Source organism: Pseudomonas sp. MNR3A, from assembly GCF_009650575.1.
GTDB lineage: Bacteria > Pseudomonadota > Gammaproteobacteria > Pseudomonadales > Pseudomonadaceae > Aquipseudomonas > Aquipseudomonas machongensis.
Genome location: NZ_VZZS01000012.1, coordinates 57,672 through 115,342, shown reverse-complemented (window position 1 = coordinate 115,342; position 57,671 = coordinate 57,672). Strand labels below are relative to the sequence as shown.

Annotated in this window: 46 protein-coding genes and 3 tRNA genes (2 of these 49 cut by a window edge); 34 read left to right on the top strand and 15 right to left on the bottom strand. The window is 64.3% G+C overall.

The window, feature by feature from the left end; translation table 11 throughout:
* Together F6X62_RS10375 and F6X62_RS10370 are read right to left on the bottom strand one after the other, a co-directional pair.
* Nucleotides 1-1,389: the beginning of a bifunctional diguanylate cyclase/phosphodiesterase gene (locus tag F6X62_RS10375; RefSeq protein WP_153773430.1), read on the bottom strand. The gene continues 1,908 nt to the left of window position 1, outside the view; 1,389 of the gene's 3,297 nt are visible here — the first part of the coding sequence; its start codon is at nt 1,387-1,389; its stop codon lies beyond the left edge, outside the window.
* 61 nt (nt 1,390-1,450) lie between these two features.
* Nucleotides 1,451-2,329 (bottom strand): LysR family transcriptional regulator, encoded by an 879-nt coding sequence (locus F6X62_RS10370; protein ID WP_054893095.1) that lies wholly within the window; start codon nt 2,327-2,329, stop codon nt 1,451-1,453.
* A 131-nt stretch (nt 2,330-2,460) separates the two neighbouring features.
* Between F6X62_RS10370 and leuC the strand changes: the two genes are divergently transcribed.
* The 20 genes from leuC (at nt 2,461) to F6X62_RS10270 (ending at nt 22,357) form a co-directional block, all read left to right on the top strand.
* Nucleotides 2,461-3,894, top strand: a complete 1,434-nt coding sequence (gene leuC / locus F6X62_RS10365) for a 3-isopropylmalate dehydratase large subunit (protein WP_153773429.1) — start codon at nt 2,461-2,463, stop codon at nt 3,892-3,894.
* A complete protein-coding gene (gene leuD, locus F6X62_RS10360) occupies nt 3,891-4,535 on the top strand; it encodes a 3-isopropylmalate dehydratase small subunit (RefSeq protein ID WP_125930419.1) in 645 nt (214 codons plus the stop codon). The genes leuC and leuD overlap by 4 nt, the downstream gene beginning before the upstream one ends.
* 143 nt (nt 4,536-4,678) lie before the next feature.
* Complete coding sequence (locus F6X62_RS10355) at nt 4,679-5,443, top strand: class I SAM-dependent methyltransferase (RefSeq protein WP_112897761.1); 765 nt, start codon at nt 4,679-4,681, stop codon at nt 5,441-5,443.
* A gap of 52 nt (nt 5,444-5,495) precedes the next feature.
* Nucleotides 5,496-6,578, top strand: a complete 1,083-nt coding sequence (leuB, locus tag F6X62_RS10350; protein ID WP_063543861.1) for a 3-isopropylmalate dehydrogenase — start codon at nt 5,496-5,498, stop codon at nt 6,576-6,578.
* A 64-nt stretch (nt 6,579-6,642) separates the two neighbouring features.
* Nucleotides 6,643-7,755: an aspartate-semialdehyde dehydrogenase gene (asd, locus tag F6X62_RS10345; protein ID WP_054893100.1), complete on the top strand. Its 1,113-nt coding sequence runs from the start codon at nt 6,643-6,645 to the stop codon at nt 7,753-7,755.
* Nucleotides 7,756-7,863: 108 nt separating this feature from the next.
* Complete coding sequence (locus tag F6X62_RS10340) at nt 7,864-8,868, top strand: aspartate-semialdehyde dehydrogenase (protein ID WP_153773428.1); 1,005 nt, start codon at nt 7,864-7,866, stop codon at nt 8,866-8,868.
* Nucleotides 8,869-8,940: 72 nt separating this feature from the next.
* Complete coding sequence (locus F6X62_RS10335) at nt 8,941-11,598, top strand: FimV/HubP family polar landmark protein (RefSeq protein ID WP_153773427.1); 2,658 nt, start codon at nt 8,941-8,943, stop codon at nt 11,596-11,598.
* Nucleotides 11,599-11,693: 95 nt separating this feature from the next.
* Nucleotides 11,694-12,548, top strand: a complete 855-nt coding sequence (gene truA / locus F6X62_RS10330) for a tRNA pseudouridine(38-40) synthase TruA (RefSeq protein WP_153773426.1) — start codon at nt 11,694-11,696, stop codon at nt 12,546-12,548.
* 60 nt (nt 12,549-12,608) lie between these two features.
* On the top strand, nt 12,609-13,229 hold the full coding sequence (locus tag F6X62_RS10325) for a phosphoribosylanthranilate isomerase (protein ID WP_153773425.1): 621 nt from the start codon (nt 12,609-12,611) through the stop codon (nt 13,227-13,229).
* Nucleotides 13,230-13,481: 252 nt separating this feature from the next.
* Complete coding sequence (gene accD / locus F6X62_RS10320) at nt 13,482-14,375, top strand: acetyl-CoA carboxylase, carboxyltransferase subunit beta (RefSeq protein ID WP_054893105.1); 894 nt, start codon at nt 13,482-13,484, stop codon at nt 14,373-14,375.
* Complete coding sequence (gene folC, locus F6X62_RS10315) at nt 14,375-15,682, top strand: bifunctional tetrahydrofolate synthase/dihydrofolate synthase (RefSeq protein ID WP_153773424.1); 1,308 nt, start codon at nt 14,375-14,377, stop codon at nt 15,680-15,682. Before accD ends, folC begins: the two co-directional genes overlap by 1 nt.
* A complete protein-coding gene (locus F6X62_RS10310; RefSeq protein WP_153773423.1) occupies nt 15,666-16,349 on the top strand; it encodes an SPOR domain-containing protein in 684 nt (227 codons plus the stop codon). Before folC ends, F6X62_RS10310 begins: the two co-directional genes overlap by 17 nt.
* 195 nt (nt 16,350-16,544) lie before the next feature.
* The gene (locus F6X62_RS10305) at nt 16,545-17,099 is read left to right on the top strand and encodes a CvpA family protein (protein ID WP_054893108.1); all 555 of its coding nucleotides are present in this window, start codon (nt 16,545-16,547) and stop codon (nt 17,097-17,099) included.
* Between the two features lie 42 nt (nt 17,100-17,141).
* The gene (gene purF / locus F6X62_RS10300; protein WP_054893109.1) at nt 17,142-18,647 is read left to right on the top strand and encodes an amidophosphoribosyltransferase; all 1,506 of its coding nucleotides are present in this window, start codon (nt 17,142-17,144) and stop codon (nt 18,645-18,647) included.
* A gap of 25 nt (nt 18,648-18,672) precedes the next feature.
* A complete protein-coding gene (locus F6X62_RS10295; protein ID WP_112897765.1) occupies nt 18,673-19,884 on the top strand; it encodes an O-succinylhomoserine sulfhydrylase in 1,212 nt (403 codons plus the stop codon).
* Complete coding sequence (locus F6X62_RS10290) at nt 19,881-20,654, top strand: SDR family oxidoreductase (protein WP_054893111.1); 774 nt, start codon at nt 19,881-19,883, stop codon at nt 20,652-20,654. The genes F6X62_RS10295 and F6X62_RS10290 overlap by 4 nt, the downstream gene beginning before the upstream one ends.
* Nucleotides 20,655-20,822: 168 nt before the next feature.
* Nucleotides 20,823-20,898: transfer RNA gene (locus tag F6X62_RS10285), tRNA-Val, on the top strand.
* A 79-nt stretch (nt 20,899-20,977) separates the two neighbouring features.
* A tRNA-Asp gene (locus F6X62_RS10280) sits at nt 20,978-21,054 on the top strand.
* A 99-nt stretch (nt 21,055-21,153) separates the two neighbouring features.
* Nucleotides 21,154-21,230, top strand: a tRNA-Asp gene (locus F6X62_RS10275).
* A 257-nt stretch (nt 21,231-21,487) separates the two neighbouring features.
* Nucleotides 21,488-22,357 carry a DUF2242 domain-containing protein gene (locus F6X62_RS10270; RefSeq protein WP_153773422.1) on the top strand — a complete coding sequence of 290 codons (870 nt, stop codon included), beginning with the start codon at nt 21,488-21,490 and terminating at the stop codon, nt 22,355-22,357.
* Between the two features lie 238 nt (nt 22,358-22,595).
* Here F6X62_RS10270 and F6X62_RS10265 read toward each other — a convergent pair whose 3' ends face one another.
* Nucleotides 22,596-23,636, bottom strand: a complete 1,041-nt coding sequence (locus tag F6X62_RS10265; RefSeq protein ID WP_153773421.1) for an AraC family transcriptional regulator — start codon at nt 23,634-23,636, stop codon at nt 22,596-22,598.
* A gap of 4 nt (nt 23,637-23,640) precedes the next feature.
* Nucleotides 23,641-24,759, bottom strand: a complete 1,119-nt coding sequence (locus F6X62_RS10260) for a nitrilase-related carbon-nitrogen hydrolase (protein WP_153773420.1) — start codon at nt 24,757-24,759, stop codon at nt 23,641-23,643.
* 186 nt (nt 24,760-24,945) lie between these two features.
* Here F6X62_RS10260 and F6X62_RS10255 point away from each other — a divergent pair, with 186 nt between their 5' ends.
* The 3 genes from F6X62_RS10255 (at nt 24,946) to F6X62_RS10245 (ending at nt 31,944) form a co-directional block, all read left to right on the top strand.
* Nucleotides 24,946-26,982, top strand: a complete 2,037-nt coding sequence (locus tag F6X62_RS10255) for an NADPH-dependent 2,4-dienoyl-CoA reductase (RefSeq protein ID WP_153773419.1) — start codon at nt 24,946-24,948, stop codon at nt 26,980-26,982.
* Nucleotides 26,983-27,068: 86 nt separating this feature from the next.
* Entirely contained in the window at nt 27,069-31,010 is a 3,942-nt protein-coding gene (locus F6X62_RS10250) for a dermonecrotic toxin domain-containing protein (protein WP_153773418.1), read from the top strand.
* A gap of 34 nt (nt 31,011-31,044) precedes the next feature.
* The gene (locus tag F6X62_RS10245) at nt 31,045-31,944 is read left to right on the top strand and encodes a 1-aminocyclopropane-1-carboxylate deaminase/D-cysteine desulfhydrase (RefSeq protein WP_153773417.1); all 900 of its coding nucleotides are present in this window, start codon (nt 31,045-31,047) and stop codon (nt 31,942-31,944) included.
* On the opposite strand, the gene F6X62_RS10240 is transcribed toward F6X62_RS10245, so the two are convergent.
* Together F6X62_RS10240 and F6X62_RS10235 are read right to left on the bottom strand one after the other, a co-directional pair.
* Nucleotides 31,935-32,480 (bottom strand): cytochrome b, encoded by a 546-nt coding sequence (locus tag F6X62_RS10240; protein WP_054893117.1) that lies wholly within the window; start codon nt 32,478-32,480, stop codon nt 31,935-31,937. The genes F6X62_RS10245 and F6X62_RS10240 overlap by 10 nt on opposite strands.
* Nucleotides 32,481-32,631: 151 nt before the next feature.
* Nucleotides 32,632-33,621 (bottom strand): DUF1853 family protein, encoded by a 990-nt coding sequence (locus F6X62_RS10235; RefSeq protein WP_178117542.1) that lies wholly within the window; start codon nt 33,619-33,621, stop codon nt 32,632-32,634.
* A gap of 43 nt (nt 33,622-33,664) precedes the next feature.
* On the opposite strand from F6X62_RS10235, the gene F6X62_RS10230 reads away from it, so the two are divergent.
* From F6X62_RS10230 to F6X62_RS10180, 11 genes are all read left to right on the top strand, one after another.
* On the top strand, nt 33,665-34,555 hold the full coding sequence (locus F6X62_RS10230) for an NAD(+) kinase (protein ID WP_054893119.1): 891 nt from the start codon (nt 33,665-33,667) through the stop codon (nt 34,553-34,555).
* Nucleotides 34,552-35,526 carry a metallophosphoesterase gene (locus F6X62_RS10225; RefSeq protein ID WP_178117541.1) on the top strand — a complete coding sequence of 325 codons (975 nt, stop codon included), beginning with the start codon at nt 34,552-34,554 and terminating at the stop codon, nt 35,524-35,526. Before F6X62_RS10230 ends, F6X62_RS10225 begins: the two co-directional genes overlap by 4 nt.
* Nucleotides 35,523-36,401: a rhomboid family intramembrane serine protease gene (locus tag F6X62_RS10220; protein WP_153773415.1), complete on the top strand. Its 879-nt coding sequence runs from the start codon at nt 35,523-35,525 to the stop codon at nt 36,399-36,401. The genes F6X62_RS10225 and F6X62_RS10220 overlap by 4 nt, the downstream gene beginning before the upstream one ends.
* Before the next feature lie 14 nt (nt 36,402-36,415).
* The gene (locus F6X62_RS10215; protein WP_054893122.1) at nt 36,416-36,676 is read left to right on the top strand and encodes a YeaC family protein; all 261 of its coding nucleotides are present in this window, start codon (nt 36,416-36,418) and stop codon (nt 36,674-36,676) included.
* Nucleotides 36,673-37,503, top strand: a complete 831-nt coding sequence (locus F6X62_RS10210; protein ID WP_153773414.1) for a DUF2797 domain-containing protein — start codon at nt 36,673-36,675, stop codon at nt 37,501-37,503. Before F6X62_RS10215 ends, F6X62_RS10210 begins: the two co-directional genes overlap by 4 nt.
* Before the next feature lie 13 nt (nt 37,504-37,516).
* Nucleotides 37,517-40,177, top strand: a complete 2,661-nt coding sequence (pepN, locus tag F6X62_RS10205; RefSeq protein WP_153773413.1) for an aminopeptidase N — start codon at nt 37,517-37,519, stop codon at nt 40,175-40,177.
* 234 nt (nt 40,178-40,411) lie between these two features.
* Nucleotides 40,412-41,434 (top strand): YCF48-related protein, encoded by a 1,023-nt coding sequence (locus F6X62_RS10200; RefSeq protein ID WP_153773412.1) that lies wholly within the window; start codon nt 40,412-40,414, stop codon nt 41,432-41,434.
* Nucleotides 41,435-41,454: 20 nt separating this feature from the next.
* The gene (locus F6X62_RS10195) at nt 41,455-43,827 is read left to right on the top strand and encodes an RND family transporter (protein WP_370671066.1); all 2,373 of its coding nucleotides are present in this window, start codon (nt 41,455-41,457) and stop codon (nt 43,825-43,827) included.
* Between the two features lie 113 nt (nt 43,828-43,940).
* Nucleotides 43,941-44,231, top strand: a complete 291-nt coding sequence (locus tag F6X62_RS10190; protein ID WP_153773411.1) for a DUF5629 family protein — start codon at nt 43,941-43,943, stop codon at nt 44,229-44,231.
* Complete coding sequence (locus tag F6X62_RS10185) at nt 44,197-45,327, top strand: lactonase family protein (RefSeq protein WP_371926289.1); 1,131 nt, start codon at nt 44,197-44,199, stop codon at nt 45,325-45,327. The genes F6X62_RS10190 and F6X62_RS10185 overlap by 35 nt, the downstream gene beginning before the upstream one ends.
* 121 nt (nt 45,328-45,448) lie before the next feature.
* Nucleotides 45,449-45,628 carry a hypothetical protein gene (locus F6X62_RS10180; RefSeq protein ID WP_054893614.1) on the top strand — a complete coding sequence of 60 codons (180 nt, stop codon included), beginning with the start codon at nt 45,449-45,451 and terminating at the stop codon, nt 45,626-45,628.
* Nucleotides 45,629-45,754: 126 nt separating this feature from the next.
* Here F6X62_RS10180 and F6X62_RS10175 read toward each other — a convergent pair whose 3' ends face one another.
* The 9 genes from F6X62_RS10175 to F6X62_RS10135 all read right to left on the bottom strand — a co-directional run.
* Nucleotides 45,755-46,348: a glutathione S-transferase gene (locus F6X62_RS10175; protein ID WP_153773410.1), complete on the bottom strand. Its 594-nt coding sequence runs from the start codon at nt 46,346-46,348 to the stop codon at nt 45,755-45,757.
* A complete protein-coding gene (locus F6X62_RS10170) occupies nt 46,345-49,989 on the bottom strand; it encodes an AAA family ATPase (RefSeq protein WP_153773409.1) in 3,645 nt (1,214 codons plus the stop codon). The genes F6X62_RS10175 and F6X62_RS10170 overlap by 4 nt, the downstream gene beginning before the upstream one ends.
* Nucleotides 49,986-51,221 (bottom strand): exonuclease SbcCD subunit D C-terminal domain-containing protein, encoded by a 1,236-nt coding sequence (locus F6X62_RS10165; protein WP_153773408.1) that lies wholly within the window; start codon nt 51,219-51,221, stop codon nt 49,986-49,988. The genes F6X62_RS10170 and F6X62_RS10165 overlap by 4 nt, the downstream gene beginning before the upstream one ends.
* Before the next feature lie 494 nt (nt 51,222-51,715).
* On the bottom strand, nt 51,716-53,341 hold the full coding sequence (locus F6X62_RS10160; RefSeq protein ID WP_153773407.1) for a BatD family protein: 1,626 nt from the start codon (nt 53,339-53,341) through the stop codon (nt 51,716-51,718).
* Nucleotides 53,338-55,062, bottom strand: coding sequence for a tetratricopeptide repeat protein (locus tag F6X62_RS10155; protein WP_153773406.1), 1,725 nt, complete (start codon nt 55,060-55,062; stop codon nt 53,338-53,340). The genes F6X62_RS10160 and F6X62_RS10155 overlap by 4 nt, the downstream gene beginning before the upstream one ends.
* On the bottom strand, nt 55,059-56,135 hold the full coding sequence (locus tag F6X62_RS10150) for a VWA domain-containing protein (protein WP_054893620.1): 1,077 nt from the start codon (nt 56,133-56,135) through the stop codon (nt 55,059-55,061). The genes F6X62_RS10155 and F6X62_RS10150 overlap by 4 nt, the downstream gene beginning before the upstream one ends.
* Nucleotides 56,128-56,622, bottom strand: coding sequence for a DUF4381 domain-containing protein (locus F6X62_RS10145; protein ID WP_063543917.1), 495 nt, complete (start codon nt 56,620-56,622; stop codon nt 56,128-56,130). The genes F6X62_RS10150 and F6X62_RS10145 overlap by 8 nt, the downstream gene beginning before the upstream one ends.
* Complete coding sequence (locus F6X62_RS10140; RefSeq protein ID WP_063543919.1) at nt 56,619-57,560, bottom strand: DUF58 domain-containing protein; 942 nt, start codon at nt 57,558-57,560, stop codon at nt 56,619-56,621. Before F6X62_RS10140 ends, F6X62_RS10145 begins: the two co-directional genes overlap by 4 nt.
* A 5-nt stretch (nt 57,561-57,565) precedes the next feature.
* Nucleotides 57,566-57,671, bottom strand: partial view of a MoxR family ATPase gene (locus tag F6X62_RS10135; protein WP_054893623.1) — the 3' portion only. 854 nt of this gene lie beyond the right edge of the window; only the last 106 of its 960 coding nucleotides appear in the window; its start codon lies off the right edge, out of view — the gene reads right to left on this strand; it ends in the stop codon at nt 57,566-57,568.

Genomic DNA, 57,671 nt, shown 5'->3' with positions numbered 1-57,671 from the left:
GAGGCCGATCTGCTCGGCGGTGCGCCCGATGACCTGTTCGGCGTCCCAGCCGAAGGTCTGGGTGAAGGCTGGATTGATCTCGATGAACTGGCCCGTATCCTGGTGAGTGACGCAGATCGGGTCGGGGCTGACCTGGAACAGGCTGGCGAACTTCTCTTCCGAGGCGCTCAGGCGTTGCTCGCGCTCGACCTGGTCGGTGATGTCCAGCAAGGTGCCGGCCATGCGCAGAGGGTTGCCATGCTCGTCGCGATAAAGCCGCGCACGGCTTTCGATATAGCGCGATGCGCCGTTCTCCAGCTGGACGCGATAGGTGATCTGGTAGTTACCGGCCGGTCCTTCGCGCAGGCTGCGGTAGGCTTGACGCATGACGCTGCGTTCTTCCTCGGGTACGCCTTCGAAGAAGGCTTCGAAGGACTCATGGAAGGGCACCGGGTCAAGGCCGTGCAGTTGCGCGGCGCGCGCCGAGCCATAGAGCATGCCACTGGGAATGTGCCAGTCCCAGGTGCCCAACTGCGCCGAGTCCAGGGCCAGGTCCAGGCGCTCCTGGCTGTCCTTGAGTGCCTGCTCGGCCCGCTTGCGCTCGGTGGTGTCGACAAAAGTGCTGATCAGGTAGGTGATGCCTTCGAGCTCGATACCCTGGGTGCAGAGGATGCCATCGTGGATGTTGCCGCTGGTGGCACGGAACTGGACTTCCATGATCACCGGGCTGCCACTGTTGCGAGTGGCTTCCAGTACCTGCTGGCGCTGCTCGGGGTGGACCCAGAGACCGAGTTCCACGCTGGTCTTGCCGACGACCTGGGCGCCGGGCCAGCCGAACATGTCCTCGAAGTGCTGGTTGACCTCGAAGATCATGCCATCGTGGCGGCGGGTCAGGAGGATGGCATTGGGGCTGAGGTGGAAGAGGGTGGCAAAGCGCTTTTCCGAGTTGATCAGTGCGGTTTCGCGATCGCGCTGACGGGTGATCTCGCGGATCACGCCGATCATCTGTGGACGGCCATGGCGATCATGGGTCAGGCTGCCATTGATTTCCAGCCAGTGCAGGCTGCCGTCCGGCCAGCGGATGCGATGGCGCATGGCCTGCTCCACGGGCTCGCCGTTGACCACGGCGTGGAACAGCTGGCGGGTGCGGGCGCGATCCTCCTCCGGCAGCAGGTCCAGGTAGTCGATATCCGCGGGCAACGGGCGCAGGGGATCGAAGCCGAACAGCGCCTGCGTGCCTCGTGACCAGCTCACCCGGCCGGTTTCGATATCCCACAGCCATGCGCCCAGGCGTGCGCCGTTGAGCGCGGCGAGCAATTGCGGAGCATTCTGCCAGGCCTGCTCGGACTCCTGGGGATCGACCGCAGGGATGCGCGGCAGGCGCGGAAAGCGGTTTGCTGATTTGGGCATCGGTACCAGACCTTTGGCGGATGAAGCGTCCTTGTAAGTGAAATGCCTGGCTGATGGACGGTCAGGCGGACCCCGAGTGGCTGTCGAGCAATGCCATGAACGCCTTTGCCGCATTCGACAGCGTTCGTTCCGTATGCAAAATGTAGCCTAGCTGGCGCGACAGCTGTATGCCGGGCAAGGCGATGGGTGCAACCTGTTCATCGAGCATAGTACGTGGCAGCACGCTCCACGCGAGGCCGATTGAAACCATCATCTTGATGGTCTCCAGGTAGTTGGTGCTCATGGCGATGTTCGGCGTCAGGCCCTGACTCTCGAACAAGCGCTGCACGATGTGGTGGGTAAAGGTGTTGCCGCCGGGGAACACGGCGGGGTGGCGGGCGATATCGGCCAGGCTGACATCGCTATCAAGGGCCAGGGCGTGCTCCGGGGCCGCTACGAAATCCAGGGCGTCGTCCCACACTGGAACGGCCCGGACCAGGTGATGGGGCTCGGGGGCCAGGGTGATCACTGCGATTTCCGCGCGGCCATGGAGAACTTCGTCGTAGGCCGTTTCTGAATCTAGAAACTGAATATCCAGTGCCACGGAAGGGTGCTGTCGGGTGAAAGCCCTTAGCAGCGGGGGCAGGCGGTGCAGGCCGATATGATGGCTGGTGGCCAGGGTCAGGCGCCCGGTAACTTCTCCTGTCAAATTGGTCAGGGCCCGGCGCGTATCATCCAGTACATTGAGGATCTGATAGGCGCGAGGCAGCAGGGCTCGGCCGGCTTCGGTCAAGGTGACCTCACGGCCCAGGCGATCGAACAGGCGTACATCCAGTTGCTGCTCCAGGCCGGCTATGCGTTTGCTGACGGCGGGTTGGGTCAGGTGCAGGCGTTCACCGGCGCCGGAAAAACTTCCGGTTTCGGCGATGGCGATGAAAGCGCTGAGGTTGGCGAGGTCCATGCGCTCGAATTCCTATTGGTTATCCAAAGCATAAAAATTATGAATTTGAGTTATTCAATCTAACCCCATAGCATCGTCCGTACAAGCCAAGGGGTTATTGGCATAGAAAGACGCTGATGAGGAACAGTCTGATGGCTGGCAAAACGCTCTACGACAAACTCTGGGATGCGCACGAAGTCAAACGGCGCGACGATGGCTCGTCCTTGATCTATATCGATCGTCACATCATCCATGAAGTGACTTCGCCGCAAGCTTTCGAAGGCCTGCGCCTGGCCAATCGCAAGCCCTGGCGCATCGACGCCAACATCGCCACGCCCGACCACAACGTGCCGACCACGCCAGAGCGCAAGGGTGGTATCGAGGCCATCGTCGACCAGGTGTCGCGCCTGCAGGTGCAGACCCTGGACGAGAACTGTGACGAATACGGCATCGTCGAATTCAAGATGAACGACGAGCGCCAGGGCATCGTCCACGTCATCAGCCCGGAGCAGGGCGCCACCTTGCCGGGCATGACCGTGGTCTGCGGTGACTCGCACACCTCGACCCATGGCGCCTTCGGGGCCTTGGCCCATGGCATCGGCACCTCCGAGGTCGAGCACGTGCTCGCCACCCAGTGCCTGGTCGCCAAGAAGATGAAGAACATGCTGGTGCGCGTCGAAGGCCAGTTGCCTGTCGGCGTCACCGCGAAGGATATCGTGCTTGCCGTGATCGGCAAGATCGGCACTGCCGGTGGCAACGGCCACGCCATGGAGTTCGCCGGCAGCGCTATTCGCGAGCTGTCGATGGAAGGCCGCATGACCATCTGCAACATGTCCATCGAAGCCGGTGCCCGTGTCGGCCTGGTGGCTACCGACGCGACCACCGTTGCCTATGTCGAAGGCCGTCCGTATGCGCCGAAGGGCGAGGACTGGAAGCGTGCCGTCGAAGCCTGGAAAGACCTGGTTTCCGACGACGATGCCGTGTTCGACACCGTGGTCGAACTCGACGCCGCACAGATCAAGCCGCAGGTCAGCTGGGGCACTTCCCCGGAAATGGTGCTCGCCGTCGACCAGCGCGTGCCGGATCCGGCCGCCGAGTCCGATCTGATCAAGCGTGGTTCGATCGAGCGCGCACTCAAGTACATGGGGCTCACCGCCAACCAGGCGATCACTGATATCCAGCTGGATCGCGTGTTCATCGGCTCGTGCACCAACTCGCGGATCGAAGACCTGCGCGCTGCGGCGGACATCGCCAAGGGCCGCAAGGTTGCCGCTACCGTCAAGCAAGCCATCGTCGTGCCGGGCTCGGGTCTGGTCAAGGCCCAGGCCGAGCGTGAGGGCTTGGACAAGATCTTCCTCGAGGCGGGCTTCGAATGGCGTGAACCAGGCTGCTCCATGTGCCTGGCGATGAATCCGGACCGCCTGGAAAGCGGCGAGCATTGCGCCTCGACGTCCAACCGCAACTTCGAAGGCCGTCAGGGCGCCGGTGGTCGTACCCACCTGGTCAGCCCGGCCATGGCCGCCGCCGCTGCGGTAACCGGCCACTTCATCGATGTCCGCGAGTTGATCCAAGGGAGCGCAGCATGAAAGCCTTTACCCAGCACACTGGCCTCGTCGCGCCGTTGGATCGTGCCAACGTCGACACCGACCAGATCATCCCCAAGCAGTTTCTCAAGTCGATCAAGCGTACCGGCTTCGGCCCCAACCTGTTCGACGAGTGGCGCTACCTGGACGTGGGCCAGCCCTACCAGGACAACAGCAAGCGTCCGGTGAACCAGGAGTTCGTGCTCAACCACGAACGCTACCAGGGTGCCAGCGTGTTGCTGGCGCGGGAAAACTTCGGTTGCGGCTCCAGCCGCGAGCATGCCCCTTGGGCGCTGGACGAGTACGGTTTCCGCAGCATCATTGCGCCGAGCTTTGCCGACATCTTCTTCAACAACAGCTTCAAGAACGGCCTGCTGCCGATCATCCTCAGCGATGAGGAAGTGGATGAGTTGTTCAAGCAGGTCGAAGCCAACCCGGGCTACCAGCTGACCATCGACTTGCAAGCGCAGGCTGTCACCCGTCCAGACGGCAAGGTGCTGCACTTCGAGATCGATGCGTTCCGCAAGCACTGCCTGCTCAACGGCCTGGACGACATCGGTCTGACCTTGCAGGACAGTGACGCGATCAAGGCCTTCGAAGGCAAGCACCGCGCCACGCAGCCCTGGCTGTTCCGGGATGCCTGAAGCAGGTAGGTGACAGTACCGGCCTCTTCGCGGGCGAGCCCGCTCCTACAGATATCGCAAGGCCTGGGGCAATGCTGTACCAGTGGGAGCGGGCTTGCCCGCGAAGAGGCCGGTACAGGCAATAAAACCAAAAGGATTGAATCATGACGGGTACCAGCCACACCGAAGTAGTCCAGCGTCAGTTCGGCGAACAGGCCAGCGCCTACCTCAGCAGCACCGTGCATGCCCAGGGCAGCGAGTTCGCCCTGCTGCAGGCCGAACTGCAAGGGCAGGGCGCTGCTCGCGTGCTGGACCTGGGCTGTGGCGCCGGTCATGTCAGTTTTCACGTGGCGCCACTGGTGGCCCAAGTCGTGGCATACGATCTTTCCCAGTCGATGCTTGACGTGGTTGCCAAGGCCGCCAGCGAGCGTGGGCTGGCCAATATCGTCACCGAGCGCGGCGCCGCCGAGCGTCTGCCGTTCGCCGACGCGTCGTTCGAATTCGTCTTCAGCCGTTACTCGGCACACCACTGGAGCGACCTGGGCCTGGCACTGCGTGAAGTGCGTCGGGTGCTCAAGCCGGGTGGCGTGGCGGCGTTCGTCGATGTCATGTCGCCGGGCAGCCCGTTGCTCGACACCTACCTGCAAAGTGTCGAAGTGCTGCGCGACACCAGCCATGTACGCGATTATTCTGCCGCCCAGTGGCAGCGCCAGGTCAGCGAGGCAGGGCTGTTCACGCGCAGCCATAGCCGCCAGCGCCTGCGCCTGGAGTTCGCATCCTGGGTGGAGCGCATGCGTACTCCCGAACCGATGCGTGTGGCCATCCGCCAGTTGCAGCAGGCGATGGGCGAGGAAGTGCGGCAGTATTACCAGATCGAAGCTGATGGCTCCTTCAGCACGGATGTCCTGGTGCTGTGGGCCGAGCGATAGAGTTTCCGGCGTGGCTGACCGAGCCGCGCTGTTTGAATGAATAGAGGAAAGCATGAGCAAGCAGATTCTGATTCTCCCAGGTGATGGCATCGGTCCGGAAATCATGGCCGAGGCGGTCAAGGTGCTGGAGCTGGCCAACGACAAGTTCGGCCTGGACTTCGCCCTGGAGCACGACGTGATTGGTGGTGCGGCCATCGACAAGCACGGCGTACCGCTGGCTGACGAAACCCTGGAGCGCGCGCGCAAGGCCGATGCCGTCCTGCTCGGCGCCGTTGGCGGGCCGAAGTGGGACAAGATCGAGCGTGATATCCGTCCTGAGCGCGGTCTGCTGAAGATTCGTGCGCAACTGGGCCTGTTTGCCAACCTGCGTCCGGCGATTCTCTATCCGCAACTGGCTGACGCTTCGTCGCTCAAGCCCGAGATCGTCTCCGGGCTGGACATCCTCATCGTCCGCGAGCTGACCGGCGGCATCTACTTTGGTGCTCCGCGTGGCCAGCGCGAGCTCGAAGGTGGCGAGCGCCAAGCCTATGACACGCTGCCCTACAGCGAGAGTGAAGTGCGCCGTATCGCCCGCGTGGGCTTCGACATGGCCCGGGTGCGCGGCAAGAAACTGTGCTCGGTGGACAAGGCCAACGTCCTGGCCTCCAGCCAGCTGTGGCGCGAAGTGGTCGAAGACGTCGCCAAGGACTACCCGGACGTCGAGCTGAGCCACATGTACGTCGACAACGCCGCGATGCAACTGGTGCGCGCACCCAAGCAGTTCGACGTGGTGGTGACCGACAACATGTTCGGTGACATTCTGTCGGATGAGGCTTCCATGCTGACCGGTTCCATCGGCATGCTGCCTTCTGCTTCGCTGGATGCCGACAACAAGGGCATGTACGAGCCTTGCCACGGTTCGGCGCCCGACATCGCAGGCCAAGGTATCGCCAACCCGCTGGCGACCATCCTCTCTGTATCGATGATGCTGCGTTACAGCTTCAACCAGCAGGCCGCTGCCGAAGCGATCGAGCAGGCTGTGAGCCTGGTGCTGGATCAGGGGCTGCGCACCGGTGACATCTGGTCGGCCGGTTGCACCAAGGTCGGTACGCAGGAAATGGGCGACGCAGTAGTCGCAGCGCTGCGGAATCTGTAATCTCTCTGGCCCGCCATCGTTTCCCTTCGGTGGCGGCCCACTTTTTAGCAAAGGTGTAGTTGCGATGAAACGTGTAGGTCTGATCGGTTGGCGCGGTATGGTCGGTTCCGTGCTCATGCAGCGGATGCTGGAGGAGCAGGACTTCGACCTTATCGAGCCGGTGTTCTTCACCACCTCCAACGTGGGTGGCCAAGGCCCGAACGTGGGCAAGGATATTGCTCCGCTCAAGGACGCTTATTCGATCGAAGAGCTCAAGACCCTCGACGTGATCCTGACCTGCCAGGGCGGCGACTACACCAACGAGGTCTTCCCCAAGCTGCGTGAAGCCGGCTGGCAGGGTTACTGGATCGACGCTGCCTCGTCCCTGCGTATGCAGGATGATGCAGTCATCATCCTCGACCCGGTCAACCGCAAGGTCATCGACCAGCAGCTGGACGCCGGCACCAAGAACTACATCGGCGGCAACTGCACCGTCAGCCTGATGCTGATGGGCCTGGGCGGGCTGTTCGAAGCTGGCCTGGTCGAGTGGATGAGCGCCATGACTTACCAGGCGGCCTCTGGTGCCGGTGCGCAGAACATGCGCGAGCTGATCAAGCAGATGGGGGCAACCCATGCTGCGGTGGCCGACGATCTGGCCAACCCGGCCAGCGCGATCCTCGACATCGACCGCAAGGTTGCCGAAGCCATGCGCAGCGAAGCCTACCCGACTGAAAACTTCGGCGTGCCGCTGGCTGGCAGCCTGATCCCGTGGATCGACAAGGAACTGCCGAACGGGCAGAGCCGCGAAGAGTGGAAGGCTCAGGCCGAGACCAACAAGATCCTTGGCCGCTTCAAGAGCCCGATCCCGGTCGATGGCATCTGCGTACGTATCGGTGCCATGCGCTGCCACAGCCAAGCGCTTACCATCAAGCTGAACAAGGATGTGCCGATCGCCGATATCGAAGGCATGATCAGCCAGCACAACCCATGGGTGAAGCTGGTGCCGAATCAGCGTGAGATCAGCATGCAGGAACTGAGTCCTACCAACGTGACCGGTACCCTGAACATTCCGGTCGGCCGTCTGCGCAAGCTGAACATGGGGTCCCAGTACCTGGGCGCCTTCACGGTCGGCGACCAGTTGCTGTGGGGCGCTGCCGAGCCGCTGCGCCGCATGTTGCGGATTCTGCTGGAGCGTTGATCGCCTCAAGTTGATCGAAAACCCGCGCTGGAGACAGCGCGGGTTTTTTGTTTGTGCGGCAATCAAGTAAAGTGCCGCTCCCGCCGTACCCGCAGAAGGAGCCAAACCATGAGCCAACCCCTAGATATCGCCGTCGTCGGCGCCACCGGAAGTGTCGGTGAGACCCTCGTGCAGATTCTCGAGGAGCTGGAGTTCCCGGTCGCGACCCTGCACCTGCTGGCCAGTATGGAATCTGCCGGCAGCAGTGTGATGTTTGCTGGCAAGAAGGTGCGAGTGCGTGAAGTGGACAGCTTCGACTTCGCCCAGGCCAAGCTGGCGTTCTTCGCCGCCGGTGCTGCAGTCAGCCGCAGCTTTGCGCAGAAGGCGCGCGAGGCCGGCTGCTCGGTGATCGACCTGTCTGGCGGGCTGGATGACGCGCTGGCGCTGGTGCCGGAGGCCAATGGCGAGGTCGTCGACAGCCTTGCATTGCCAGCCTTGCTGGCCAGCCCAAGCAGCGCCGCTGTCGCGCTGGCCGTTGCGCTGGCGCCGCTCAAGGGGTTGCTGGATATCGAGCGGGTCCAGGTAATGGCTTGCCTGGCCGTTTCGTCCCAGGGGCGCGAGGCGGTGAACGAGTTGGCGCGGCAGACGGCCGAGTTGCTCAACGCCCGCCCGTTGGAGCCGCGTTTCTTTGATCGCCAGGTGGCGTTCAACCTGTTGGCGCAGGTGGGGGCCACCGATGAGCAGGGGCATGCAGCCCTGGAGCGTCGCCTGGTCAGCGAGCTGCGCGTGCTGCTGGGGTTGCCTGAGTTGAAGATTTCCGTGAGCTGCGTTCAAGTCCCGGTGTTTTTCGGCGATAGCTTCAGTGTGGCGGTGCAGAGTCGCCAGTCGGTCGATCTGCAACTGGTCAACCAGGCGCTGGACGCCGCTGCCAGCGTCGAGCGTGTGGAAAATGACGATTATCCGACACCCGTCGGTGACGCAGTGGGGCAAGACGTGGTCTATGTTGGTCGTGTACGCCATGGCGTCGACGAGGATCAGCAGCTCAACTTGTGGCTGACCACCGACAACGTGCGCAAGGGTGCGGCGCTCAACGCCGTACAATTGGCGCAATTGTTGATAAAAAAAATGGCGTAAAAGATACTGGCCAGCAATTTTGTCCTACACCACTGGCAGGTTTTTAGGACGATTCATACAAGGGAAGAGGTCATGCTTCGAATTCGCAAACTGGTTCTGGCCATCGCGGCCGCCTCGGCGCTGTCGTCCGGCATGGCCAATGCCCTTGGCCTGGGGGAGCTGACCCTCAAGTCGGCGCAGAACCAGCCGCTGGATGCCGAGATCGAGTTGCTCGATGTGCGCGACCTCACCGCCGCTGAAGTGGCGCCAAGCCTGGCCCCTCCCGAGGAGTTCGCCAAGGCTGGGGTGACGCTGCCCGCTTATCTGGAAGACCTGACGTTCACGCCGGTGATCAACCCCAACGGTCGCAGCGTGTTGCGCGTGACTTCCAGCAAGCCGCTGCCGGAGCCGGTGGTCAAGTTCCTGGTTCAGGTGATGTGGCCCCAAGGGCGGCTGTTGCGTGACTACAACGTGGCGCTCGACCAGCCGCAGCAGGCCAGCGCCAAGCCTGCCCAGGGCGCCATCAGCCCGGCAGTGAGCGCCGCCAGCTACACGACTCGCCAGCGCGACACGCTCTGGCAGATCGCTGCACGCAACACCCACGGCGGTTCGATCCAGCAGACCATGTTGGCGATCCAGGCCCTGAACCCCGATGCCTTCATCGGCAATAACATCAACCAGCTCAAGACCGGTCAGGTCCTGCGCCTTCCAGACGAGCAGCAGATCCGCAGCATTGCCCAGGGTGAGGCGATCCGCGAGGTTTCCGAGCAGTACGCCGCCTGGCGCGAAGGTCGGCGCCTGGGGCCGCGTGCGCGACAGTTGGACGCCACCCGTCGGGGGGCTGCCGAAGCCGCGCCTGCACGTATCGCCCAGGGCGATAACCTGCGGCTGGTTGCGCCCGGCACACAGACCGGGGCCGACAGCGCCAAGGCGCTGAGCGACAAGCTGGCCGTGGCCCAGGAAAGCCTGGATACCAGCCGCCGCGACAACGAAGAACTCAAGAGCCGGATGACCGACCTGCAGAGCCAGCTGGACAAGCTGCAGCGTCTGATCGAATTGAAGAACGACCAGTTGGCGCGTCTCGAGGCGCAAGGTGCCGCCGAGCCTGCAGCACCTGTAGCCGCGACGCCGCCCGTCGAGCCGGTGGTCAACGCCCAGTTGGCCCCTGCCGAACCCGCGGTCACGCCGCCGCCTGCAGCAGCGGATACTGCGCCGCAAGCAGCGGCGGCGCCGGAACAGCCACCGAGTGCACTCGACGAACTGCTGGGCAATCCGCTGTTGCTGGCGCTATTGGCGGGCTCGGCCTTCCTCGTGTTGCTGCTGCTGTTGCTGCTTCTGGCGCGCAAGCGCAAGGCCCAGCAGGAGGCTGAGAAGCACCTGCGCATGGCCCGAGCCTTGGCCGAGGAAGGTGAGCGCGGTCCTGATCTGGACCTGCCGCCCAGCAGCTTCGATGGACTGGATGTCTCGGCGCCGAGCGTGACCTTGTCGCCTGCCGTGGTGGCGGCCTCCGCTGCAGCCGCGGCGGCGGCGGAAAAGCCAGTCGTTGCCAGTGCGCCGACTGATGCCGATCCGCACGCGACGCTATTGGCCGAGGTCGACGAGAGCGTCGCCAAGGGGCGCTTGAATCACGCAGCTACTCTGCTGGAACCGGTGGTGGCTGCCGAGCCGCAGCGCAGCGACCTGCGCCTTAAATTGATGGAAGTCTACGCTCGCCAAGGCGATCAGGACGCGTTCGTCGGCCAGGAGCGCCAGTTGCCCGGCACACCTGAGAACCAGGGCGAAGTCGAGGGGCTCAAGCAACGTTATCCGGCCATGCTCGGGGTTGCGGCGGCAGGGCTCGGCGCGGCTGCGCTGGCTGCGGAGATGGACGAGCAGTATGTGCAGGAGCTGCTCCAGGACCACGAGGCGGCACCTGTCGCAGAGCCCGAGCCGGTTGTCGACGAAGCGGTGGCCGCGGCGCCCCAGCCAGAGCCTGTGCTGGACAGCGTGCCAGAGCTCGATGAGGTGCCCGTCACCGCCACGGACGATCTGGACAGTGCGTTTGACCTGAGTCTGGACGATGACCTCGCGCTTGACGACTCGCTCGATGCCCCGGTGCTGGATGCACCTGACGCGACGCAAGCGCCCGAGGTCGTGGTTGAGCCGGCGGTGCAGGCCGAGCCGGCCGTCGAGAGCGATGCCGACGACGATTTCGAGGCATTGCTGGCCCAGGCTCAGGCGCAATCCGAGCCACAAAGCCTGGATGATCTGGCGGACTTCGATCTGGATGTCGGTGAGCCGGCCGTAGCCGCGCCGCCTGCTGCCGAGCCGGAGGCGCCCGTGGATGTCGCCGCCGAGCTGGCTGCATTCGACGAGATTCCGGAATTCGACCCCATTTCCGAACTCGAGCTGCCGGACGACTTCGACCTGTCGTTGTCGCTGGACGACGAATCGCCAGCCGACAAGCACTTCGCCTCGGAACTCAGTGACGTCAACGCCGAGCTCGACAAGTTGTCGCAGAGCCTGGCGTCGCCGTCGTTGGAGCCACACTTTACCGCCGAGGATGCGGCGCTCGAGCCCGGAGCCCTGGATGACCTGGACTTCGACTTCTTCTCCGGCACCGACGAAGTGGCGACCAAACTCGACCTGGCTCGGGCCTACATCGACATGGGTGATCACCAGGGCGCCCGCGATATCCTCGACGAGGTGGTCAAGGATGGCGACGACGGCCAGCGCCAGGAGGCGCAGGACATGCTGTCGCGTCTGGTCTGACGCGCAGCTGGCCTGGATAGGACAACGGCAGCCCTGAGGGCTGCCGTTGTCGTTATAATGGCCGCCTTTTCGTTTCATCCACAGGTTTGGCTTTCTTGGACATCAACGACATCGACGCGGCCGAATCGGCGGCCGAAGGGTACTCGCGCATCGCCCTGGGCGTGGAATACAAAGGTTCGCGCTACCGCGGCTGGCAACGCCAGGCCAGTGGTGTGCCCAGTGTCCAGCAGGCGCTGGAGCAGGCATTGTCGAAGGTCGCCGACTCGCCGATCAGTGTGATGTGCGCCGGGCGCACCGACGCTGGCGTTCACGGCTGCGGCCAGGTGGTGCACTTCGATACCCGCGCCGTGCGTGACGAACGTGCCTGGACCCTGGGCACCAACTTCAACCTGCCCCATGACATCAGCGTGGCCTGGGCACGGACGATGCCGGCGCACTTCCATGCGCGGTTCAAGGCCACTGCCCGGCGTTACCGCTACGTCATCTACAACGATCCGATCCGTCCGGCGCACCTGGCCGAAGAGGTAACCTGGAATCACCGCCCGCTGGATGTCGCGGCGATGGCCGAGGCCGCCGAATACCTGCTCGGCACCCACGACTTCAGCGCATTCCGGGCCAGCCAATGCCAGGCCAAGTCGCCGGTCAAGCATATCCACCACCTGCGCGTTACCCGCCATGGTCGGATGATCGTCCTCGACGTGCGCGCCACGGCTTTCCTGCATCACATGGTGCGCAATATCGCCGGTGTGCTGATGACCATCGGTGCCGGCGAGCGCCCTGTGCAATGGGCCCGCGAGGTGCTGGAGGGGCGCAACCGTCGGGAGGGGGGCGTGACGGCGCATCCTTATGGCCTGTACCTGGTGCAGGTGGAGTATCCGGAAGAGTTCGCCCTGCCGCAGCGTTACATCGGCCCACACTTTCTTACCGGCTACGAGGCGTTGGCAGACTGACGGGCGAAACGTCATTTGCTAACATCCGGCCTTTCACCGATCACTCAAGGTTCGTCGTCCATGAGCAACGTCCGCACCAAGATCTGCGGGATTACCCGCATCGAAGACGCGCTGGCCGCCGTCGAGGCCGGTGCCGATGCCATTGGCTTCGTCTTCTATGCCAAGAGCCCGCGCGCGGTGGATGTGCGCCAGGCGCGGGCGATCATCGAGCAGTTGCCGCCCTTCGTGACCACGGTGGGGCTGTTCGTCAACGCGTCACGCTGTGAGCTGAACGAGATCCTCGAGGTGGTTCCACTGGACCTGCTACAGTTCCACGGCGACGAAACCCCCGCCGATTGCGAAGGCTATCACCGCCCATGGATCAAGGCCCTGCGAGTGCGCCCCGGGGATGATCTCGAGGCTGCCTGCCAGCAGTACTCCGGCGCCCGTGGCATTCTCCTGGACACCTACGTGGCTGGTGTGCCGGGGGGGACTGGCGAAGCCTTCGATTGGTCGCTGGTGCCGGCGCGCTTGAGCAAGCCGATCATCCTCGCGGGTGGGTTGTCGGCGGACAACGTCGGTCAGGCCATCGTCCAGGTCAACCCCTATGCGGTGGACGTCAGTGGCGGCGTCGAGCAGGCCAAGGGCATCAAGGATGCCAGCAAGATCGAAGCCTTCATGCGCGCGGTCCGCGCGGCGTGACGGCGGATGTGACGGTTGGCGGCGTGCCATCGTCCATAGCTATCGCAGCCCGGTGCTGCCCGGCTGGCCCCGTGGGGCTGGTCATCAGAACACGCGACGCCAGGGGCGTCGGCGTACAGGTTGAAGGTGGAGTGGTGCGCGGGTGGTCCCTGTGACCGGTCCATCGTCGTTTAGAACACGAATTTGAGCTCAAGGGTCGGGGCAGGGCAGGCGACAGCAAGCCCGCCACCGGCCAAAACGGGAGAATAGAGCATGAGCAACTGGTTGGTAGACAAACTGATCCCTTCGATCATGCGTTCCGAGGTGAAGAAGAGCTCGGTGCCGGAAGGCCTGTGGCACAAGTGCCCGGCGTGCGAAGCCGTGCTGTATCGTCCGGAGCTGGAAAAAACACTCGACGTCTGCCCCAAGTGCAACCATCACATGCGTATCGGCGCCCGTGAGCGTATCGACATCTTCCTCGATGTCGAAGGCCGCGCCGAGCTGGGCGCTGACCTGGAACCGGTCGATCGCCTGAAGTTCCGTGATGGCAAGAAGTACAAGGATCGCCTGACCGCCGCGCAGAAGCAGACCGGCGAGAAGGACGCGCTGGTCTCGGTCAGCGGCACACTCATGGGCATGCCGATCGTGGTCAGCGCCTTCGAGTTCTCCTTCATGGGTGGTTCGATGGGTGCCATCGTCGGCGAGCGCTTCGTGCGCGCAGCCAACTACGCCCTGGAAAACCGTTGCCCGATGATCTGTTTCTCCGCCTCCGGCGGTGCGCGCATGCAGGAAGCGCTGATCTCGCTGATGCAGATGGCCAAGACCTCGGCGGTGCTGGCGCGCCTGCGTGAAGAAGGCATCCCGTTCATCTCGGTACTGACCGACCCGGTCTATGGTGGTGTGTCCGCCAGTCTTGCGATGCTGGGTGATGTCATCGTCGGTGAACCGAAGGCGCTGATCGGCTTCGCCGGCCCGCGTGTGATCGAGCAGACCGTGCGCGAAAAACTGCCGGAAGGCTTCCAGCGCAGCGAGTTCCTGCTGGAGCATGGTGCCATCGACCTGATCATCTCCCGTCATGAGCTGCGTCCACGCCTGGCCCGCCTGCTGGCACAGATGACCGGCCAACCGACTCCCGAGCAGGCAAAAGAAGCGGCCGTCGTCGCGTGATGAGCCAGCGTACCCTGGGCGAGTGGCTCGCATACCTCGAGCAGTTGCACCCTTCGGCCATCGACATGGGCCTGGAGCGTTCACAGCAGGTGCTGGCGCGCCTCGCGCTCGGTCGGCTGGCGCCGAGGGTGGTGACGGTCACCGGCACCAACGGCAAGGGTTCGACCTGTGCGTTCATCGCCTCGTTGCTGCGTGCCCAGGGCTTGAAGGTCGGCGTGTACAGCTCGCCGCACCTGTTGCGTTACAACGAGCGGGTGCTGATCGATGGCGTCGAAGCCAGCGATGAGCGTCTGTGCGAAGCCTTCGCCGCCGTCGAGGCGGCGCGGGGCGAGATTTCCCTCACCTACTTCGAGATGGGTACATTGGCGGCGTTCTGGCTGTTCCAACAGTCGCAGCTCGATGCCGTGGTGCTCGAAGTGGGCCTGGGTGGCCGGCTGGACACCGTGAACGTGGTGGACGCCGACATGGCGCTGGTGACCAGCATCGGTGTCGACCATGTCGATTACCTGGGTGATACCCGTGAACGGGTGGCCTTCGAGAAGGCTGGCATCTTCCGTGCGGGCAAGCCTGCGCTATGTGGCGACCTGGACCCACCGCAGCCGCTGCTGGACAAGGCAACAGAACTCACTGCGCCGCTGTTCCTGCGTGGCCGTGAGTTCGACCTGGACAGCGCCGAAGGCCGCTGGAGCTGGCGTGGCACCACGACCGATGGTCAGTCGGTGGCGCTGCATGACCTGCCGCTGCTCGACCTGCCCATGGAAAACGCTGCCCTGGCACTGCAGGCCTACCTGCTGATGGGCTTGCCGTGGCAGGCCGAGCAGGTTTGCCGGGCGTTGCTCGATACGCGTATTACCGGTCGCCTGGACCGTCGCCAGTTGACCTGGCAGGGCAAGGCGGTGGAGCTGCTGCTGGATGTCGGGCACAACCCGCATGCCGCGGAGTATCTAGCTCGCCGCCTGGCCGCGCGTCCGTTGAAGGGGCGTCGTTTGGCGGTGTTCGGCCTGCTCGCCGACAAGGACCTGGAAGGCGTGATCGCACCACTGCAGGGCCTGGTCGACGACTGGGCGGTAGCCCCCCTGGATACCCCGCGCAGTCGTGGGGCTGCCGAACTGGCCACTGCCTTGACGAACCAAGGTGCTACGGTGAAGTCTTATGCCAGTGTCGCCGCTGCCCTAGAAGGGCAGTGTGCACAGGCAACGGCGGATGACCAGATCTTGCTGTTCGGTTCGTTTTTCTGCGTCGGCCAAGCCCTGGAATGGCTCGAGCGGCAGGTCCCGGAGGATGGAGTAGATGGCAGTGCTGGATAAAGGGATGAAGCAGCGCATGGTCGGTGCGCTGGTGCTGGTGGCGCTGGCGGTGATCTTCCTGCCGATGCTGTTCACCCGCGAGGACGAGATGCGCCAGGTGCGCGTCGAGGCGCCCCAGGCGCCGGCCATGCCAAGCCTCCCCGACGTCAAGGTGGAGCCTGTGCAGGTGCCGGAGCCTCAGGCGCTGCCTGATCCCTCGGAGCAACCGCCGGTGGTGGTCGACGAGTCCACTGCACCGGTCAGCGCGCCAAGCCAGCCGATCACGCCGTCACCTGCGCAGGTCGCCCAGGTGCCGGTGGCCAAGTCGCCACCCCCAGCACCTGCCGCTAAAGCTGAAGCGCGCCCGGTGCCGCCTGCCACTCCCGCACCTGCTGCCACTGCCAGTGCAAGCAAGCCGGCGGCAGCGTCGAAGATCGATGGCAACGGTCTGCCGGTGAGCTGGTCGATCCAGTTGGCCAGCCTGTCCAACCGTGCTGGCGCCGACAACCTGCAGAAGACCCTGCGCAGCCAGGGCTACAACGCCTACATCCGGTCGGCTGACGGCATGAACCGGGTGTTCGTCGGCCCACTGATCGAGCGTGCCGAAGCCGAGCGCCTGCGTGATGTGATCAACCGCCAGCAGAATCTCAAGGGTATCGTGGTTCGTTTCCAGCCGGAACGAGGCTGAATTCGAGCGGCCCTGCCAGATCAGCGCATTGACGCCGGTCGGGCGGGGCCGTTTTTCGTTCGATTCCAGCCTTCGCGAGCGCTACAAAGTTGTCCTGAAAGTCAAGCTGCAGGCCTTCAACGACCTGACATTCCGCTTACCCCAAGCCCTCCGCTCTGTTAAAATGCGCCGCCTCAAACGTCTGCAGGCAGCACCGTGGCATTTACCTGGGTAGATTGGGCGATCATTGCGGTCGTCGCCGTTTCCTCACTGATCAGTCTCAAGCGCGGCTTCGTCAAGGAAGCCTTGTCCTTGCTCATCTGGATCATTGCCGGCGCGGTCGCCTGGATGTTCGGCGGGTCGCTGTCGCAGTACCTGGAGAGCTATATCCAGACACCCTCGGCACGGATCATCGCCGGGTGTACCATTCTTTTCGTCGCCACCCTGCTGGTGGGGGCGATGATCAACTTCCTCGTCGGCGAGCTGATCCGCGTGACCGGGCTGTCCGGCACCGATCGTTTCCTCGGCATGGTGTTCGGCGCCGCGCGCGGGGCCTTGCTGGTGGTGGTGGCCGTCGGCTTGCTCAGCCTGGGCCCGGTGCAACAGGATCCGTGGTGGCAGGAATCACGCCTGATACCACAATTTCTATTGGTCGCTGACTGGTCGAAGAACCTGATTCTCGGTTTCGCCGGTCAGTGGATGTCCAGTGGGATCAGCTCTCCAGTTGATCTTCCGTTCAAGGAACAGCTGCTCGGTCCATCCCGGCCCTGAGCGCTTTTCACTCAAGTTTCGTCAAAGTAGGGGTTGCGTCGCATGTGTGGCATCGTCGGTATCGTCGGTAAGTCGAACGTCAATCAGGCGCTGTATGACGCGCTAACGGTCCTCCAGCACCGCGGCCAGGACGCTGCCGGTATCGTGACCAGCCATGACGGCCGGTTGTTCCTGCGCAAGGATAATGGCCTGGTGCGCGACGTCTTCCAGCAGCGCCACATGCAGCGCCTGGTCGGCCACATGGGCATCGGCCACGTGCGCTACCCGACCGCGGGCAGCTCCACCTCGGCCGAGGCCCAGCCGTTCTACGTCAACTCGCCGTATGGCATCACCCTGGCGCACAACGGCAACCTGACCAACGTCGAGCAGTTGGCCAAGGAGATCTACGAGTCCGACCTGCGTCACGTCAACACCAATTCCGACTCGGAAGTGCTGCTCAACGTGTTCGCCCATGAGCTGGCCGTACGTGGCAAGCTGCAGCCGACCGAGGAGGACGTGTTCGCGGCGGTCTCCCATGTGCACAGCCGCTGTGTCGGTGGCTATGCGGTGGTGGCGATGATCACCGGCTACGGCATCGTCGGCTTCCGTGACCCCAACGGCATTCGTCCGGTGGTGTTCGGCCAGCGCCACACCGACGAAGGCGTCGAGTACATGATCGCCTCCGAAAGCGTTGCCCTGGACGTCCTCGGCTTCACCCTGATCCGTGACCTGGCGCCAGGCGAGGCCGTGTACATCACCGAAGAAGGTCAGATGTACACCAAGCAGTGCGCCAACAACCCGAAACTGCAGCCCTGCATCTTCGAGCATGTCTACCTGGCTCGTCCTGACTCGATCATGGACGGTGTCTCGGTGTACAAGGCGCGTCTGCGGATGGGCGAGAAGCTGGCCGAGAAGATTCGCCGCGAGCGCCCGGAGCACGACATCGACGTGGTCATCCCGATCCCGGACACCAGCCGCACCGCGGCCCTGGAGCTGGCCAACCACCTGGGTGTGAAGTTCCGCGAAGGCTTCGTCAAGAACCGCTACATCGGCCGTACCTTCATCATGCCCGGCCAGGCCGCGCGCAAGAAATCGGTACGCCAGAAGCTCAATGCCATCGAGCTGGAATTCCGCGGCAAGAACGTGATGCTGGTGGATGACTCGATCGTACGCGGCACCACCTGCAAGCAGATCATCCAGATGGCCCGTGAAGCCGGCGCGAAGAACGTCTACTTCTGCTCCGCGGCGCCGGCTGTGCGTTACCCCAACGTCTACGGCATCGACATGCCGAGCGCTCACGAACTGATCGCCCACAACCGTACCACCGAACAGGTGGCCGAGTTGATCGGCGCCGACTGGCTGATCTATCAGGACCTGCCGGACCTGATCGAATCGGTCGGTGGCGGCAAGATCAAGATCGAGCACTTCGATTGCGCGGTGTTCAACGGTGAATACGTTACCGGCGACATCGACGATGCCTACCTGGACCGTATCGAACAGGCTCGCAACGATGCGGCCAAGGTCAAGACCCAGGCTGTCAGCGCGATCATCGACCTGTACAACAACTGACTTTGGGCTTTTTAGGAGTAACGGCATGACGGATCAATGGGATGCCGGACGGCTGGACAGCGACCTGGAGGGTGTCGGTTTCGACACCCTGGCAGTGCGTGCCGGTCAGCACCGTACGCCCGAGGGCGAGCACAGCGAAGCGCTGTTCCTGACCTCCAGCTATGTCTTCCGCACGGCCGCCGATGCGGCTGCGCGTTTTGCCGGTGAAACGCCGGGCAACGTTTACTCACGCTACACCAACCCGACCGTGCGTGCCTTCGAGGAACGCCTGGCGGCCATGGAAGGTGCGGAGCAGGCCGTGGCGACGTCCACCGGCATGGCGGCGATTCTCGCCGTGGTCATGTCGCTGTGCAGCGCCGGCGACCACGTGCTGGTGTCGCAGAGCGTGTTCGGCTCGACCATCAGCCTGTTCGAGAAGTATTTCAAGCGCTTCGGTGTGCAGGTGGACTATGTGCCGCTGGTCGATCTTGGCGGTTGGAAGAACGCCATCAAGGCCAACACCAAGCTGCTGATCGTCGAGTCGCCGTCCAACCCGCTGGCGGAATTGGTGGATATCGGCGCACTGGCCGAAATCGCTCACGCCGGTGGCGCGATGCTGGTAGTGGACAACTGCTTCAGCACGCCGGCGCTGCAGCAACCGCTCAAGCAGGGGGCCGATATCGTCTTCCACTCCGCGACCAAGTTCATCGACGGCCAGGGCCGCAGCATGGGCGGCGTGGTTGCCGGTCGTGCCGAGCAGATGAAGGAAGTGGTGGGCTTCTTGCGTACCGCGGGGCCGACCCTCAGCCCGTTCAATGCCTGGATTTTCACCAAGGGCCTGGAGACCCTCAAGCTGCGCATGCGTGCGCACTGCGAGAGCGCGCAGGCCTTGGCTGAATGGCTGGAACAGCAGGAGGGTGTGGAAAAGGTGCATTACGCCGGCTTGCCAAGCCACCCACAGCACGAACTGGCCAAGCGCCAGATGAGTGGCTTCGGCGCGGTGGTCAGCTTTGAGGTCAAGGGCGGCAAAGAGGGTGCCTGGCGCTTTATCGACGCCACTCGGGTGATTTCGATCACCACGAACCTGGGTGACAGCAAGACCACCATCGCCCATCCGGCGACCACCTCCCACGGTCGTCTGAGCCCGCAGGAGCGTGAGGCGGCCGGCATCCGTGACAGCCTGATTCGTGTTGCGGTGGGGCTTGAGGACGTCGCCGATCTGCAGGCCGACCTGGCGCGTGGGTTGGCAGCGCTGTGATCGACTGGACAGGTGGCGAGCCAGACCATAACGGTCGGGTGGCCTTGGTAACCGGTGCCGCCCGCGGCATCGGCCTGGGCATCGCCGCCTGGCTGATCTGCGAAGGTTGGCAGGTGGTGTTGAGTGACCTGGACCGCCAGCGCGGTGCCAAGGTTGCCAAGACCCTGGGCAGCAACGCCTGGTTCATCGCCATGGACGTCTCCGACGAGGCCCAGGTCAGCGCTGGTGTGGCGCAGGTGCTGGGCCAATTCGGACGTCTGGATGCGCTGGTGTGCAACGCGGCCATCGCCAACCCGCATAACCATACGCTCGAGAGCCTGAGTCTTGCGCAATGGAATCGTGTATTGGCGGTCAACCTCAGTGGCCCGATGCTGTTGGCCAAGCACTGTGCGCCTTACCTGCGCGCGCATGGCGGGGCGATCGTCAACCTGGCCTCCACACGTGCACGTCAGTCGGAGCCGGACACCGAGGCCTATGCCGCGAGCAAGGGCGGGCTGCTGGCACTGACCCACGCCCTGGCCATGAGCCTGGGGCCGGAGATCCGGGTCAACGCCGTCAGCCCTGGTTGGGTCGACGCCCGCGATCCGTCCCAGCGCCGCGCCGAACCCCTCACCGAAGCCGACCATGCCCAGCATCCAACGGGCAGGGTAGGGACGGTGGAGGATGTTGCGGCACTGGTGGCCTGGCTGTTGTCGCGTCAGGCCGGATTCGTCACCGGCCAGGAATTTGTGGTCGATGGCGGCATGAGCCGCAAGATGATCTACAGCTGACGCGCCACTTGCCGCTGTGCAAAGCAAAAGGAGCCGACAAGGCTCCTTTTTCGTTCTGACGCTTTTTCAGGTTTTTGAAAAAAAATTCAACGGGGCTATTGACTTAGCATCGGTACCTGCGTAAATTTCGCGGCCTCAGCGAAGCAAACGCAACAAGCAACATCGCGAGGGTGATTAGCTCAGCCGGGAGAGCATCTGCCTTACAAGCAGAGGGTCGGCGGTTCGATCCCGTCATCACCCACCACTTCCTGAGATTGTTCCTGGCCCAGGGCGCTTCGAAAGAAGCTTTCTACCAGAGAGGAACAGGACGCAAGTCCATATGCGCAGCGGTAGTTCAGTCGGTTAGAATACCGGCCTGTCACGCCGGGGGTCGCGGGTTCGAGTCCCGTCCGCTGCGCCACTTACTTCAACAGATGGGTGAGCTTCACCGGTCTGTGGCATGAAGGCAAGACCTTTCTGCCAGATCCCAGTTTCAAGCAGGTTACGGCCTGCGAGATACGCAGCGGTAGTTCAGTCGGTTAGAATACCGGCCTGTCACGCCGGGGGTCGCGGGTTCGAGTCCCGTCCGCTGCGCCATATCCGCTTCGAGGTCACTGAACCCCTCGAGGCACAAAGAAAGCGACCTTAGGGTCGCTTTTTTTGTTTCTGTGGCTTGGTAAATGGCTAGTGCCGGCCTTGGTATCAATCAGCAGTGCAGTTAGACATCGGCGTGAAGCTGACGGGGTCACTCCGAACATTTACCCGATGCTGACAGACTCTTCACCGACCAGCGGTTTCAGCGACCCTGCGATGTGTTGCACAATAGGCACCATTCGTTCTTCCCGGAATTGACAATGTCCAGATCTACCGTCTCTGTAGCGCTCGGGCTGGCCCTGGTGCTGGCGGGTGTTTCCGGCTGTTCCTCGAAAAAGGCAGCGATCTACGAACACGAGAACTTCGACGACTCGGGGACGTTCTCGCGCAGCTTCCAGGTCAGCGATGCCGGGTCGTGCGAAGCCGCGCGCCGGGCATTGCTGAGCCAGGGCTATATCATCACCAGCAGTGACGCGAGCCAGGTGGCGGGCAACAAGAGCTTCCAGCAGAACGCCGAGAACCACCTGCAGATCAGCTTCAACATCACCTGCGCCCCCGACAGCAGCGACGATCAGCGTTCGACGATCTTTGCCAACGCCCTGCAGGATCGCTACACCCTGAAAAAATCCAACACCTCGGCCAGCCTCGGTGTAGGCATCCTCGGCTCGGTGTCGATGCCGATCGGCTCCACCGACGACTCCATGGTCAAGGTGGCCAGCGAAACCGTGACTTCGCCGCAGTTCTACGAGCGTTATTTCGCGCTGGTCGAAAGCTACCTGCCAAAGTCGAAGAAGCAGAAAAAGGCCGCCCCTCAGGTGGAGGCGCCCAAGCCTGAAAAACCGGCGCAGGAGTTGGGCTTGCCCGAGCCTGCGGCATTGGCCCCGGCCGCACAGCCAGCGGCGGTACCGGTGTCTGGCAGCGCGCCGCAGGTCGAGCCGGCAGCGCCGGTGACTCCTTCGGAGCACGCGCCATCGCCGACCGCTGCAGCACCGGCCGCCAGCGAGGCGCCCGCGGCGCCAGTGGTCGACGATAGCCAGGGCTCCCAGCCTATCGCGCCGCCGGTCGAAGCTGCGCCGATCCAGGTGCAGCAAGCGGCACCCACCGGCGAGCCGGTACCTTCGTCACTCTAGGGAAATGCTTCATCTGCTGTTACACACGTACTGCGGTTAACGACCTGAACGCCTGCTACGTTTATTCCTCATGGGGATGTCATGATTCCTTCATCCGGCCCGCTTAGCTTGATGGCCAGACCCATGAAAAAATGAATGCAAGAGGACGCAGGCCAATGGACGACTATCAGGAAGAACTTCTCGAATTCCAGGCATATGAACTGGATACCCCGGAGCCGGCGGAAGACGCCACCGAGCTCTAGCCTACTTGCCGCTGATGGCGGCGAAACTCCCCCGGTGTCAGCCTCGTCCAGCGCTTGAATGCGCGCTGGAAGGCTTCGGCCGATGCAAACCCCAGCAGATAAGCGATTTCACCGAATGCCAGCTCCGTGTCGCGGATATAGGTTTCGGCGAGGTCGCGTCGGGTGTCGTTGAGCAGGCTGCGAAAGCTCGAGCCTTCCTCGGCCAGCTTGCGACGCAAGGTCCAGGTGGGCAATTGCAGGTGGCGGGACACTTCCTCCAGGTCAGGCTCCCGTCCGCCGTTGAGCAATGGGCCGAGCAGATGTGTGATGCGTTCGCCCAGGCTGCGCACACGCGTGCGCTGGGTCAGCTCCGCCTCGCACAGTTGCAGCAGGTGCTGCCAGGTACTGGGGCAGTGGTGTGGGTTGCCCAGCGCGAGGGCGGCCTGGCCGAGGCGTAGCTGGTTGCTGGCGGCACCGAACTGCACGGGCGTGCTGCACAACGGTTGGTACAGGGTACTGTAGGCGGGCGCCTCGAACTCGATTTCCATGCGTTCGGCCAGCAGCGGCATGCCAGCCAGCCCTGACAACTGTGCCAGCCAGCCGGCCAGCAGCGAATCGACCACGAAGCGGTTGTAGGTGTTGTACGGGCTGATCGAATAAAAGCGCAGCCAGGCCCCTTGGGCGTCTTCGATGAAGGCCGAGCTGCCACGATAGTTGGCAGCGTACAGCGGCTCATAGCGCAGCAGGGTACGCGCGGCCTCGCGCACGTTCGGGGCTTGCGCTGCCGTCACGCCTGCCAGGCCGGCCTGGGCCAGGCGGCTCAGGCGTCCCATGCGCAGCCCCAGGGCGGGCTCGGCACTGAGCTCGATGGCTGCATGCCCCAGGTGCATGTAGCGGGGAATCGACAGGCGGGCACCGGCTTCGTTCATGCGCATGGCATCCAGCCCATAACGTTGCAGCAGCGGTGCCGGGTCATGTCCCAGCTCCTGCAGGGCTTCGGTCAGGGGCTGGACGAAACCTACCGAGAGGTCACCCAGGCGCACGCGTGGCTGGCGCATGCCCTTACAGCCACAGGTTCAGCAGGCGGGCACCCTGGCTGGGATTGCCAGCCAGTTGCGCGCCCGCCTGGTTGGCAAAGCCCTGGCCGTCGCTGCCCAGCTCCCAGAACTGGCCGCGCAGGAAGACACTGATGCTTGGCAGCTTGGGGTTGGCGGCCAGGATCAGTTGACGCCAAGCCGCCTCTTCACTGACTTCGCCCTTGCTCAGCGGCAACTGGTTGGCAGCCTGTTGGTGGCGGTTGCCGCGCCAGGGTTCCTGCCAACTTCCCTTGCCACTGAGAAACACCGGATTGGCGATCAGTTGCACCGACTGGTGAGCCAACAGTTCATGGTTGCGCGGATACCAGCTGTCGCTGCCCACCAGTACACCCAGGCGCCCCGCCGGGGTCTGCACGACCTGCAGCGGCTTGGCCTGGCCATCTTGAATGAAACGACGGACCTCGCTATCGGCGTATTGCTGCAACTGCGGCTGGCCAAGCGGTGTGCCATCGCTGGCGAACACCAGGCTGCTGTTGAACAGGGGGCCTTTGCCGACGTGCAACTGGCCCTCCTCGACATAGGGCGACGGCAGCACGATGGAGCCGGCCACCAGGGTGACGCCGAATTCGCGGGCCAGGCCGCCAAACAGTTGCTGGTAGTCAGCGGCCATCTGCCGCGCCTTCATGCGCAGGTGCGCGTCGGAGCGGCGGTCATCACCAGTGGCCGCCAGCATGGCCAGGCCGTAGCGCACGGGGTTGCTCAGCTCCAGCCACTGCCAGGCCTCGCGGAACTGGGTGACCTGGTACAGCTCCTTTTTCTCGCCGCGGGCCCAGAGCCAGGTACCGATGTGCTCGGGTAGCACCACCACCGTTCGCGGGTTGACCAAGCCTTGGGCACGGGCCTGTTCCAGATAGGCCGAGAGCTTGCGGTGCAGGCGCCCGAGGTTCTGGTAGTCGCTGGGGTAGAGCAGCGGCTCGATGCCCAGCAGGTTGCCGTGCTCGCCGGGTACGCCCTGGTTGAGCGCCAGTTCGATGCGCAAATCGGACAGGTAATGACCTTCCGGGCGCTGTTGGGTCCAGAAGCCATAGCTGAACAGGGCGGCGATCATCACCAGCGCCAGGGCGCTTGCCAGGAGTTTGCGCATGAAGCGGTACGGCATCTTGAGGCCAAGGGTGCTCTAGGGTAGTCCCGCTGTGCAGCAGGATCAATAAGTTGTCAGTTTCGATCATTGAGCCGGTTCAAACGCCTGTTTAATGTCGACGGCAGACAAACGACGGGGCCCGTGTGAGGCACCCGCATTCCGTGATCACGCCTCATCAGGAGTCCCTCCATGGCTGCCGAACGTTACCCACACCTGTTGGCCCCGCTCGATCTGGGCTTCACCACCCTGCGTAACCGCACCCTGATGGGCTCCATGCACACCGGTCTCGAAGAGCGCCCGGGTGGCTTCGAGCGGATGGCCGCCTACTTTGCCGAACGTGCCCGTGGCGGGGTGGGCCTGATGGTGACCGGCGGTATTGCGCCGAACGACGAGGGTGGCGTGTACTCCGGTGCGGCCAAGCTCAGCACCGACGAAGAAGCCGATAAGCATCGGATCGTCACCGAGGCGGTGCACGCGGCAGGGGGCAAGATCTGTCTGCAGATCCTGCATGCCGGACGCTATGCCTACAGCCCGCGGCAAGTGGCGCCCAGTGCCATCCAGGCACCGATCAACCCGTTCAAGCCCAAGGAGTTGGACGAGGCGGGCATCCAGAAGCAGATCGATGACTTTGTGAACTGTTCGGTACTGGCCCAGCGTGCCGGCTACGACGGCGTCGAGATCATGGGTTCGGAAGGCTACTTCATCAACCAGTTCCTCGCCGCGCACACCAACCACCGCACCGACCGCTGGGGTGGCAGCTACGAGAACCGTATGCGTCTAGCGGTAGAGATCGTCGGACGCGTACGTGAAGCGGTGGGCCGTGAGTTCATCATCATCTTCCGCCTGTCGATGCTCGATCTGGTCGAGGGTGGCAGCAACTGGGACGAGATCGTGCAGTTGGCCAAGGCCATCGAGCAGGCGGGCGCCACCTTGATCAACACTGGCATCGGCTGGCACGAAGCGCGCATCCCGACCATCGCGACCAAGGTGCCGCGCGCAGCGTTCAGCAAGGTAACCGCCAAGCTGCGCGGCGCAGTGCAGATTCCGCTGATCACCACCAACCGCATCAACACGCCCGAAGTGGCCGAAGCCGTGTTGGCCGAAGGCGACGCCGACATGGTATCGATGGCCCGGCCCTTCCTCGCCGATCCTGACTTCGTCAACAAGGCTGCCGAGGGCCGCGCGGACGAGATCAACACCTGCATCGGCTGCAACCAGGCCTGTCTGGACCACACCTTCGGCGGCAAGCTGACCAGTTGCCTGGTGAACCCGCGTGCCTGCCACGAGACCGAGCTCAACTACCTGCCGGTACGTGCGGTGAAACGCATCGCCGTGGTCGGTGCAGGGCCTGCTGGCCTCGCTGCGGCGACGGTCGCCGCCGAGCGTGGGCACGAGGTGACTCTGTTCGATGCCAGCGCCGAGATGGGTGGGCAGTTCAATGTCGCCAAGCGTGTGCCGGGCAAGGAAGAGTTCTTCGAGACCCTGCGCTACTTCGCCAACAAAGTGAAGAACAGCGGCGTGACGCTGCGCCTGAACACCCGTGTCGGTGTCGACGAACTGGCGGCGGGCGGCTTCGACGAGATTATCCTGGCTACCGGGATCACCCCACGTACGCCAACCATCCCCGGGGTCGAGCATGCCAAGGTTCTGAGCTACCTTGATGTGCTGCTCGAGCGCAAGCCAGTAGGTGAGCGGGTTGCCGTGATCGGCGCCGGTGGTATCGGGTTTGACGTCAGCGAGTACCTGGTGCACAAGGGCATCGCCACCAGCCAGGATCGCGCTGCGTTCTGGAAGGAGTGGGGTATCGATGCCAGCCTTGAGGCCCGCGGCGGTATCGCGGGGGTCAAGCCTGAACCCCATGCCCCGGCACGCCAGGTCTATCTGTTGCAGCGCAAGAAGACCAAGGTCGGCGACGGCCTGGGCAAGACCACTGGCTGGATTCACCGTACGGGTCTCAAGAAAAAACAGGTACAGATGCTCAACAGCGTCGATTACCTGAAGATCGATGATGCGGGCCTGCATGTGCGCATTGGCGAGGGCGAACCGCAGGTGCTGGCGGTGGACAACGTGGTGATCTGCGCCGGACAGGAGCCGCAGCGCGAGCTGTATGAAGGGCTGCTGGCCAAGGGGCAATCGGTGCACCTGATCGGTGGTGCGGATGTCGCTGCCGAGCTCGATGCCAAACGTGCGATCAACCAGGGATCGCGCCTGGCAGCGGAGCTCTAGGAAGACCAAGCTCCAGGAATACATACTTAGCACCGACTGTCCGTCTGGTGGCGGCAACCTCTCGATTTTCAAAAGAGATTGCCGCCATGACCCATCCCCCGCAACCCCAGCCGCTTGCCGCCGAACTGCCGGATCAATTCCCGCAAACCGATGCCCTGCCCACGCTCGGCGCGTCGGCCCTTGCGCTGTTCGAGGCACAGTTGCCGGGCCTGCTGGCGCGTGCCCCCTACCTGTTGCAATTCATCGACGACGAGGGCTCCGAGGAGCGTACGGTCACCCATGGCCACACCCTGAAGAGCCTGGTCGAGTCCGCACGCCTGGGGCAGATCACGGCTGATCTCTTCGACCCGGCACAGGCGGTGCTGTCGTCGAGCGCCAGTTCGCTGGCCGAAGCCGACCTGCTGGCGGACGTGACCCTGGCTCAGGTGCACGACGCCTTGAAGCTTATAGACGCCAAGACGGTGCTCAGCCGCTTCGAGGTCGATGCGCAAACCTACTGGGAGGTTCCCGCGCAGCTGTCGTTGGCCCCTCGGCAACTGGCCATGGAGCAGCAGGTGCGCGCGAGCCTGGCGGATGATGTGCAACTGCTGGAGAGCGTCGGAACGCTCACTGCCCAAGCCAGGGCGCTGATCGAAGACATCGTCGCCCACCCCCGTTTTTCCGACCGCAGCGTGCCAAGAGGTGTCTATGACCTGACGGTGCGCACCGGTGGAAGCTCGAAGTCCTTCTCTTTGCCAGGCATGCTGGTCCTCAGCGAAATCCCGGCCGGCTACGACCCGGCACTGTCCTACGTTACCGAGCGGCAGGCTCTGACCGGCGAAGCTGTACTGTATTGCAGCGGGCACTTCGGTTTCATCCGTCGTCACGACAACCTCCAGGCCACCCTGGATGGGGTGCGCAAGGCATTGTTGGAGGATCGCGCCTGGGGCTTGGCCTTGTTGATGCGCCTGGCACCGGAGGCGCAGCAGGCGTTGCTGGAAGAATGGGAGCGCGAAGACGCAAGCTTCGAAGTGCGAGCCGGGGTGATCGAGGGCAATCCGTTCGAGCACCTGGCCAGACAGCAGTGTGAGGCCTGGCGTGCGAGCGCGACCTGCGAGCAGCGCGGTGTATGGGATGATCGTATCGGCCTGGATGTATCGCGTGCACGTTCCACGCAGGTGCTGTTGGCGTTCGAGGCCGAACGCCAGTCGTTGCGGGCGCAACTACCAGATGGTCTGCGCAACCTTGCCCAAGCGCAGCAAGACATACTGGATGGCCTGTTGCTGGACATTGCCCAGCAGCAGAGCCTCGCCGAGGACTATTGGCAGCAGTTACCCGCTTTCGAGGATTTCGCCCGTGATCGGATTCGCGCCGAGTTGCGCAAGGACGGGCAGGATTTGGACCCCCGTGCTGTCACCGTCGAGATCGACGTCGTCGAATACAGCCCCGAGTTGCCAGAGTCGGAACTCGCGCCGGGCGTCACTCCTGATCTTGGACAGGCGCAAAGCGTGCAGAGCGAGTGCTCGTTGCTCGAATACATCGCCATGCGCATGGATGCCAGGGCCGACGCCAGTTGGACGGTCGAATTCAGTGGCGTTACTCAGGCTCAGTCACGCTATCTTTCCAGTACTCGGCTGGGCAGCCTGATCCAGCGGCTGGACCTGCAGACGCACTATCGACAAGCAATCAGCGACGCGTTGAAGACACCGTCCGATGGCGAAACCAAGGCTCTGCACCAGCGGCGCCACGATGCTGCGACAAGCCTGTTCGAGAAACGTCTGCGGCTCGATGCGTTCCTGGCGCATGCTACCGGTGACCTTGACGATTCCGGGTATCAGGCTGTCCAGGACATTCTGGATCATCCATCGCCGGACCAGCGGCCTATACGCGAAGGGCAGCGTGCCGAGTTGCAGTGGCTCACGCTGGGTGGCAACTCTCTGCGTGACGTGCTGATCTTCCATGAAGTGGGTGAGTCGTCACTGATCTGCTATACACCCGGCCATCCATCTGGCAAGCCGTTCAGGCGTCACAGCTCTCGCAGTGCGCTGCGCAGCGTGCTGGCCCAGGAGCTCGAAGGTCTCCAACGGATGTCCCCGTGGCCTGCAAGCACTGAGTACTGGGTGTCGCGGTTCGGCCGTCATCAGCTCGGGACCGCCTTGCCTCTGTTGCTCCGCATCGCTGATGGCAAGGCCGGTGCAGAGCTGGCGACGCAAACCCTCAACCAACCGATAGGCAAGGCAATTTTCAATTATCGCATCGCTTATCTGCTGGCCGAAGGTAACAGCCTGGCGGTTTCCGATGCCGAGTTGCGGCTGGAGCGTGGCCTGGATATCGCTGTCACCGTGTTCCGCGTGCTGAGCGCGCTGATTCCTGCGCGGGTCATGACCGTGCTCGACCTGGCAGAGCTTGGCTATTACATGTTCAACAGCTATGCGGCGCTGGCCAGCGGGCAGCGCGAGCAGGCCGGAACCTATGCCCTCGAGGCCTTGACCAGCCTGAGCGGCCTGGCTAATGCAAAGTTCTACCGGTTCAGGGCTCCCGTTGCTTCGGGAGTGCCGCTGCGCCTGATGGGCGGCAGCGGTTTACGGTCGGTCGTCGCGATCGACGAAGTGCCCAAGCCTCAGGGCGCGCCCTTTGTCATTTCTCACGGCCTGCGCAAGGGGTTACTGGTCTTCGATGGCCGGTTGAACGTGTCTTTGCAGGGCCGCTACTACCCCGTCTACGAAGTGCGTGACCCGCTGCAACGCACGTCGACTTTTTATATCGGGTCAGGCGACGGGGTTCAAAGCCGCTCGTTGTTTTCCAATCCCGATCCAAGAATCGAACGTGATCCACGTACAGGCGATTGGCTGATCGTGCGCCGCCCGGGGTTGCTGGGCGGAATGGATCAACCGCTGCCGGTTCGGCCAATGCCGCTGAAGGTGATGCGTGGCGTCCGAGAAAGCGCCAATAGCAGTGGCAGGACTTTCCGGATCATGGACGGCACCCAGGAGGTGGAGGTGCTGTTCGATCTGGATTATTGCTGCTGGTACTCATCTTCCAAAGGTCGTTATTACCGGCGGGATGAGCAGACGAATACCTATCTGGGCGCCGTCGACCCTGGCCCTGCGGCTTCTCGATTGGAGCGCCAGCAAGCGCGCCTGGAACTGGAGTGTCTCCAGCGGCCGGTGTTGCCAGAGCTGCCGCCGAGCAGTGGGCTGGAGCTGCTACCGAAGGTTATCCACCAGATCTGGATCGGCAGCGCAGACAGTCTGATTGCGTCTCACGACTCCACGCTCAAGGGCAACATCGAGATGGCACGGGCCGGCGGTTATCAGTTGCATCTGCATTTTCTAGGCCGCAGCGGATGGGGGGTGAACAATGCGTTGCAGCTGCGCAAGCTACGCTCGCGCTACCCAGGAGCAACCTGCACGTCCTTGAAGGGAGACGCGTTCTTCAAGGATTTCGAGGAGGGTCCGCAGGGTGAGGTGTTCAAGTTCTTCCTGCGGCCGGAAACCCGCAACTATGCGGCGGCCTGCGACGCCTTGCGCTACAAGTTGATAGATGAGTTGGGCGGGGTGTACATGGACATGGACGATGTGCTGCTCCGCCCGCTGCCTCAGTTGACATTGCGCCCTGGGCAACTGGCGGTGGGCGGGGTGGTGAGCAACGCGACCCTGATGCTCAACGGCCCCAACAACAGTCATTTCGCCTCGCTCAAGGGCAATCCATTGCTCGATGCGGTGTTGCGGGAAATGTCCCAGCGTTTCAGCGCTAGTCGCAAGCTTGGGCATCGTCCGAAGTTTTCCGATCCTGGTTTCACCGAGTACATGCGTGAGGTATCACGGGTGACTGGCCCTGGTCTGCTCAATACGATGCGGCACAGCGCCAGCGCGATCGAGAAGGCCTTGACCGAGGCGAAGCTGTATATCTTCCACTCGCAGGACAACGGCGTACGTCCCGAGCGCGCGGTATTTGAATGGGTGAAGCGCGTTTCCGCGCTGCTGACGCCACTGGAAGACTACATCAATGTCGGCAATGCCCACAGCTGGAAGACGGGGCGCCGTTGACCTGCTAACGTGCGGGCTTTTCGGGGTGCTATAGATGTTCGATGGACTTTCCGGCTCCACCGCCGCGCCCCTGCAAAGCCTGCACCTGCCCTGGTTGGCGCACGCCGGTGTGGGGTGCGCGGTGTTGCGTCTGGACCTGATCGACCCACTGGTCAGTGGCAACAAGTGGTTCAAGCTGCAGCATCACCTGCGTGCTGCCCGGAAGGCCAACGCACCTGGCCTGATCAGTCTGGGCGGCAACCATTCCAATCATTTGCACGCCTTGGCCGCTGCGGGCAGGCGCTTCGGCTTCGCCACCGCCGGGTTGCTGCGAGGCCAGCGGCAAGACACCCCGACCGTCCGTGATCTGGAAGCGCTGGGCATGACCTTGCACTGGTTGGGCTACGGTGGTTATCGGGCGCGCCACGCGCCAGGCTTCTGGCAACCCTGGCAGGCGCGTTATCCCGGCTGGCATTGCATCCCCGAAGGTGGGGGCGGTATGGAAGGTGCCCTGGGATGTGGGCAGATCGTCGAGCAGGCGCGAGCGCAATTGGCGTCGATCGGTTGGGATGATTATCACGCCTGGTGGCTGGCGGTGGGCACCGGCACCACGCTGGCAGGCCTGGTACTGGCCGAGCAGGGCGCGCATCCGGTGCATGGCGCCTTGGCGGTGCCGCGCGATCATGGTGTGGAGCAGGGCATTGCGCAACTGGCGGGTACAGCGGGCTATTGCCTGTACGATGCCTGCCGCGGCGGATTCGCCCGGCGCGATGACGCGTTGCTGGCATTCATCGCAGACAGCGAGCGGTACAGCGGTCTGCCACTCGAAGCGCTCTACACAGGGAAAGCGCTGTTGGCGCTGCGTGAGCAGGTCGAGGCCGGGCGATTTTCACCCGGCACCCGCCTGATCTTCGTTCATACCGGTGGCCTGCAGGGGCGGCGCGGCTACTTGTAAGGCAGCATGCGCAGCAGTGTGTTGTCCCGGCGTACGTAGTGGTGGTACAGCCCGGCAACGGCATGCAGCCCGATCAGCCAGTAGCCCCAGGTGCCGATGCGTTCATGCCAGCCCTTGATGAACTTTGCCTGGTCCGGATCCTGGCCGATCAGTGCAGGCAGCTCCAGCCCAAAGAATGGTATTGGCTTGCCCGCAGCGCTGAGGATCAGCCAGCCGGCCAGTGGCATGCCGATCATCAGCAGGTACAACAGCACGTGGACCAGATGGGAGAGGCCGGTCTGCCAGGCGGGTGGCTTGGGCACGATAGGCGGTGTCGGGCGCGCCAGGCGCATGGCCAGGCGAAGCCATACCAGCACGAACACGGTGAGGCCGAGCATGAAGTGCAGGCTCTTCATCAGGTCGCGCTCGGCGCTGTCCTTGGGGAACAGGCCGCGCAGCTCGATGCAGGCATAGACGGCGGCGAGCAGCACCAGCATCAGCCAGTGCAAGGTGATGGACAGGCGCGCGTAGTGTGGCGCGGGAGTGGATGAAACCATGGTCGGTCCTCGTCATCAGGTTGGATGGGCGCTCTTGCTGGCGCCTGATGTGGACTTTAGCGCGTCGATTGGTAATTTTTCGTTGTTTCAGGTCGGTTGTTTCGATGATTTTTGGGCTCGGAACGGCATCTTCTCGAGCACTGGTCCTGGGTCATCCCGACAAGTGTGGCCAGCTGTCACTCACCAGAAACACTCGCTCCGCCTCTTGCCAGGCGCCTTCGCCATCCTCCTCCAACCTCACCAGCAATTGTGCCGCGGCTCCTTCCTCCAGGCGCCACAGCCAGGCTGCAAAACCCGCCGCCCCCCAGTGATCCCCAGCCTCGACCCGTGCAGGTGCCAGCCAGGCATGGCGTTGCAGCGGTTGCCAGAGTGCCGTCGGATGAGCGCTGGCATACTGCGCCCACTCGCGTCGATGCAGCCATCGCCCGCGCAGGTGCGCAGGGTTGGCCCCGAAGGGGGCCGTGAGTTGCCCTGGCCATGGATGGAAAAGATAGCCACCCAGCCACAGGTGCGACTGCACATCGCCCACCTGCAGCTGATTCAGGACTTCCCGGCTTTCGGCCCGAGCCGAGATCGGCAACTGATGTGCGACCAGGTGCGCCAGCTTGCTGCCCAGGCGGTCGTGACAGCCTGGCCCCAGCCACTGCGCCGGGTCGTGGGCATCAGCCTGATCCGGCCCGAGGTAGAGCTTGATCGCCAGTTCCAGGTGATGGTCGCCCGTGCGATCGCGCAGCAGGATATCCAGCTCACCCAAGGTTTGCCCGCCTTGGCGGATTGCCAGGTTGGCAGCCAGCAGTTCGACACCGGGGGCCTGTTGCAGGGCGAACTGCCAGAGGCTTTCGTAGTACAGCCCCAACCGCCGGCTGGTGAGGCGCGCCAGCCACGTCTGCAAGGGCTGCGCATCATGGTCGAGAGCCAGCAGCCAGTCGCGTAACCGCCCCGGATCGTCCGCCCAGCCGCTGGCCGCCAGCGGATGGCGTTGCGGGCAGGGCGGTTCGCTCAGCAGCGGCGGCGACAGCAGCGTCCACGCCAGATCACGCACGGCAGGGTGGCGGAGCTGGCGGGGCAGGGCATGGAGGTCGGTGAAGGGTGTCATCCTGCGAGCATAGCCGGTTTGCCGCTGGCCGGTCGTTTCGCCCATAATCCAGGCATTGTCACCCGCCGCAGAGCCTTGCAGGAGCCCCATGGAGCAATTTCGCAATATCGGTATCATCGGACGCCTCGGCAGCTCGCAGGTGCTCGACACCATTCGCCGACTGAAGAAGTTCCTGCTCGAGCGCCACCTGCACGTGATCCTCGAGGACACTATCGCCGAAGTGCTGCCCGGCCACGGCCTGCAGACCTCCACGCGCAAGCTGCTGGGCGAGGTCTGCGACCTGGTCATCGTCGTCGGTGGCGACGGCAGTTTGTTGGGCGCCGCCCGAGCGCTGGCCCGGCATAACATCCCGGTGCTGGGCATCAACCGCGGCAACCTCGGCTTTCTCACCGACATTCGCCCCGACGAGCTGGAAACCAAGGTCGCCGAGGTGCTCGACGGCCACTACCTGGTCGAGAACCGCTTCCTGCTGCAGGCCGAGGTTCGCCGCCACAACGAGGCCATTGGCCAGGGCGACGCGCTCAACGATGTGGTGCTGCACCCGGGCAAGTCGACGCGGATGATCGAGTTCGAGATCTACATCGACGGCCAGTTCGTCTGCAGCCAGAAGGCCGACGGCCTGATCGTCGCCACGCCCACGGGGTCCACCGCCTACGCGCTGTCTGCCGGCGGCCCGATCATGCACCCCAAGCTCGATGCCATCGTCATCGTGCCGATGTACCCGCACACCCTGTCTGGCCGGCCGATCGTGGTCGATGGCAACAGCGAGCTGAAGATCGTGGTCGCCAAGGACCTGCAGATCTACCCACAGGTCTCCTGTGACGGGCAGAACCACTTCACCTGCGCTCCAGGCGACACCATCACGGTGAGCAAGAAGCCACAGAAGCTGCGCCTGATCCATCCGCTGGATCATAACTACTACGAAGTCTGCCGCACCAAGCTTGGCTGGGGCAGTCGCCTGGGGGGCAGGGACGACTGATGCTCGATCCGGCACGCAGTTTCGACATCATCGGCGACGTTCACGGTTGTGCGTTGACCCTCGAACGCCTGCTCGACACCCTTGGCTACACGCGCACGGGCGGTGTCTGGCGCCATCCGCGGCGCCAGGCGCTGTTCCTCGGCGACATCGTCGACCGTGGCCCGCGCATCCGCGAGGCGCTGCATATCGTCCACGACATGGTCGAAGCCGGCCAGGCCCACTGCATCATGGGTAATCACGAGTACAACGCCCTGGGCTGGGTCACGCCGGCGCTCCCCGGCAGCGGCAAGGCCTTCGTGCGTGAGCACACGCCGCGTCATGCCCGCCTGATCGACGAGACCCTCACCCAGTTCGCCCAGCATCCCGGCGACTGGCATGATTTCATCCAGTGGTTCTACACCCTGCCGCTGTTCGTCGACGCCGGGCGTTTCCGTCTGGTGCATGCCTGCTGGGATCATCAACTGATCGCACAGCTGCGCGCCCAGTACCCGGACGGCCGTATCGACGAACACTTCGTGCAGGCCTCGGCGGTGTCGGGAAGCTTCGCCTCGACCGTGTGCAACCGCCTGCTGCGCGGCACCGACATGCGCCTGCCGGACGGCCTCACGCTGACCGGCGGCGACGGTCTGACCCGCGCCTTCTTCCGCACCAAGTTCTGGGAAGAAGACCCACAAACCTATGGCGACATCGTGTTCCAACCTGATGCGCTGCCCGAGGAAGTGGCCCGCGCGCCGCTCAGCCACAGCCAGAAGAACGCCCTGCTGCGTTATTCGGAGGATGAGCCACTGCTGTTCGTCGGCCATTACTGGCGCAGCGGCCACCCCGCGCCGATTCGCGCCAACCTGGCCTGCCTGGACTACAGCGCGGTGCTCTACGGCAAGCTGGCCGCCTACCGGCTGGACGACGAAACCCGCATCGACCCGCACAAGTTCGTCTGGGTCGATGTCGACCGACCGCAGGCCAGCCAATGAACGTGATCGAAGCGATGCGTCTGCCGCTGGGTGTCGACCTCAGTGGTTTCGTTGCCTTGTTGCGGCGCCTCGAGGTGCCTCATCGGGTGGTCGAGGAGGGCAGTGAGCAGGTGCTCTGGGTACCGCCCGCCATGGCCGCGCAGGTGCTCGAGCTCTACCGGCGCTACCCTGACGGCAATGCCGATGTGGAGCCGGTCATGGACGCAGGCTTGCCGGCGAGCGAGCCGGCCCGGCCCCCGCTGAAGGAACAGTTGCGCGCCTGCAAGGTTACCGCTGGGATGCTCCTGCTGTGCATGGCCGTCGTTGGCTTGACCGGCCTGGGCGAAAACCTCTCGACCCTGAGCTGGTTCACCTTCCAGGACTACCAGGTACAGGGCGACTACCTCTATTTCGTGCCGCTGGCCCAGAGCCTGGGCGAGGGCCAGTGGTGGCGCCTGGTGTCGCCCATGCTGCTGCACTTCGGCGTTCTGCACCTGGCCATGAACGGGCTGTGGTACTGGGAGCTGGGGCGGCGCATCGAATTGCGCCAGGGGCCCTGGGCGTTGCTGGCGCTGACCCTGGTGTTCAGCCTGGTGTCGAACCTGGCCCAGCATTTCATCGGCGGCCCGAACCTGTTCGGTGGGCTGTCCGGAGTGCTCTATGGCTTGCTCGGTTACCTCTGGCTCTACCAGTGGCTGGCGCCCACCCCATTGTTCAGCCTGCCTCGTGGCGTGCTGGTGATGATGCTCATCTGGCTGGTGATCTGCCTCAGTGGCGTGGTCGGCCAGCTCGGCTTCGGCCAGATCGCCAATGCCGCACACGTCGGCGGGCTGCTCATCGGATGCCTGACAGGCCTCTTGGGTGGACTGCTTGCCCGGCGTAAACTGTCGGCTTGATTTAGGAGACGCTCATGTCCACTTTCGCGCAAATGATCGAAAACATCACCCCCGAGATCTACCAGAGCCTGAAGACGGCGGTGGAAATCGGCAAATGGTCCGATGGCCGCAAGCTCACCGCCGAGCAGAAGGAGCTGTCGCTGCAGGCGGTGATTGCCTGGGAAATCCAGAACCTGCCCGAGGAAGAGCGCACCGGCTACATGGGGCCGCAGGAATGCGCCTCCAAGTCCGCGCCGATCCCCAACATCCTGTTCAAGTCGGACTCGGTACATTGATCGAACTCGCTCGTGGCTCCTTGAGCAAGATGGCGGTGCGTCTCGAAGCACCGGTCGTGCAGTACAGCTTTCGCCTCGGTGAGGAGCAGGTGCCGGTCAACCCGTTGATCGGCCAGTCGCTGCGTCTGGAATACCTCGGTGCGATCCACTGCACCCATTGCGGCAAGCGCACCAAGTCCAGTTTCAGCCAGGGCTACTGCTACCCCTGCATGACCAAGCTGGCCCAGTGCGATGTGTGCATCATGGCCCCTGAACGCTGCCACTACGACGCCGGCACCTGCCGCGAGCCGTCGTGGGGCGAGCAGTTCTGCATGACCGACCATGTGGTGTACCTGGCCAACTCGTCGGGCATCAAGGTGGGCATTACCCGTGCCACGCAACTGCCCACCCGCTGGCTCGACCAGGGCGCCAGCCAGGCACTGCCGATCATGCGCGTGGCCACTCGCCAGCAGTCGGGCCTGGTCGAAGACCTGCTGCGCAGCCAGGTACCGGACCGCACCAACTGGCGCACCCTGCTCAAGGGCGATGCCGAGGTACTGGACCTGGTCGCGGTGCGCGAACAGATCTTCGATGCCTGCGCCGAAGGCCTGCGCGAGCTGCAAGGCCGCTTCGGCCTGCAGGCGATCCAACCGCTGCCCGACGCCGAAGTGGTCGAGATGCGCTACCCGGTCCAGGCCTACCCGAAGAAGATCGTCAGCTTCAACCTGGACAAGGATCCGGTGGTGGAAGGCACGCTGCTGGGCATCAAGGGCCAGTACCTGATCTTCGACACCGGCGTGATCAATATTCGCAAGTACACGGCCTACCAGCTGGCCGTGCTCCAGTAAAAGGATCGTCACCATGCGTACCGAACAACCGCAAGTGATCTACCTCAAGGACTATCAGGCGCCCGAGTACCTGATCGACGAGACGCACCTGACCTTCGAGCTGTTCGAGGACCACACGCTGGTCCATGCGCAACTGGTCATGCGCCGCAACCCCGAGCGCGGCGCCGGCTTGCCGCCGCTGGTGCTCGATGGCCAGCAGCTGGAGCTGCAGCGCGCCGCGCTGGATGACCAGGAGCTGCAGGCCGGTGACTACCAGCTCGATGACAGCAGCCTGACCCTCCACCCCAAATCTGAGCGCTTCACCCTCGACACCAGCGTGAAGATTCACCCGGAAAGCAACACCGCGCTGGAAGGCCTGTACAAGTCCGGCAAGATGTTCTGCACCCAGTGCGAAGCCGAAGGTTTCCGCAAGATCACCTACTACCTCGACCGCCCGGATGTGATGAGCACCTTCACCACCACGGTGATCGCCGAGCAGCACCGCTACCCTGTGCTGCTGTCCAATGGCAACCCGGTCGGCAGCGGCCCGGCAGAAGACGGCCGTCACTGGGCAACCTGGGAAGACCCGTTCAAGAAGCCGGCCTACCTCTTTGCGCTGGTCGCGGGCGATCTCTGGTGCGTCGAGGACAGCTTCACCCGCCAGTCGGGTCGCGACGTGACCCTGCGCATCTACGTCGAACCCGAGAACATCGACAAGTGCGACCACGCGATGGTCAGCCTGAAGAAGTCCATGCGCTGGGACGAAGAGGTCTATGGCCGTGAATACGACCTGGACATCTTCATGATCGTGGCGGTCAACGACTTCAACATGGGCGCCATGGAAAACAAGGGCCTGAACATCTTCAACTCCAGTTGCGTGCTGGCCCGCGCCGAAACCGCCACCGATGCCGCCCACCAGCGCATCGAAGGGGTGGTCGCCCACGAGTACTTCCACAACTGGTCGGGCAACCGCGTGACCTGCCGCGACTGGTTCCAACTGTCGCTCAAGGAAGGCTTCACGGTGTTCCGCGATGCCGAGTTCAGCGCCGACATGAACTCGCGCACGGTCAAGCGCATCGAGGACGTCGCCTACCTGCGCACCCACCAGTTCGCCGAAGATGCCGGGCCCATGGCCCATCCGGTGCGCCCGGACAGCTTCATCGAGATTTCCAACTTCTACACCCTGACCGTGTACGAGAAGGGCGCCGAAGTGGTAGGCATGGTCCGTACCCTGCTGGGCGCCGAGGGCTTCCGCAAGGGCAGCGACCTGTACTTCGAGCGTCATGATGGCCAGGCGGTGACCACCGACGACTTCATCAAGGCCATGGAAGACGCCAACGGCGTCGACCTGACCCAGTTCAAGCGCTGGTACAGCCAGGCTGGCACGCCGCGTCTTGAGGTCAGCGAAACCTACGATGCCGCGGCGCAGACCTACAGCCTGACCTTCCGTCAGAGCTGCCCGCAGACGCCGGACAAGCTTGACAAGCTGCCATTCGTGATTCCGGTGGCGTTGGGGCTGCTCGATGCCCAGGGCAATGACCTGCCGCTGCAATTGGCCGGTGAAACGGCTGCCGATGTCGCTACCCAGCGCGTACTGTCGGTGACCGAGGCCGAGCAGACCTTCACCTTCCAGGGCATCGTCGCCAAGCCGCTTCCGTCGTTGCTGCGTGGCTTCAGTGCGCCGGTCAAGCTGAGCTTCCCCTACGACCGCGACCAGTTGATGTTCCTCATGCAGCACGACAGCGACGGCTTCAACCGCTGGGAAGCGGGCCAGCAGCTGGCCGTGCAGGTGCTGCAGGAGTTGATCGGCCAGCATCAGCGCGGCGAAGCGCTGAAACTCGACCCACGGCTGATCACCGCCTTGGGTACGGTGCTGGGCAACGAGTCGCTGGACCCGGCCATGGTCGCCGAGATGCTATCGCTGCCCGGCGAGGCCTACCTCACCGAAATCAGCCAGGTGGCTGACGTCGACGCGATTCACGCGGCCCGCGAGTTCGCCCGCAAGCAGATCGCCGAGCAGTTGTTCGATGCGCTGTGGGCGCGCTACCAGGCCAACCGCCAGGTGTCGCGCAGCACTGCTTATGTAGCCGCAGCCGAGCACTTCGCCCGCCGCAGCCTGCAGAACATCGCGCTGTCGTACCTGATGCTCACCGGCAAGTCGCAGGTGCTGGAAGCGACCCTCGAGCAGTTCGAGCACGCCGACAACATGACCGAGCGCCTGACCGCGCTGGCAGTGCTGGTCAACTCGCCGTTCGAAGCCGAGCGCGCCAAGGCGCTCGAGGCCTTCGCCGAGCACTTCAAGGACAACCCCCTGGTCATGGACCAGTGGTTCAGCGTGCAGGCGGCAAGCAGCCTTCCGGGCGGGCTGGCGCGGGTCAAGGCGTTGATGCAGCACCCGGCCTTCACCCTGAAGAACCCGAACAAGGTGCGCGCGCTGGTTGGCGCCTTTGCCGGGCAGAACCTGGTCAACTTCCACGCCGGCGACGGTTCGGGTTATCGCTTCCTGGCGGACCTGGTGATCGAGCTCAACGCGCTCAATCCGCAGATCGCCTCGCGCCAACTGGCGCCGCTGACCCGCTGGCGCAAGTACGATGCTGCGCGTCAGGCGCTGATGAAGGGCGAGCTGGAGCGGATTCTCGCTTCCGGGGCACTGTCCAGTGATGTGTATGAGGTGGTGAGCAAGAGCCTGGCTTGATTCACTTTTAAACCGGGCTGGCCTATTCGCGGGCAAGCCCGCTCCCACAAGGATCAGGGAGCGGGCTTGCCCGCGATGCTTTTTGGCGGTTAACAAAACATAACGTCCCGCCCGTTGTGTTCGCGCGATTTTCCCCGATAGGATGGCCCAAAGCTATTGCAGGGCTCTGGATCAAGGGTTTTCGCAGTACCTGCAAGGCATTGACCCACTACAAGAACACAACAGGGGGCGGTCATGAGGGAATGGCTGAAGGCGGATGCCAGGCGCGGAGCCTTGGCGTTGACGGCCAGCGCATTACTGGCGCTGGGCACATGGGCAGGTACCGCACAGGCCGCGGCCGTGGCCGAATATTCGGTGGAATCGGCCAAGGCCAGCCAGAGCCTGCTGATCGACGCCGTGCACGCCGGCAAGCGCCTGGTGGTGGTCGGCGATCGCGGCCATATCCTGTTCTCCGACGACCAGGGCAAGACCTGGACTCAGGCTCGGGTGCCAACCCGTCAACTGCTCACCGCCGTGTTCTTCCTCGACGACAAGCGTGGTTGGGCAGTCGGCCATGACGCGCAGATTCTCGCCAGCAGCGACGGCGGTGCGACCTGGAGCAAGCAGTTCGAAGACCTCTCCCGTGAAGCCCCGCTGCTCGATGTGCGTTTCGTCGATGCCCAGCACGGCTTCGCCGTCGGCGCCTATGGTGCGCTGCTGGAAACCACCGACGGTGGGCAGAACTGGCAGGACGTCGCCGAGCGTCTCGACAACCCCGACCAGTTGCACCTCAATGGCATCACCCAGGTGAAGGATGCCGGCCTGTTCATCGTGGGCGAGCAGGGCAGCATGTTCCGCTCCAGCGACGACGGCCAGACCTGGTCGCACGTCGAAAGCCCCTACGAGGGTTCGCTGTTCGGCGTGACCGGCACTGGGCAAGCGCACACGCTGCTGGCTTACGGGCTGCGCGGCAACCTGTTCCGCTCCACCGACTTTGGCGACACCTGGCAAGCCATCCCGCTGGAGGCGGGACGGGGGGCGCTCGAATTCGGCCTGGCAAACGCTACGCTTCTCGATGATGGCAGCCTCGTCGTGGTCGGCAACGGTGGGAGCGTGCTACGCAGTCGCGACGACGGTGAGACGTTCACGGTCTACAACCGCGTCGATCGCATCGCGCTGTCCGGTGTCAGCGGTCTGGCCGATGGCGGCCTGCTGCTGGTGGGGCAGGGTGGCGTACACCTGGCCACCGCCGAAGGCGCCGAGGAGGCTCGGCCATGACCCGTCCGGAGAATTTCAACATGCCCCACCACAAGGACAAGGCCACCCTGCTCGAGCGGCTGATCTTCAACAACCGCCCCGTGGTCATCGCCCTGTGCGTGCTGGTGAGCATCTTCCTGTTCTGGCAGGCCACGCAGATTCGCCCCTCCACCAGCTTCGAGAAGATGATCCCGCTGCAGCACCCGTTCATCGAACAGATGATGGAGCACCGCAATGACCTGGCCAACCTCGGCAACACCGTGCGTATCTCGGTCGAGGCGGTCAACGGCGACATCTTCGACAAGGACTACATGGAGACCCTGCGCCAGATCCACGACGAGGTGTTCTACATCCCCGGCGTCGACCGTGCCGGGCTGAAGTCGTTGTGGAGCCCGAGCGTGCGCTGGAGCGAGGTGACCGAGGAAGGTTTCTCTGGCGGCGAGGTGATCCCCAACACCTACAATGGCTCGCAGGACAGCCTCGACACCTTGCGTGACAACGTGCTCAAGTCTGGCCAGGTCGGGCGCCTGGTGGCCAACAACTTCAAGTCGAGCATCGTCGACATTCCGCTGCTGGAAAACTTCCCCGACCCGCAAGACCCGGGCAAGCTGACCAAGCTGGACTACCAGAAATTCTCCCACCAGCTGGAAGAGAAGATCCGCGACAAGTTCCAGGCGCAGAACCCGAACGTGAAGATCCACATCGTCGGCTTCGCCAAGAAGGTCGGTGACCTGATCGACGGCCTGGTGATGGTGGCGATGTTCTTCGGGGTTGCGCTGGTCATCACCTGGGCGTTGCTGTACTGGTTCACCTGGTGCATTCGCAGCACCATCGCCGTGCTCATCACCACGCTGGTGGCGGTGGTATGGCAGCTAGGGCTGATGCATGCGGTCGGCTTCGGCCTCGATCCTTACTCGATGCTGGTGCCGTTCCTGATCTTCGCCATCGGTATCTCCCACGGGGTGCAGAAGATCAACGGCATCGCCTTGCAGTCCAGCGATGCCGACAACGCCCTGACCGCAGCGCGGCGCACCTTCCGCCAGTTGTTCCTGCCGGGGATGATCGCCATCCTCGCCGACGCCGTGGGCTTCATCACCTTGCTGATCATCGACATTGGCGTGATCCGCGAACTGGCCATCGGGGCCTCGATCGGTGTGGCGGTCATCGTCTTCACCAACCTGATCCTGCTGCCGGTCGCGATCAGCTACGTCGGCATCAGCCAGAAGGCCATCGCCCGCAGCAAGAAGGACGCGGTCTGCGAGCACCCGTTCTGGCGCCTGCTTTCGAACTTCGCCAGCCCCAAGGTGGCGCCGGTGTCGATCGCACTCGCGCTGGTCGCCTTTGCCGGCGGTCTCTGGTACAGCCAGAACCTGAAGATCGGCGACCTCGACCAGGGCGCGCCGGAGCTGCGTCCGGATTCGCGCTACAACCAGGACAACAGCTTCATCATCAACAACTACTCGACCAGTTCGGATGTGCTGGTGATCATGGTCAAGACCCCGGCAGAGAGCTGCTCGATCCACTCGACCATGGCGCCGATCGACGAGCTGATGTGGACCATGGACAACACGCCGGGCGTGCAGTCGACCATCTCCCTGGTGACCGTGTCCAAGCAGGTCATCAAGGGCATGAACGAGGGCAGCCTGAAGTGGGAGACCCTCTCGCGCAACCCGGACATCCTCAACAACTCCATCGCCCGCGCAGACGGCCTGTACAACGCCGACTGCTCGCTGGCGCCGGTGCTGGTGTTCCTCAACGACCACAAGGCCGAGACCCTCGAGCGCGTCACCACGGCGGCCAAGGCCTTTGCCGATGCGCACAACAAGGAAGGCCTGCAGTTCCTCATGGCGGCCGGTAACGCCGGCATCGAGGCGGCCACCAACGAGGTGATCAAGTCGGCCGAGCTGACCATCCTGATCCTGGTGTACATCTGCGTGGCGGTGATGTGCATGATCACCTTCCGCTCCTTCGCCGCCACCCTGTGCATCGTTCTGCCGCTGGTCCTGACCTCGGTACTGGGCAACGCGCTGATGGCGTTCATGGGCATTGGCGTGAAGGTCGCGACGCTGCCGGTGGTCGCCCTCGGCGTGGGCATCGGTGTGGACTACGGCATCTACATCTACAGCCGTCTGGAAAGCTTCCTGCGCGCGGGCCTGCCGCTGCAGGAAGCCTATTACGAGACCCTGCGCTCCACCGGCAAGGCGGTGCTGTTCACCGGCTTGTGCCTGGCGATCGGCGTGTGCACCTGGATTTTCTCGGCGATCAAGTTCCAGGCCGACATGGGCCTGATGCTGACCTTCATGCTGCTGTGGAACATGTTCGGCGCGTTGTGGCTGCTGCCGGCGCTGGCACGGTTCCTGATCAAGCCCGAGAAGATGGTGGGCAAGGAGGGGGGCTCGATCTTCGCCCATTGAGGAAACTGACGCTATTCGTGCAGGAGCGGCGCAAGGCCGCTCCTGCACAGTTTCAAGGCCTCTTGCAGTGATCCGAAGATATAATGGCCACCTTCCTACCCCAAGGTGCACCCATGCCCCCTCTCGCAACCGCCCTGCAAACCTGCGACATGCTCCTGATCGACGGCCTGCACGCCTTCGAATTCACCTGCGACAGCTCTGGCCTCACCATCGAATGCATGGACGGGCGCCAGTTGCGCCGCTGGAGCTTCACCCCCGAACAGATCGCCGCTGCGCGGGCAGAGGGGAACGATTGGCTGCTCGACGATGCCCAAGCAGAACACCGTCTAGTCTTGATGAGTGCGTTTCGCGCCCCGGAAGATGACGAAGATGAAGCTGACCTCCAAGAGCCTGCTGACCGCTAGTCTGATGAGCCTGTCGATCCACACCCAGGCTGCCACCTTGCTGGTCGGCAGTTACACCGAAGGTGCCAGCCAAGGCATCTACCGTTATCAATTCGATCCGCGCAGCGGCCGGATCGCCACGCCAGCCCAGCAAGTGGTCAAGGCTGTCAGCCCGTCCTGGCTGGTGCTGTCTGCCGACCAGCGTCAACTGTTCGCAGTGAACGAGACGCCCGCGGGCCACATCAGCAGCTTTGGCGTGAGTGGCAAAGGCGAGATAACGCCGCTGAACCAGGTCGCCAGCCTGGGCGATGAACCGACCCACGCCAGCCTCAGTCACGATCAGCGCTACCTGTTCGTCGCCAACTACGCCGTGGCGCCCGATCCTGGCGGTAGCCTGGTGGTGATCCCGGTGGCGCGCGACGGCAAGCTCAAGGCGGTGCTACAGCAGCTGCGCCATGCCCCGAGCAAGGTCAATTCCGAGCGCCAGGCCGGCGCCCATGTGCACTCGGTGGTTCAGTCGCCCGATGGCCGCCATCTTTATGCCAGTGACTTGGGCGCCGACAAGGTGTTCATCTACCGCTACGACGGCGCCAGTACCGACCGGCCGCTGAGCCCGGCGATACCCGCGTTCGTCACCTTGCCGCCAGGCAGCGGGCCACGGCACCTGCTGTTCGATGCCAAGGGACGGCATGCCTACCTCACGCTGGAAATGAGTGCCGAGGTGGTGGCCTTCGACGTTCTGGACGGTGCGTTGCTCGAGCGTCAGCGCCTGCCGTTGACCGACAGCACCGAACCTGCCGCCAAGGCCGCGGGCGGCCTGCACTTGTCCGCCGATGGACGTTTCCTGTACGTCAGCAACCGCGGCAGCGCCAACCAGATCGTGGTCTACGCCGTGGGCAAGGACGACGGCCAGTTGACCTTGCTGCAGCGTCGCTCGGTGGAAGGCGATCACCCCCGGGAATTCACCCTGGATCCAAGCGGCGACTTCCTGCTGGTGGCCAACCAGAAGAGCAACCAGATCGTGGTCATGCGCCGTGATCCGCGCAGCGGCAAGCTTGGCGAAACGGTGCAGGCACTGCCCCAGGACGCGCCTTCGGACCTGAAGTTTCTCGATTGACTATCAATCGGCTTGATAATCGCTACTGCTGCAATGAATTTCAGCCAAGCGCCTCGTCGGCGTAAGTTTGACCCAAGGCCCAAGAGGGCCACTGTCAAACAGCGAAGACGAGGACACACCGATGAACTTCAACCTCTTCCCGGTCATTGCCGCTTCTGCCATTTCCGCTTCCGTCGTGCTGCCGGTCCATGCCCAGTCGGAAAGCCGCAGCAAAACTGTCGAAACCCACAGCTACACCGAGCAGTACCTGCGCCAGAGTGCCCATTTCCACGCAGCCCTGAGTGCCAAGCACAGCAGCTGATCGACCCCTGACAGGTTTTTGTGGGAGCGGGCTTGCTTGCGAAGCAGTCACCACGGTGCCATGGCACCGACTCCGCCGGTGTTTGCGAGCAAGCCTACTCCCACAGAAACCTGGTCAATGCGTTTTTCAGCGGGCCATGATCGCCTTGAACAGGTCCGACGCCAGCCATCCCTGCAACCAGCTCCGCACCCGCGGATAAGCCGCCTCGGCGAACCACTGAGGTTCGACCCCGGCGAACTGGCGCAGCAATGGCAGCAACGCGGCATCGGCCAGGCTTGGGTGGTTCGCCAGCAGGAAAGGCCTGTTCTCGAGCAGGCCTTCGAGCTCCGCCAGCCAGGCTTCGGCCTGCTGGCGGTAATGCTCGCGTGAATGCTCCGGGTAGCGCTCGGCGTATTTGTACAGGTTGACCTGCGCCTTGAAATCCCGGTCATTGCGCGCGATCAGCGCTTCGCCCCGTTCAGCCGCCAGTGGATCGGCCAGCAGCCGCCAGTCTTGCGGGTCGTCTTGCGCCAGCGCCCAGCGCATGATGTCCAGACTCTCCTCCAGCACCCGTTCCCCGGTATCGAGCACCGGCACCGTGCCCTTGGGCGAAAGGGCCAGCAGTTCGGCCGGCTTGGCCTTGAGCGCTACCTCGCGAACTTCCACGTCACAGCCTGCATAACGCAGGGCCAGGCGCGCACGCATGGCCCAGGGGCAACGGCGGAATGAATAGAGGATCACCCGCAGACCTCGACATCGCTCAGGCCATTGCCCTGGCGGCGTACCTGGATCTGCACCGGAATGCGCTCATGCATCTCCTGCACGTGGGAAATCACCGCGACCTTGCGCCCCTGGGCCTGCAGGCCGTCGAGCGCATCCATCGCCAGCTGCAACGACTCGGGGTCCAGGCTGCCGAAGCCTTCGTCGATGAACAGCGACTCGATGCGCAGGGTGCTCGAGGCCATCGACGCCAGCCCCAGTGCCAGTGCCAGCGAGACCAGGAAGGTCTCACCGCCCGACAGCGAGTGCACCGAGCGCAGTTCGTCGCCCATCTCGGTGTCCAGCACCAGCAGGCCGAGGGCGCTGCCACCGCGCTTGAGACGATAGCGCCGGGCCAACTGGCGCAACTGATTGTTGGCGTGGTGCAGCAGCAGGTCGAGGTTGTAGCCCTGGGCGATCTTGCGGAACACATCGCCTGAGGCCGAGCCGATCAGGTCATTGAGCCGGCCCCAGCGCTGGCGCTCGCCACGGGCCTTGTCGATGTCGTCGGCGAGTGCCTGGTGCGCCTGCTGGCGACGCTGGTCGTCGGCCTGTTGGGCGCGCAGTTCGGCGCAGTGCTGTTCGTGGATGGCCAGTTGCTCGCGCAGTTCCCCAAGGCTCTGCTGCAGGTCTTCGGCCGACGTCTGGACGGTCGAATCGGCGCTGTGCTGTTGCAGGCGCTGTTCGCGCTCGTGCAGCAGCACCCGCGCCTGCTCGACGGCCTTGTCGGCGTCCTGCAGGTGCTGGCGCAGCGCGCTGACGGCGGCGTCGTCGATGGCCAGCAGGCGCTCCAGACCGACGTCGTCCAGCTCAGGGTGCTCGGCGCGCCATTGGGCGATGTCGCCGTGCAGTTGTTGGTGTTCCTGTTCCAGTGCCTGCTGGCGATTGCCGTTGGCCTTGAGCTCACTGGCCAACTGCACGCCTTGGGTGCGCAGCGTCTGCAGGTGTTGTGCGGTATCGGCGTCGAGCGCACGGGCCTGCTCCAGTTGCGCCTCCATATGCTGTTGCCAGGCTTCGGCGCTGGGCTGTTCGCCAAGCAACTCGGCCAGCGCGGCCTGGGCCTGCTGTCGCTGGGCCTCAAGGGCGGCGAGTTGCTGGCGCAATTGTTCCTGGGTATTCAGCCGTGCTTGATGCTGGTCGCGCAGCTTGTCCAGCTGGAGTTGGCGTGCCTGCTGTTCTTCCTGTTCGTCCTTGCGCTGTTCGAGCTGCTGCAGGCGCTGGGTGATCTGCTGGTCGAGGGCGACGAACGCGTGGGTCGGGTCGTCGCTCAGGGCCTTGAGCACGTCGTCCGGCAGCACGCTGGCGAGGTCCTTCAGCCCTTGTTCCAGTTGCTGCTCGTCGTTGGCCAAGGCCTGGTGCTGTTGTTCCAGATGGCGCTGGGCCTGTTGCTGGGCCTCTTGCGCCGCTTGCAACTGCTGGGTGAGGCGGGCGGCGTCCTTTTGCAGGGCGAGCAGGGCGCTCTGGCGCTTCTCGTCCTTGCCGATTTCCTCGTCCAGGCGCCGCAGCTGGCTGTCGAGCCAGGCGCTGCGAGCCTTGTCGTCCTGCGGTGCCAGGGCTGGCCACAGACTGTGGGCCTGCACCTGTGCGACCAAGGGCTGCAGCTGTTCGCCGAGTTGCTGTTGCTGCTGTTGGAAATCCTTGAGCTGGGCGTTGATCACGCCCAGCTGGGTGCGCAGCTCCACCAGTTGACCGTTGAGGGCCTCGACCTGTTGCTGCGCGGCCTCTTCTTCGGCCTGGTCATGGCGGCCGAGGCTCTGCAGCAGCGCTTCGGGCTGGTGGAACGGATGCTCAGCGCTGCCGCACACCGGGCAGGGTTCGCCGTCGCGCAGTTGGCCGCGCAGTTCTTCGACGCTGGTGTTGCGCGCCAGGCGTTGGCGATCGAGCAACTGGCGAGTGAGGGCGAGCGCCTGTTCTGCCGTTTCCAGCCGGGCCTTGGCCGATGTGCCATCGCTGATCAGTTGCTGGCGCTGCTGCATGGCCTGTTGCTGCCGCTCACGCAGGGCGTCGAGCTGCTGGCGCAGTTCCATCTCGCGACCGTGCAGGCGCGACAGTTCCTCGACAGCACGCTGCTGCTTGCGGTTGTCCTGCAGCATGCCGCCGAGCAGGTCGATCTGTTCGGCCAGGGCCTGGGGTTCGGCCTTGGCTTCGCGGAACAGCAGCTCGAAACTATCGCGCTGATTTTGCAGCTGGGTATTGGCCTGGCTGGCCTGCGCCTGCAAGCCTGGCAGTTCTTCGCGACCCTTGGCCAGACGGCCGCCGATCAGCATCACCTGCTTGAGCTGCGGCAGGTAGGCCTGCCAGGCATTGGCCAGGCCCGCCAGGTGTTGGCTGTCGGCCAGCGCGGTGTCGATCAGGGCCAGTTGTTCCAGGCTGCGCTGCTGGTTCTGTTCCAACTGCTGCAGGTGCTGCTGGCTTTCGGCAAGGTCCTGCTCACCCTGCTGGCAGGCCGAGTGCTGTTTCGCCAGGTCCTGGTCGAGGCGGGCGAGGCCGTCCTGGGCGGCAAAGGCCTGGCGCAGGCGAGGGGCGTTCTCGCCGTGCTGCGCCTGGCATTGCGCGAGCGCGTCGCGTGCCGCGAGCTGCGCCTGCTCCAGTTCGCCAGTACGGGTGTGCAGTTCGGTCTGCTGGCGTACCTGCTCGGCGATTTCGGCGGCCAGCGGCGCGAGCTGGGCGGCCAGGGCCAGCTGACGGTGGAACTGATGGCGCTGCGGGGCCAGGCGCTCCAGGCGTTGCAGGTCGATACGCTGCTCGCTGAGCTGTGCGCTGGCGTGCTCGGCGGCCTTGAGCGCTTCACTGGCCTCGGCGTGTTGGGCCAGCAGGCGCTGTTGTTCGCTGAGCCAGGCGCACTGTTGTTCAAGCTGCCGCTCGCGCGCCTGTTCGCCCTTGAAGTGCTGTTGTGCCTGCTCCAGGCGCAGGTCAAGTTCGGCACGGGCCTCGGCGGCCAGCGGCAGCAGGTGGCTGGCGCGATCCTCAAGATCCTTGAGCGTTTCGGCAGCCTCGCGCGAGCGGGTGAAGGCGCGCTGCCCGAGGCGGGTATAGATGGCCGTGTTGGTGAGCTTTTCCAGCAGTTCGCTGCGCTCGCGATCGTCGGCCTTGAGGAAGGCACCGAACTCGCTCTGGGCCAGCATCACCGCTCGGGTGAACTGCTCGAAATTCAGCCCCAGGCGTGCTTCGGCCAGTTGCTTGTATTCGTTCTTGCCGCTGGCCAGCAGTTGTTCGCCGTCCAGGTCGTAGAAGCTCTGGCGGCTGTGCTGCAATTTACCGTTGGCCTTGTCACGCGCTCGGTTGGCTTCCCAGCGGGCGCGGTAGCGCTTGCCATCGATGCCGACGAAATCGACCTCGGCAAAGCCGCTGCCGGTGCCACGGCGCAACAGGTTGCGCGGATCGGAGGTGGGGATTTCGCCGTCGGCGTCCGGCACCTTGGCTTCGCGGCCGATCTCGTTCAGACGTGGCACCGTACCGAACAGGGCCAGGCACAGGGCGTCGAGCAGAGTGCTCTTGCCTGCGCCGGTCGGGCCGGTGATGGCGAACAACCCGGCGCTGGCCAAGGGCTCGGCAGTGAAGTCGATGTCGATGGGGCCGGCCAGGGAGGCAAGGTTCTTCAGGCGGATGGCCAGGATCTTCATGGCTGCTCCTCCAGTTGCACGTCCTGCAGCAGCAGGGCGAAGTCGCTCAGGGTCTGTTCATCGACGGGGCTGCCGTAGGCCTGCTCCCAAGCGCGGCCGAACAGGTCCTGTGGGGTCATCTGCGACAGCTCGACGAAGGCCTGTGCGTCCTCGTCCTGAGCGTTGCGCCCAGCATATTCGGCGCTGATGCGCACCAGGCGCACTGCCTTGCCCTGCAGTGCGCTTTCGATCTGTTGGCGCAGGTCGGGCTGCGGTTCGTCCAGGTGTACCCGCACTTCCAGCCACGGCTGGCGGTTGGGGTCTTCGAGGAGGTCGATCACCGGCAGGTCGGCAAGCTGCTCGAGCAGTTCGCCGAGCGGTGCCGGGCCCATGCGCTGCAAGGCCACGGCCCGCGGTACCAGGCGCGGTTCGACGCTGAGCAGCTCGGTGCCGTCCAGCTCGATCTCCAGTACCTGGTGCGGGTAGTTGATCTCGGCGAACGACAGCGGGATAGGCGCGCCGCTGTAGCGGATGCGGTTCTCCCGGTTGACCTTCTGTGGCTTGTGCAGGTGGCCCAGGGCGACGTAGCTGATGGCCTTGTCGAACAACCGCGCCGGCAGGGCTTCGGCATTGCCGATGATCAGGCTGCGCTCGGAGTCTTCGGAAATCGAGCCGCCGGCCATGTGGGCGTGGCTGATGGCGATCAGCGCCTGGTCCTTCTTGCGCTTGCCAAGGGCGGCGGCGATCAGTTGTTGATGCACCTGGGTGATGCCTTGCAGGTAGTCATCGCCCAGTTGCGGGCCGGTGACTTCTGCCGGGCGCAGGAAGGGCAGGGCCAGGCACCAGGCACAGACCTTGCCGCGGGCGTTGGTCAGCGGGATCAGCAGGCGTTCGGCGTCGAGCTGGCCTTCGTCGAGCCAGTGCACGCGGCCCAGGGCGTGAGTGCGCAGGCGGCGCATCAGGGCGGCGGGCAATTCGATGCGCGAGCCGGAGTCGTGGTTGCCGGCGATCATCACGATGTCCAGCTTGGGCTGCTGTTCGTGGGCCTGGACGATGAAGTCGTAGAGGCGCTCCTGGGCTTTGACCGGTGGGTTGACCGTGTCGAAGATATCCCCGGCGATCAGCAGCGCGTCGGGTTGGCGCAGGCGCAGCTGGCCGAGCAGCCAGTCGAGGAAGCAGGCGTGTTCGAAGTCGCGTTCCTGGCCATGGAGGCTCTGGCCCAGGTGCCAGTCGGAGGTGTGAAACAGACGCATGGAGGACCTGTTGGTGTCGAATCAAGCGAGCGGCCGGGGCTGCGCTTGGGATGGGGTCTCGGAGGGTGGGTATGGTAACCCAAGTGGCTGCGCAGGTTCGCTTTTGCTGTGGCTGCGAGGTCGCCAGGCGAAGTGTTTGCGTAGAGGCTGATAGGTGTTCGCCGAAAGATTTTTGGTGCCCATGAGATCGAGCGCCGCCCGCGCGGCGCTTCGCGGGCAAGTCGGAGCGCCGAACCGCCGCCCCTACAGTTTGTTTCGGGCCAGTTATGCCTGTGCCACAGGCGCGCTACGCCTGGTGTGTACGACTCGGTACCGCGCCGTGCGCCAAAGGGGTCGCGCGAAAATGCCACAGGATTCATTGGCCCGAAACAAACTGTAGGAGCGGGCTTGCCCGCGAAGCGCCGCGCGGGCGGCGCTCGATCTCAAGGGCACCAAAAATCTATCGGCGAGCACCTGTCAGCCCTCACGCAATCACATGCGAACACTGTGAAAAATCACTTGGGATAAAGCGGCGGCAAACCCCCACCATCCCCACCCACAGGCAACCCCTGCTGAGCCGAAGGAATATCTCCGATCGCCCGCCACAACTCATCCCCCTGCCAATGCTGCCCCGCCTCGCTGTAGAGCGCGCCATTGAGCCCATCCAGGGCATTGGACAAGGGCACGAAGCGCGCCGCCATCTCCGCCAGGGTCTCGGGTTGCTGCCGCGCCCAGGCATCCAGCGCCTGGCGCGTGGCCTGGGGATCGTTGGCGAGGGTCGCGCGCTTGAGATCGTCGAGCAGCGTACGCGGGCTGGGCCCACTCTGCGATGCGCGCAATACCGCCGGTTGCGAACGCGCCCGCCACCAGAGGGCAAAGCCCAGCAGCGTGGTCAGCGCCAATATCATCGTTGCCAGTTGCCACGGCCAGAGCAGCGCAGATCCGCTGCTGACATCCCCCACCGGCGTGTCGGCGCTCAACGCCGGGTTATCGTCGACCTTGATGCTTCGCGCCGGCAGGCTACTGTGCTCCAGATGGTCTTCGAGGGTGTTCCACCAGGTGACCTCCAGCGCAGGCAGCATCAGGTTGCCACTGTGGATCGGCACCAGCGCTTCGCGCTCCTCACGATTGGCGGTCATGCCGCGTTCGTTGATCTCGTTGCGCAGCAGGGGTTGGTCCGGGTAGCGGCGCAGGCCAGTGACCTCGGTAGCTGGCAGCGGTGGCAACTGCGTGCTGGACAGCCCCTCAGCGCGCAGGGTGATGCTGCGCGTCAGGGAATCACCAATCTGCGTCGGCTGCTGGTTCGGGTCGGGGTTCCAACGTTCTTCCAGGCTGAGGCTGCGGGCCGGGAGCCAGGTCACACCAGCAGGCCAGGTCGCAGGGATGGCCTTGACCTGCAGGTCAAGCGGCAGCGAGCTGACCTGCACCTGGCGCCCGCTGCGTGCCCCGCCGGCAGGCGGTTCAGTGCTGTCGGCAGCGGTGGCGGTGAAGGTCAGGGGAGGCACTTGCAGTACGCCGCTCTGTTGCGGATAAAGCGCGTAGCGGGTTTCGATCACGCCATGGCGCACGCCGTTGATTTCTTTCTCGTAGGTGCGCGACTCGCCCAGCGGCTCGACCTTGGCGTTCTCAAGGCGCAGCGGGCTGAGGTTGCTGTCGTCGTACAGCGACACCGAATGGTAGATGCGCAGGGTCAGTACGGCCTGGGCCTGGACGTAGACCTCGGAGCTGTCGAGGGTCGCCTCGATGAACACCTGCGAGGCGCTGTCCGGGCGATTGGGGTCGGGTTGTACCACTTGCAATTCGATGGCCTGGCTGCGCGACTGCCCCAGTTGCAACTCCGGGATCTGCAGGCTGCCGCTGCGCCGTGGCAGCAGGGTGACGATCCAGCGGGTGCTGGCACGGGTTTCGCCATCGAGGGTGTGCAGGCTGTTGAGCTGGCGGGTGCCGCGCACTTCGAAGTCGCCCTCCAGGGCGCGCAGGTCAGGTTTGCCGAACTGGGTGACATCCTGGCTTTCCAGCGTGAGCTCCAGGGTTTCGCCGGCTTCCACGCGGGTGCGATCGACACTCGCCTGCAGCGCCGGTTGGGCCTGGGCCAGGGTGAGCCAGAGCAGGCTGAGCAAGAAGACGCCGAGGCGACTCATCGTTGGGGTTCCTGATGCAATTGCTGTTCGTACCAGAATTTGCGTCGCAGCAACTGCGCCGGGTTGTCGGGGATCTCCCGCAACCACTGCTCCAGGGCCTGGCGCTGTTCGGCGTCGAGGCTGGTAGAGGTGGGCCGCTGCGGCGGCTGGGTGAGGCTGTCATCATCGCCGCCCTGGTTGCCGGACGACGCCTGGTTGTTGCTGTTGCTGGTGCTGTCGCCGCCGTCCTGCGCTGGGCTCTGTTCGTCGTTGCCGGGCGTGCCCTGGGCACTGCTGGAGGCCGAGCTGCTGTTGCCGTCGGTGTCGCGGCTCGGCGTCGGTTGTGCGTCGCTGGTGTCCGGTTTTTGCTCGGCGCGGCCCTCGCGTTGTTGCAGCAGTTGTTGCACCAGTGCCTGGTTGTCCAGCGCCGGTTGCAGGTCGGGCTGGCGCTCCAGTGCCTGCTCGTAGGCATCCAGAGCGGCATCCAGTTCGCCGGCGCGGGCCAGGGCGTTGCCTCGATTGTAGTGGGCCGCGGCGCTGTTGCCCTGGGCGAAGGCCTGGGCGGCGCCAGTGTAGTCGCCCGCCTGGTACAGCGCCATGCCGCGCCACTGCGGATCCTCGAAGCGCTGGGCGGCTTCGGCCGGGCGCTGGTGTTGCAGCAGGTGCTGGCCCTGTTGGTCGGGGCGACGCCAGAGGTCCTGGAATTCGAACGCCTGGCTCGGTTGGGGCAGGGCCAGCAGCAGTGGCAGGCAGAACAGCCAGCCGCGACGACCGGCGCAGGCGGCCAGCAGCAACAGGGGCAGCAATAGCCAGTAGCCCTGGTCGGCCCAGCTGTCCAGTTGCAGGGTCTGGCCGTCGTTGCGCAGGGCGCGGGGGGAGTCGAACAGGCCCAGACCGCGCAGGTCGAGATCGTCGATACGGGCATGCCGGTAGCGTCCGCCCGTGCCGGCGACGAAGCGCTTGAGTTCGGCGCTGTCCAGGCGTGGGACGAGGATGGCGCCCTGGTCATCCTTGAGGTACTCGCCACTGGCCTGGCGCACGGGCGCGCCCTCGGCGGTGCCGACACCGAGCATCAACAAAGAGGGGCCCTGGCGACCCAGGGCCTGGACGATACCCTGGCGCTCCTGCTGGCTGAGCGAACTCCCGATCAGCAGCACGCGGCCTTGCCCCAGGCCGCTCTGAGCGAGCAATGCCAGGCCCTTTTGCACTGCCAGGTCGGCGCGGTGGCCGGGCTGCGGCATGATCGAGGGGTCGACGGCCTCGAGCAGGTTGCGTGTGGTGCCCAGGTCATCCGACAGTGGCACCAGGGTGTGCGCGCTGCCGGCATAGACGATCAATGCGGTCTGGCTGTCGCGACGGTGTTCGAGCAGGTCGAGCACCTTGCGTCGGGCCTGTTCCAGACGGTTGGGCGGGCTGTCTTCGGCGAGCATCTGCGGGGTCAGTTCGAGCAGGATCACCAGCGGGTCGGCAGGGCGTTGGCGGGTTTCTTCCAGGCGCTGCCAGCTGGGCCCGAGCAGGGCCAGGAGCACCAGCAGCCAGGCCAGGCCCAGGGCGATCCACGGCAGCTTGCTGGTGCTGCCATTGCCGCCCCCGAGCAACACTGCATGGAACTGCGGCGGCAGGATCATCTGCCAGCGTCCGGCACGTTTGCGCCGATGCCAGAGCTTGAACAGCAGCCAGCCGAGCAGGGGCACCACCAGCAGCCAGAGTGGGCGCAGCCATTGTGGCCAGAGTTCGATCATCGCCGCCTCCTCAGGCGCAGGCGCTTGAGGCGCTGGCGCCATTCGGGGTGGGGCTGCAGAAAGCGTGGTCGACGCAGCGCGCGTTGCAGCAGATTGTCAGGCCACTGCACGGCGATCACCAACAGGACGCTGAGCAGCAGCGCCAGGGCCAGCGGCCAGGCATACAGCTCCCTGGCGGTGCGCGCCTGGGTGGGTTGCTGGGCTACTGGTTCGAGCTGATCGAGGGTGTCACCGATGCTGTTCAGCTCGGCGCCGTCATGGGCGCGGAAATAGGCGCCATGGGTGAGCTCGGCGATTTCCTTGAGCGAGGCTTCGTCCAGGTCCAGGCTCGGATTCAGGCCGAGCAGGCCTGGAGTACCACTGGCGTCGGGGTTGGCGCCGATGCCGATGGTGTAGATGCGTACGCCTTCCTGGGCCGCCAGGCGCGCGGCCGTCAGGGGATGTATCAGCCCGCCGTTGTTGGCGCCATCGGTCACCAGCACCAGCACCCGGCTCTGTGCCGGGCGCTGACGCAGGCGCTTGACCGCAAGGCCGATGGCATCGCCGATGGCGGTGTTCTTGCCGGCGATGCCGATCTGCGCTTCGTCGAGGAAGGTACGCACGGTGCGTCGGTCGAAGGTCAACGGGGCTTGCAGGTAGGCCTCGCTGCCGAACAGGATCAGCCCGACCCGGTCGCCTTCACGGTCCTGGAGAAAGTCACCGAGCAGCGCCTTGACCAGGTCGAGGCGACTGATTTCGTCGCCTTTCCATTGCATGTCGGGGAAGTCCATCGAGCCCGACACGTCCACCGCTACCAGTAGGTCGCGGCCACTGGCCGCGATCGGTACCGGGTCGCCCAACCACTGCGGCCGGGCGGCTGCCAGCAGCAGAAGCAGCCAGATCACCACGAACGGCGCCTGCTGGCGCCAGGTTGGCAGGTTGAGGCGGGCGCGGCGCCCGGCAAGGCCTTCAAGTTCATCGAGAAAGCCCACCTTGAGCACCGGCTCGCCGCTGTCGGCGGCAGGCAGCAGCAGGCGCATCAGCCAGGGCAGCGGCAGCAGGGCGAAGATCCACGGCCAGGCCAGGTCAAACATGTTTGCGAATCCAGGTCTCGACCGCCTGGGCGAGCCCGGCGATGGCCTTGTCGTCGAGCTTGCACTCGGGCTTGTAGGCGCCTTCGACCAGTACCATCCAGCGGGTCAGGCCGGCGGCTGGACAGCGGTTGTCGAGAAACGCCAGCCACTGGCGACCGTTGAGCGTGTGGCTGTTGGCGCCAGGGTAGTGATTGCGGCACAGGCGTTTGAGCAGGGCATTGATCTGCTGCAGCCAGGCACCCGCCGGTGCACCGTCGTAGGGGCGCGGCAAGCGGGCGAGTTCGGCCAGGGCTTCGACGCGGATCGGGTCCAGCGGCTGTTCGGCGGGCGGCGCCTGGCGTCGGCCTGGCCGCCAGCGGCGCAGGCGCCACAGCCCCCAGCCGAGCAGCGGCAGCAGGGCCAGCAACAGCCACCAGCCCGGCGCCGGTGGCCACAGGCCGATGGCCGGCGGGGCGATCAGGGGTTGCAGTTGGTCGAGCGGGTTCATTGGCCGCTTCCCGGACGCTGATTGAGGTACTCGCGCAACTGCTCGATCATTTCGCTCTGGGTGCTCAACGGCATCAGCACCACGCGCATTTTCTGCGCCAGCAGTTCCCAGCGTTCGATACGTGCTTCGGCCTGGTGGCGATAGAGCTGGCGCAGGTTGGCGTCCAGGGTGTCGAGCTCCAGGTGCGCGCCGCGTTGAGCGAAGCGTAGCAGGCCAGCGGCGGGCAGGGCGTGGTCGAGAGGGTCGGAGACCGGCATCAGCAGCACGTCGCAGTGGCGTGAGAGCATTGCCAGGTGCTGTTCGACGGCTGGGGTGAGTGCGCGTTCGTCGCAGATGACGATAGCCAGGCTGCCGGGGCGCAGCACTTCGCGCGCACGGCGCAAGGCCAGGCCCAGGCTGTCGGATTGGGACAGCGCTTCGGTGTGCAGCGACTGGTTGACCTTGGCCAGGCGGTTGAGCAGTTGCAGCAGGCTCTGCTTGCTGCGCCGGGGCTTGATCTCGTGGTGTTCGTTGTCGCCGAACACCAGGCCGCCGATGCGGTCGTTATGGCCCAGCGCCGCCCAACCGAACAACGCCGCCGCCTGGGCCGCGAGCACCGACTTGAACATCAGGCCCGAGCCGAAGAACAGGCGCTGGCTCTGCTCGACCATGATGAAGATCGGCCGCTCACGCTCTTCATGGAACAGCTTGGTGTGAGGTTCCTGCGTGCGAGCGGTGACACGCCAGTCGATGTTGCGCACATCGTCGCCGGCCTGGTACACGCGCACCTGGTCGAAGTCGACCCCGCGTCCGCGCAGCTTGGAGTGGTGCAGGCCCACCAGCGGGCTGCGCTGGCCGGGCCGGGAGAACAGCTGGATCTCGCGTACGCGGTGGCGCATGTCGATCAGCTCGGCCAGGCCGATGCGGATGCCGGGTTCGGCGAGGTGCGTGGCGGGCATGGGGGTCAGGCGACGGCGACGACGTCGAGGATACGCTGTACCACACGGTCCTGGTCGATGCCCGCAGCTTCGGCTTCGAACGACAGGATGACGCGGTGGCGCAGCACGTCG

Bases quoted from the DNA above. Each gene is read 5' to 3' on its own strand.
- leuD (WP_125930419.1), top strand. From the start codon at position 3,891: ATGAAAGCCTTTACCCAGCACACTGGCCTCGTCGCGCCGTTGGATCGT.
- F6X62_RS10270 (WP_153773422.1), top strand. From the start codon at position 21,488: ATGTCCAGATCTACCGTCTCTGTAGCGCTCGGGCTGGCCCTGGTGCTG.
- F6X62_RS10200 (WP_153773412.1), top strand. From the start codon at position 40,412: ATGAGGGAATGGCTGAAGGCGGATGCCAGGCGCGGAGCCTTGGCGTTG.
- F6X62_RS10165 (WP_153773408.1), bottom strand. From the start codon at position 51,221: ATGCGTCTGTTTCACACCTCCGACTGGCACCTGGGCCAGAGCCTCCAT.
- F6X62_RS10265 (WP_153773421.1), bottom strand. From the start codon at position 23,636: ATGCGCCAGCCACGCGTGCGCCTGGGTGACCTCTCGGTAGGTTTCGTC.
- F6X62_RS10255 (WP_153773419.1), top strand. From the start codon at position 24,946: ATGGCTGCCGAACGTTACCCACACCTGTTGGCCCCGCTCGATCTGGGC.
- F6X62_RS10295 (WP_112897765.1), top strand. From the start codon at position 18,673: ATGACGGATCAATGGGATGCCGGACGGCTGGACAGCGACCTGGAGGGT.
- F6X62_RS10260 (WP_153773420.1), bottom strand. From the start codon at position 24,759: ATGCGCAAACTCCTGGCAAGCGCCCTGGCGCTGGTGATGATCGCCGCC.
- pepN (WP_153773413.1), top strand. From the start codon at position 37,517: ATGCGTACCGAACAACCGCAAGTGATCTACCTCAAGGACTATCAGGCG.
- F6X62_RS10370 (WP_054893095.1), bottom strand. From the start codon at position 2,329: ATGGACCTCGCCAACCTCAGCGCTTTCATCGCCATCGCCGAAACCGGA.
- F6X62_RS10140 (WP_063543919.1), bottom strand. From the start codon at position 57,560: ATGCCCGCCACGCACCTCGCCGAACCCGGCATCCGCATCGGCCTGGCC.
- F6X62_RS10230 (WP_054893119.1), top strand. From the start codon at position 33,665: ATGGAGCAATTTCGCAATATCGGTATCATCGGACGCCTCGGCAGCTCG.
- F6X62_RS10170 (WP_153773409.1), bottom strand. From the start codon at position 49,989: ATGAAGATCCTGGCCATCCGCCTGAAGAACCTTGCCTCCCTGGCCGGC.
- purF (WP_054893109.1), top strand. From the start codon at position 17,142: ATGTGTGGCATCGTCGGTATCGTCGGTAAGTCGAACGTCAATCAGGCG.
- F6X62_RS10340 (WP_153773428.1), top strand. From the start codon at position 7,864: ATGAGCCAACCCCTAGATATCGCCGTCGTCGGCGCCACCGGAAGTGTC.
- leuC (WP_153773429.1), top strand. From the start codon at position 2,461: ATGGCTGGCAAAACGCTCTACGACAAACTCTGGGATGCGCACGAAGTC.
- F6X62_RS10145 (WP_063543917.1), bottom strand. From the start codon at position 56,622: ATGAACCCGCTCGACCAACTGCAACCCCTGATCGCCCCGCCGGCCATC.
- F6X62_RS10215 (WP_054893122.1), top strand. From the start codon at position 36,416: ATGTCCACTTTCGCGCAAATGATCGAAAACATCACCCCCGAGATCTAC.
- folC (WP_153773424.1), top strand. From the start codon at position 14,375: ATGAGCCAGCGTACCCTGGGCGAGTGGCTCGCATACCTCGAGCAGTTG.
- F6X62_RS10235 (WP_178117542.1), bottom strand. From the start codon at position 33,621: ATGGGCGAAACGACCGGCCAGCGGCAAACCGGCTATGCTCGCAGGATG.
- accD (WP_054893105.1), top strand. From the start codon at position 13,482: ATGAGCAACTGGTTGGTAGACAAACTGATCCCTTCGATCATGCGTTCC.
- asd (WP_054893100.1), top strand. From the start codon at position 6,643: ATGAAACGTGTAGGTCTGATCGGTTGGCGCGGTATGGTCGGTTCCGTG.
- F6X62_RS10310 (WP_153773423.1), top strand. From the start codon at position 15,666: ATGGCAGTGCTGGATAAAGGGATGAAGCAGCGCATGGTCGGTGCGCTG.
- F6X62_RS10245 (WP_153773417.1), top strand. From the start codon at position 31,045: ATGTTCGATGGACTTTCCGGCTCCACCGCCGCGCCCCTGCAAAGCCTG.
- F6X62_RS10190 (WP_153773411.1), top strand. From the start codon at position 43,941: ATGCCCCCTCTCGCAACCGCCCTGCAAACCTGCGACATGCTCCTGATC.
- F6X62_RS10195 (WP_370671066.1), top strand. From the start codon at position 41,455: ATGCCCCACCACAAGGACAAGGCCACCCTGCTCGAGCGGCTGATCTTC.
- F6X62_RS10325 (WP_153773425.1), top strand. From the start codon at position 12,609: ATGAGCAACGTCCGCACCAAGATCTGCGGGATTACCCGCATCGAAGAC.
- F6X62_RS10220 (WP_153773415.1), top strand. From the start codon at position 35,523: ATGAACGTGATCGAAGCGATGCGTCTGCCGCTGGGTGTCGACCTCAGT.
- F6X62_RS10250 (WP_153773418.1), top strand. From the start codon at position 27,069: ATGACCCATCCCCCGCAACCCCAGCCGCTTGCCGCCGAACTGCCGGAT.
- F6X62_RS10160 (WP_153773407.1), bottom strand. From the start codon at position 53,341: ATGAGTCGCCTCGGCGTCTTCTTGCTCAGCCTGCTCTGGCTCACCCTG.
- F6X62_RS10185 (WP_371926289.1), top strand. From the start codon at position 44,197: ATGAAGCTGACCTCCAAGAGCCTGCTGACCGCTAGTCTGATGAGCCTG.
- F6X62_RS10240 (WP_054893117.1), bottom strand. From the start codon at position 32,480: ATGGTTTCATCCACTCCCGCGCCACACTACGCGCGCCTGTCCATCACC.
- F6X62_RS10150 (WP_054893620.1), bottom strand. From the start codon at position 56,135: ATGTTTGACCTGGCCTGGCCGTGGATCTTCGCCCTGCTGCCGCTGCCC.
- F6X62_RS10180 (WP_054893614.1), top strand. From the start codon at position 45,449: ATGAACTTCAACCTCTTCCCGGTCATTGCCGCTTCTGCCATTTCCGCT.
- F6X62_RS10155 (WP_153773406.1), bottom strand. From the start codon at position 55,062: ATGATCGAACTCTGGCCACAATGGCTGCGCCCACTCTGGCTGCTGGTG.
- leuB (WP_063543861.1), top strand. From the start codon at position 5,496: ATGAGCAAGCAGATTCTGATTCTCCCAGGTGATGGCATCGGTCCGGAA.
- F6X62_RS10335 (WP_153773427.1), top strand. From the start codon at position 8,941: ATGCTTCGAATTCGCAAACTGGTTCTGGCCATCGCGGCCGCCTCGGCG.
- F6X62_RS10355 (WP_112897761.1), top strand. From the start codon at position 4,679: ATGACGGGTACCAGCCACACCGAAGTAGTCCAGCGTCAGTTCGGCGAA.